This window comes from Pseudomonas sp. GW822-FHT02D10, assembly GCF_058802345.1.
Genome location: NZ_JBXAOB010000026.1, coordinates 1 through 52,658, shown reverse-complemented (window position 1 = coordinate 52,658; position 52,658 = coordinate 1). Strand labels below are relative to the sequence as shown.

Sequence of the window (52,658 nt, the reverse complement as noted above, 5' to 3'; positions counted from 1 at the left end):
CGTTGCGCACTGCCGATGGCGACATCGGCGCCGAACTCGCCCGGCGGGGTCAGCACGGTCAGGGCCAGCAGGTCAGCGGCGACCGCCACCAGCGCGTTGGCCGCGTGGAACCGCTCGGTCAGTGCGCGGTAGTCGAACAGGTCACCGTTGCTCGCCGGGTATTGCAACAGCGCACCGAAGAACGCGCTGACATCCGTCAGTTCGCGCTCGTCGCCCACCACCACGTCAATGCCCAATGGCTCGGCACGGGTGCGCAGCACGTCGAGGGTTTGCGGGTGGCAGTGGATCGAGGCGAAGAAGGCGTGGCTGCCTTTATTCTTGCTCAGGCGTTTGCAGAAGGTCATGGCTTCGGCAGCGGCGGTGGCTTCATCCAGCAGCGAGGCGTTGGCGATCGGCAGGCCGGTCAGGTCGCTGATCAGGGTCTGGAAGTTCAGCAGCGCTTCCAGACGACCCTGTGAAATCTCTGGCTGGTACGGGGTGTACGCGGTGTACCAGGCCGGGTTTTCCAGCAGGTTGCGCAGGATCGGCGACGGCGTGTGGGTGCCGTAGTAGCCCTGGCCGATGTAGGTTTTGAACAGTTGGTTCTTCGCGGCAATGGCTTTGATCGAGGCCAGGGCGTCGGCTTCGCTCAAGCCGTCTTCCAGTCCGAGGACGCTGGTGCCCTTGATGCTGTCGGGGATGACGCTGGCGCTCAGGGCTTCCAGGGAGTCAAAACCCAGGCTGTTGAGCATGGCTTGCTCATCGCCGGAACGCGGGCCGATGTGGCGCGCGATGAATTCGTTGGCGGTGCTTAGATTGATAGTCATTGCGGCTCCTCAGACTTCGGCGTTGGCTTTGATCAGACGGTCGTAAGCGTCCTGATCCAGCAGTTTGGCGACAGCCGAGGCGTCGGTAGGCTTGAAGCGGAAGAACCAGCCTTCGCCCAGCGGATCTTCGTTGACCCGTTCAGGGCTGTCGTTGAGGGCCGGGTTGGTCTCGATCACTTCACCGTCCAATGGCATATAGACGCCGCTGGCGGCTTTTACCGATTCCACGGTGGCAGCTTCGGCGCCTTTGTCGTAGGACTGCAGTTCTGGCAGTTGCACATAGACCACGTCGCCCAGGGCGTCCTGTGCGAAGGCGGTGATGCCGACCGTAACGCTGCCGTCAGCTTCGGTGCGCAGCCATTCGTGATCTTCAGTAAAACGCAACTCGCTCATGGAAACTCCTCAGGGGCCAGACTCGTCTGGTGGACGCGATTGAATGCTCGTGCAGGGCAGAGCTGAATGGTCAGATGCTCAGCAAGAACGCGGCCAATGTTTTTTATTTGTTATAAATCAATGGGTTATTGATTATTGCTGACGAGTTTAAAAAACCGCCTGTAGCGAAATCGCTACAGTTTGGCGCGAGAAAAAAAGCCTATGAGGATCAAAGCCTTGCGTAGCGCTGCTTAAATGAGGGTGTAGCGAAATCGTTCCGCTGTAGCGCATTCAGTACAGATGGAGGTCGTTTTTGATGCATTGGCAGAGTTTTGTGGTGCTGCGCAGGGACTCATCGCGAGCAAGCTCGCTCCCACACTGGTTTGTGTCGGTCACACATTATGTGAACACCAAAAATCCCCTGTGGGAGCGAGCTTGCTCCGGGCGGCGATCCGACGATGGCGATTTCAGGCCTTGCCGGGTATGCCGTACTTGCGCAATCGATGGGCGATGGCGGTGTGGGAGGTTTGCAGGCGGCTGGCCAGTTGGCGGGTCGAGGGGTAGTTGACGTAGAGCTTTTCCAGCAGGGTTTTCTCGAACGCTTCCATGGCTTGTTCGAGGCTGTCGACTTCGGTGTCACTCTGGCGCGCCACGGAGGTGCCGGCGATGTCCAGGTCGCCAATATCCACCAGGCTGCTTTCGCAAATGGCCGCGGCGCGGAAGATCACGTTCTGCAATTGCCGCACGTTGCCCGGCCAGCGGTTGCCGAGCAAGGCCGGGTAAGTGCCGGGCGCCAGACGACAGACCGGACGCTGGATCTGTGCGCAAGCCTGCTGCATGAAGTAGCGCGCCAGCAGCAGGATGTCCTGACCGCGCTCACGCAGCGGCGGGACTTCGACGTTGAGCACGTTGAGGCGGTAGAACAGGTCCTCCCGGAACGCGCCTTCGCTGACCATTTTTTCCAGATCACGGTGGGTGGCGCTGAGGATCCGCACGTTGACCTTGACCTCACGATCGCCACCGACCCGGCGGAAGCTGCCATCGTTGAGGAAGCGCAGCAATTTGGCCTGCAAGTACGGCGACATTTCGCCGATCTCGTCAAGGAACACCGTGCCCTGGTTGGCCAGTTCCATCAGACCTGGCTTGCCGCCACGCTGAGCGCCAGTGAAGGCGCCGGGGGCATAGCCGAACAGCTCGCTTTCGGCGAGGTTCTCCGGCAGTGCCGCGCAGTTCAATGCCAGAAACGGCGCGCTGTGTCGGGCGCTGATCGCATGGCAGGCGCGGGCCACCAGTTCTTTACCGGTGCCGGTTTCACCCTGGATCAGCAGCGGTGCATCGAGCGCCGCCACCCGTTGCGCACGGGCCTTGAGGGTGCGAATCGCCGGGGACTCACCGAGCAACGCATCGAAACCTTCGGCGTGATCGTGGTGCAACGCCGACAGTTGTTCACCGATACGATTGGGTTGATACAAGGTCAGCAAGGCGCCGGCGTCGGTGATCGGCGTGGCATCCAGCAGCAAGGTCTGGCCGTTGACGGTGATCTCGCGCAGCGGCAAACGGAAGCCGTTTTCCAGCAGTGTTTCCAGCAGCGCCGGATCGGCGAACAGCTCGGCAACGCTTTCCCCGGCCGGTTCACGGCCGTACAAGGCGATCAGTGCCGGATTGGCCAGCAACACATTGCCGGCGCCATCGAGCGCCAGCACCGGGTCGGTCATCGCCGCCAGCAGCGCGTCGAGTTGCAGGTGCCGCCGCTGGCCAGGAAGGATGTCGACCACCGTCACCGCCTGCACGCCGCGCACGCTGAACAGCGCATCGCGCAGTTCTTCGAGTACTTGCGGGCTGAGGGTCGGAGCGTCGATGTAAACGTTTGGCGGAACCATTTCCACCGCATCCAGATTGAGATTGCGCCCACCGAGCAAGGCCAGGACTTCCTGGGTGATGCCGACGCGGTCGATGAAGCTGACGTGGATACGCATGGGGCGGTTCAGTGTTCTGGAGTGCGGAGGGTGGCAAGTATGCCTTGGAGCGGGCTAATGGTGAAATCCTGCGCAGAGCTTCAGGACGACATCGATCTCCTGTGGGTTATTCCAGGTGTTCGGGTTTGACCGGATCCCCGGATTTGACGTGCAGTTGCGCGCGTACGTCTTCGAACATTTCGTCGTAGTACTTGTGCAGCGAACCGATGCTGACGCTTTTAGGCATGCCGTATTTCTGTGCGATGCGCGTGGCGTGTCGGGCAAAGTCGAAGGCCTGGTCCCTGGGCAGGAAGAACTCTTCACTCAGGTCCTTGCCTTCGACCGAGCCATGCACCTTGAAGAGCATGCCTGTGCCTTCCTTGGGATCTGTTGCGACCTCATAGTCAATGTACAAGTTGTAGCTGAAGTCGTCCTTGTTCAGCGCGTGGCGCTCGATGTGCAAGTGACCGGGCTCGAACGTGGCCATGGCGTCTCCTTCAAAGGCATTGAAGCGGGGCAGGCATGAGGTCTGCCCCGGCTGTTTTTATAGGTAGGTGATGCCAGGTTTAGCCGTGCTGATACGGGTGCCGGCCGTGCCCTGGACGATCGCTTCGATGTCCGAGAGTGAACCGATCACCGCGATTTTGCCAGTGTTGCGGGCGAACTCGCAGGCCGCCTGGACTTTCGGGCCCATGGAGCCGGCCGCGAAGCCGAGTTTTTCGATGTCGTCCGGGTGGGCCTGGGCGATGGCTTTCTGGGTCGGCTTGCCGAAGTCGATAAACGCGGCGTTGACGTCGGTGGCGATTACCAGCAAGTCACTTTCAAGCTGTTCGGCCAGCAGCGCCGAACACAGGTCCTTGTCGATCACCGCTTCCACGCCCTTGAGCTTGCGATTCTCGTCGTACATCGTCGGAATGCCGCCGCCGCCCGCGCAGATCACGATGCTGCCTTTGTCCAGCAGCCACTTGATTGGACGGATCTCGAAGATGCGCTTGGGTTTCGGACTGGCCACCACACGGCGGAACTTGTCGCCGTCCGGGGCAATCGCCCAGCCTTTTTCAGCGGCCAGCGCCTCGGCTTCGGCCTTGGAGTAGACCGGGCCGATGGGTTTGCTCGGGTTCTGGAACGCCGGGTCCCTGGCGTCGACTTCAACCTGGGTCAGCAGGGTCGCGAATGGCACTTCGAAGTCCAGCAGGTTGCCCAGCTCCTGTTCGATGATGTAGCCGATCATGCCTTCGGTTTCGGCACCGAGCACGTCCAGCGGGTAAGGGGAAACGGAGGTGTAGGCCGCCGCTTGCAGCGACAGCAGACCGACTTGCGGGCCATTGCCGTGAGCGATCACCAGTTGATTGCCAGGATGGATTTTGGCGATCTGTTCGGTGGCGATCCGGATGTTGGCGCGTTGGTTGTCCGCGGTCATGGGTTCACCACGGCGGAGCAGGGCGTTACCGCCCAGTGCAACGACGATACGCATAATGCAGTCCTTCTGAAATTCGGTGATCCCGTAGGAGCTGCCGAGTGAAACGAGGCTGCGATCTTTTTCCTGAGGACAGTTGATTCTCAAGAGCAAGATCAAAAGATCGCAGCCTGCGGCAGCTCCTACGGGGGGCAGTGACTGGTTTAGATATCAGCCAGCGCCGAGACCAGGATCGCCTTGATGGTGTGCATGCGGTTTTCCGCTTGCTCGAAGGCGATGTTGGCGGGCGATTCGAAGACTTCCTCGGTCACTTCAACGCCGTTGGCCAGGTTCGGATAACGCGCTGCGATGTCTTTGCCGACCTTGGTTTCACTGTTGTGGAACGCCGGCAGGCAGTGCATGAATTTCACTCGAGGGTTGCCCGAGGCTTTCATCATGCTGGCGTTGACCTGGTACGGCATAAGTTGCTCGATGCGCTCGTCCCACGCTTCGACCGGTTCACCCATCGACACCCAGATGTCGGTGTGGATGAAGTCCACACCCTTGACCGCTTCCTTCGGGTCTTCGGTGATGGTGATGCGTGCGCCGCTATCGATGGCGAAGGCTTTGCACTGGTCGATAAAGTCCTGGTGTGGCCACAGCGCTTTCGGCGCGCCGATGCGCACGTCCATGCCGAGTTTGGCGCCGATCATCAGCAGTGAGTTGCCCATGTTGTAGCGCGCATCACCGAGGTAGGCGTAGCTGATGTCATGCAGTGGCTTGTCGCTGTGCTCACGCATGGTCAGGGTGTCGGCGATCATTTGGGTCGGGTGGAACTCGGCGGTCAGGCCGTTGAACACCGGCACGCCAGCGAACGTGGCCAGCTCTTCGACGATTTCCTGTTCGAAGCCACGGTACTCGATCGCATCGAACATCCGGCCGAGAACGCGGGCGGTGTCTTTCATGCTTTCCTTGTGGCCGATTTGCGATGACACCGGGTCGATGTAGGTGACGTGAGCACCCTGGTCATGGGCCGCAACTTCGAAGGCGCAACGGGTGCGGGTCGAGGTTTTTTCGAAGATCAGCGCGATGTTCTTGCCTTTGAGGTGCGGCTGCTCGGTGCCGGTGTACTTGGCGCGTTTCAGGTCGCGGGACAGGTCGAGCAGGTAGTGAAGCTCGCGATGGGTGTGGTGCATCAAACTCAGCAGGCTGCGATTACGCATGTTGAAAGCCATGATGTGGATCTCCTTGCCCGACACTGTGAAAGCTACTGCGCTTGGAAATACTGCGTTAAAAACAGGCTCGGAATGCTCATTTACAAGCAGTAGACTCCGCTTCCTCGCCTGTTTTTGCCTTGTCTTTCCTGCGCTCGCTACGCTTTCACAGCGTCGGGTCGCATTAAGTTAAAAAATTAGTTAATAGTCGATGGGATCGCGGATGATCGGGCAGGTCATGCAGTGGCCGCCGCCACGGCCACGGCCGAGTTCGCTGGCGCTGATGGTGATGACTTCGACCCCGGCCTTGCGCAGCAAGGTGTTGGTGTAGGTGTTGCGGTCGTAACCGATCACCACGCCAGGTTCTACGGCCACCACGTTGTTGCCGTCGTCCCATTGTTCGCGTTCGGCGGCGAAGCTGTTGCCGCCGGTTTCGACGACGCGCAGGGCTTTGAGGTTGAGCGCGGCGGCCACGGTGTCGAGGAAGCTGGTTTCTTCGCGACGGATATCGATGCCGCCCGGTTTGCTTTCGTCAGGGCGCAGGGTGAAGGCCACGATCTGGTTCACCACTTCCGGGAAAATCGTCACCAGGTCGCGGTCGCAGAAGCTGAACACGGTGTCCAGGTGCATCGCCGCACGGGATTTCGGCAGGCCGGCAACGATCACCCGTTCAACTGCTTTATGCTTGAACAGGTTCAGTGCCAACTGGCCGATGGCCTGCCGCGACGAGCGTTCGCCCATGCCGATCAACACCACGCCGTTACCGATCGGCATCACGTCGCCGCCTTCCAGCGTGGCGTTGCCGTGCTCCTGATCCGGGTCGCCGTACCAGACCTGGAAGTCGGCGTGGGTGAACTCCGGGTGGAACTTGTAGATGGCGCTGGCCAGCAGGGTTTCCTGACGGCGCGCCGGCCAGTACATCGGGTTCAGCGTCACACCGCCATAGATCCAGCAGGTGGTGTCGCGGGTGAACTGGGTGTTCGGCAGCGGCGGCAGAATGAAGCTGGAGTGGCCGAGGAAGTCGCGGAACATCTCGATAGTCTTGCCGCCGAAGCTGCTTGGCAGGTCATCGGCCGACACGCCGCCGATCAGGAACTCGGCGACCTTGCGCGGTTCCAGGCTACGCAGCCAGGAGCCGACTTCGTGGACCAGGCCGACACCCACCGAGTTGGCGGTGATCTTGCGCTCCAGGATCCAGTCCAGGGCATCGGGGATGGCGACGATGTCGGTCAGCAGGTTGTGCATTTCCAGCACATCGATATCGCGCTCACGCATCTTGGTGACGAAGTCGAAATGGTCACGCTTGGCCTGGGCAACCCACAGCACATCATCGAAAAGCAGTTCGTCACAGTTGTTCGGGGTCAGCCGCTGGTGGGCCAGGCCGGGGGAGCACACCATGACTTTGCGTAGTTTGCCGGCTTCGGAATGTACGCCGTACTTAACTTTTTCCGTGGTCATTACAGATCCTCCAGAGTACAAAACAGTCGAGTGTTACGAGCGGGTGCTACAGGGTCAGGAAGCCGTCGTAGAGACCATAGGCCGCCACTAGGGCGCCAATGACCACCGCGGCAAAAATCAGCTTCTCGACGTTGGTGAAAACCGGTTTGCCCAACTCGCGCTTGGCCTTGGCGAACAGGATCGCGCCGGGGGCATAGAGCAGGGCGGACAGCAGCAGGTATTTGATCCCGCCGGCGTACAGCAGCCAGAGCGCGTAGATCAGTGCGATGCCACCGATGATCAGGTCTTTCTTGCGTTCGGCCAGGGCGTTTTCGTAGCTCTCGCCACGCACCGCCAGCAGTACGGCATAGGCCGCCGACCACAGGTACGGCACCAGAATCATCGAGGTGGCGAGGTAGATCAGCGACAGGTAAGTACTGGCCGAGAACAGGGTGATGATCAGGAAAATCTGCACCATCGCGTTGGTCAGCCACAGTGCGTTGGCCGGCACCTGATTGGCGTTCTCGCGGCGCAAAAACGCCGGCATGGTGTGGTCTTTGGCGGCGGCGAACATGATCTCCGCACACAGCAGCACCCACGACAGCAGCGCACCCAGCAAGGAGATGATCAGACCGACGCTGATCAGCACCGCGCCCCAGTGACCGACCACATGCTCAAGCACGGCAGCCATCGACGGGTTCTGCAGTTTGGCCAGCGCAGGTTGAGTCATGATGCCCAGCGACAGCACGTTCACCAGCACCAGGAACAGCAGCACGGTGATGAAGCCGATAACGGTGGCTTTACCGACGTCCGAACGTTTTTCGGCGCGGGCCGAGAAGATGCTCGCGCCTTCGATGCCGATGAACACCCAGACGGTGACCAGCATCATGTTGCGCACCTGGTTCATCACGCTGCCCAGGCTGGGGTTTTTGATGCCCCAGATGTCGGCGGTGAATATGTCCAGTTTGAACGCGAACACCGCGATCAAGACGAACAGCAGCAGCGGCACGACCTTGGCGACGGTAGTCACCAGGTTGATGAACGCCGCTTCCTTGATCCCGCGCAGTACCAGAAAGTGCACGGCCCACAGCAGCACGGAAGCACCGATCACCGCAGCCACGGTGTTGCCTTCGCCGAAGATCGGGAAGAAGTAGCCCAGGGTGCTGAACAGCAGAACGAAGTAGCCGACGTTACCCAGCCAGGCGCTGATCCAGTAACCCCAGGCGGACGAGAAACCCATGTAGTCGCCGAAACCGGCCTTGGCGTAGGCGTAGACACCGCCATCGAGGTCAGGCTTGCGGTTGGCCAGGGTCTGGAAGACGAAAGCCAGGGTCAACATGCCCACGGCGGTGATGGCCCAGCCAATAAGTACTGCACCAACGTCGGCACTGGCGGCCATGTTTTGCGGCAAAGAGAATATCCCGCCACCAATCATAGAGCCCACTACCAGGGCGACTAAGGCGCCGAGTCGTAGTTTTCCGGGAGATTCAGACATTGCATGGCTCCATTGCCGGAGAAGAGAGGCCACAGCCTAAATCCGCTGGTTGATAGAACAGCTGATCTGGATCAGTTCATGGTCACATTCCATTGTTGATAAATGATGTGTGAATACTTCATAAATAGCCTGTTCAGGCCAGGAGAGTCTTGTTCTAGAGGGGTCGGCATGAATAAAGCGGGAATGGATCCTGAGGGTTGCAAGACTTGAAACTAGTTGGCTTTTCAGAATGTGCAAATTTTGCGGGTTTGTTTTCAGTACAGCATTTATTTATCTGGAATTACCCACAAAGCTGGCAAAATGCCTTCGTGATATGGATGAGAGAGTTCTAAATAAAAGTTATTTTTTCCGCTATCTGATGAACGTCATGCCACGCTGCATATTTAATGGAGTGAACATTTATTATGGTTTCAAAACATGACAAACAGTCGATTTGAGATGAGAGGTAAGGATGTCGCTGTGAAGGTATTGCTTGACTATCAGCCGCCGTATGACTGGCCGGCGATGCTCGGCTTTTTGTCGGCGCGGGCGATTGCCGGGTTGGAAAGCGTGGCCGATGGCGTGTACTCGCGCAGCATCTGCCTGAACGGTGTGCACGGCACGTTTTCGATTGCGCCTGCGGCCGCTGATGCGCTGGAACTGAGACTGGATTTCCCTGAGGTTTCCGCCGTGCCGGAGATTGTTACGCGGTTGCGGCGGATGTTCGATCTGGATGCGGATCTGCCATGCATCCATCAGCAACTGGCGGTTGATCCGTTGATGGCAAGGTTGATTGCCGAGCGTCCAGGTCTACGGGTGCCGGGGGCTTGGGATGGGCTGGAACTGGCGATTCGTGCGGTGCTGGGTCAGCAGATTACGGTGAGTGCGGCGATCAAGCTGGCGGGGAAACTGGTTGCGCAATACGGCGAACCATTGTCTTCGCCGCAGTCTGGATTGACGCATGTGTTTCCTGACGCTGCGGTGTTGGCGGTGGCGGATCTGGCAACGTTGGGAATGCCGAAAAGCCGCGGGCGGACGCTGTCTGGTGTGGCGCAGGCGTTGCTTGATGATCCCTTGTTGTTTGAACCGGGTCGGGACGGCGGTGTTGCGCAGTTGCTGGCATTGTGGGGGATTGGCGACTGGACGGCGCAGTACATCGCGTTGCGACAGATGCGAGAGATGGATGCGTTTCCGTCGGGGGATGTGGGGTTGATCAACGCACTGGCGGCGCTGGAGGGCGGGCCGCTCACCCCGCGTGAATTGTTGGCCCGTGCCGAGGTCTGGCGACCGTGTCGGGCGTATGCGGCGCAGGTGCTTTGGACGTCGTTGTCTCGGGCTGACTGAAATTGTTTCAGTAGTTGCGTTGACTGTTCGGTCGTCATCGCGAGCAAGCTCGCTCCCACCTTTGATTTGTGGTGATCACAAATGGTGTGTCCACATCAGACCTATGTGGGAGCGAGCCTGCTCGCGAAGGTGGTCGAACATTCACCACCACTGCGCGCGATGGGAACCCAATTCTCCGGCTGGTAGCGCCCACTGCAACGGCGTGCCGGTGATTTTCAGTGGTACATGCAGCCGATGCGCCGGGCCCCAAGGTGTCTGTTCAACCAACATTCCCTGATCGTTGTCATCTTCCGCTCGCAACACCTCATCCGTCCCCGGCCCCTGTTCAACCAGCAACTTCGCCGTGCGCGCCAATGACAGTCGCGCCGAGCTGCCGTGTCCGGTCCTCAAACACTCGGCCAGCGCCTTGATCGCGCTGGCCGCCATCAGATAACCAGTGGCGTGGTCCAGCGCTTGAACCGGCAACGGTGTCGGTTTGTCCACGTGCTTCCAGACCATTCCCGCTTCGGCGATACCACTGCTCATTTGCACCAGACTGTCGAAGCCCCGGCGGTTTTGCCAAGGGCCGCTCCAGCCGTAGGCATTCAGGCAAATGTCGATCAGGCCGGGGGCGAGATTCTGTCGTTCGGCGGTGCCGTAGCCGAGCCGTTCCAAGGCATTGGCGCGGTAGCCGTGAAGCAGGATGTCGGCGTCCTTGAGCAGACTTTCGAATACCACGCGATCGCTGCCGTTGTGCAGGTCCAGGCGAGCACAGCGTTTGCCCAGGGTGACTTCCGGAACCACACCGGGCTCGCTCCATTTCGGTGGATCAATGCGCAGCACATCGGCACCCAGCCCCGCGAGGAAGCGGCTGGCAACGGGGCCGGCGAGGACGCGAGTCAGGTCCAGTACCTTGATGCCCGCCAGCGGCTGAGCAACCGAACCTTGCCAGACTTTTGAGCGCTCGCTGTTGCCGGAGGAAAAATCAATCAGCGGCTCGGCGTTGACCGCCAACCCTTGAGGGTGAGACTGCCATTGTTGCCACGTACGCATTTCGGATGCACAACCGCCGGCCTCGACCACCGCATGTTCCAGATCGCTTTTGGCCCACCGAGCGACTTTGGTGGCCATTGCACTGCGATCAAAGCAGTGTCCCAGCACCTGTTCGGCGGCACTGCGGTGATGGGGGGCGTTGGTGTGCAGGCGAATCCAGCCGTCGTGGGTTGCGTAGTCGCCAGCGATGGGGTCCCACAGGGGGGGCACGTTCCAGCCCATCGGGCGGATCGAGGTGGCGAACCAGAAGGAGGCGAGACGACGGTCGACTTCAAGGGCCGGCAAACGACCGGTCTGTTGCTGCAGCAATTCGCTGGCGGCCTGGCCGGCAGCCGCGATGCTGGCGCTGGCAAGATCGGTCACGGCAAACGCCGAGGGCAGGGCGCCGTTCGAGGTAAAGGCGATGGTAGTCGCGGGCAAGCCGAGCGCGGCTTGAATGGACGTCAGGAAATCAGTCATCGAAGGCCCTCCGGAAGAGAGCACGATCATAGTTCAAAAAACCGTCAGTCCGGATGAAATCCCCCTGTGGGAGCGAGCTTGCTCGCGATAGCGGAATTTCAGTCAACAACCATGTTGAATGTCAGTCCGTCATCGCGAGCAGGCTCGCTCCCACAGGGATTGCGCTCCGTCAGGCTAGCTCTGGGGTTGTAGCGTAAGCCTGTTCCAGCAGCACGGTGAAGCGGTTGAACGCGTCAATCGCTCCCTTCTCCACAGCGGCTTCTTCTTCGGCACTGAACTCAAGACCGTCGAGGGTTTTGACGAAGCTTTTCCAGGCTTCGGCGCGGCCACCCACTGGCTCACCGAGGTGACGAGCACCGAAGGTTTCGCTCAGGCCCAGGCCAATGGCGCGCTTGATCAGGAACGCGGCACCGAGTTTCGAACCTTCGGAGACGAAAATCCAGCCGAGCGCCTCGGCTTTTCTCGGGGTGTTCACGGCACCGGCCACCGGGGCCGGGACGTCGGTTTCCAGGTCGGCCAGGTCAGCCTTGGCGGCTTCGGCGCGGCAACGCTCCGGCAGGTCCGGGACGATGGCGATCAGTTCGGCATCGTTGTACAGCGACACCAGCTCCGACTGGAACAGGTACTGGGCAACCACGAAACGGGCGAAATTGGCTTGGGTTTCGAACGGTGCGTGAGCTTTCACCAGTGCGTCGAGCTTGCTGTGCGGCGAGTGAGTGATCTGATTCAGGCGTTGCGAGCGCAGGCTCGGGCGTTCGCAGGTTTGGGCGGCGGTCATGAAGAAGTCCTTGAGAATGAAGTGCGCGTTGTAACTAGACGAACCAGCAGACGCGGCACAGTAAAAATCCTCGCTGCACTTTCATCCAAAAGCGCAGCAAGGTTCCATGAATCAGATATCCCAGATCAGGTTGATCGCGAAGTTGCGGCCTGGCTCGGTCAGGCGATCAAGGTTGGCCGGGCTGAGCACGGCGGCTTCACCGACGCTGTCGTAACCGCGTACGTTGTCCCACTGCCAGTATTTCTTGTCGGCCAGGTTGTACACGCCAGCGCTGACGGTGACCTCGTCGGTCACTTTGTAGAAACCGCTCAGGTCGACAACGCCATAGCCCGGTGTCTTGAACTGGCTGCTGACACCGTCCGGCGATTTGAAGCTGCTGCTGTCGACGAGGTTTTTCTTCTGCACCAAAGTCCAGCTGAGCAAGGCGCCGTAGTTGTCCTGGTCGTAACCCAGACCGAACACGCCGGTCAGCGGGTTGACCGCATTGAGCGGTTCGCCGGTGTCGTTGTTGCGACCGTGGGCGTAAGCCACCGAGCCTTGGGTGTAGAGGCCTTGCGGTGCGCCGAAGGTGTCGAGGTTCAGGCGACCTTTGAGTTCGACACCCTTGATGGTCGCGTGTTTGATGTTGTTGCTCTGGAACGTCAGCTCGTTATAGCCCGGGGTGACGGCGTCTTCGTTGATGAAGTCGCGGTACTTGTTATAGAACACCGCCACAGCGAAGTGGCCGGACTCGAAGTTGCCACGCAGGCCGGTCTCGTAGCTCTGGCTTTTTTCCGGTTCCAGGTTCGGGTTCGGTGCCACGCTGTAGCCGGGGTTGGTGTTCTCGAAACGGCCGTACAACGCCTTGGCGGTCGGGGTGCGGAAGCCTTCGGCATATTGACCGTACCAGGTGTAATTGTCGGTCAGGGCGTAGGTCAGGCCGAACTTGGGTGACACACGATGCCAGGTCTTGTTCTCGTCGCTGACCGTGCCTTTGCCATCGGCGGCCACGGTGTTGAGGAATTCCTGAGTGATGTGTGGCTTGAGCTGGGTGTAGTCGTACCGCAAGCCCGGCATGAAGGTCCATTTGTCCCAACTGATCTGATCCTGGGCGAACAGGCTGTAGGTGTTGATGGTCGGGTCCGGGAAGTCGCTGGACTTCTTCAGCACATCGGTAGGGCTGATCGCGCCGATTTTTCGGCAACTGCCGAACACTGTCAGGCAGGTGCCGCTGCCACTGCGCGAACCGCTGACTTTCTCTTGCTTGAGGGTGGTGCCATACGTCAGCAGGTGGTCGGTTTCGCCGATGTTGAAGGCCTTGTCCAGCTGTGCGTCGAATACCCACTGCTGTTCTTCATAGAGGGTTTCGCGACTGCGCATCACGTTGCGGCTGAACGGGAAATAGTTTTCCAGGGTGCTCTGATCGGTCTTGGCGATCTGGTAGTTCAGGCTCCATTTGAGGTGATCGACCAGCAAGGAGTCGAGGGCGAAGTTGTTTTCCAGACCGAAGCGTTCGCGGGTGATGGTGTCGTTGCCGGTGCGCGAGCGGTACATGCCCATTGGCTGGCCGTTGTTGAACGGGCCACCGACCGCACTTTGCTGGTCGGTGTCGCGGTTGTCCTTGTATTTCTCGTAGGTCAGGCCCAGACGAGCATCATCGGCGTAGTTCCAGCCGGCTTTGGCCAGCACGTTAGTGGTGCGGACGTCCTCCGGGTTGGCGGCGGTGCGATTGAGCCCGGTGCCGTTGTTGCTGCCGAAGGACTCGGTTTCATGACCGTCGCGCTGGCTGAAGTGCAGCAAGCCGTCGAACTGCTTGGCACGCCCGGCGACGGTGGCGGATTTCAGCCAGCTGTCGTTGGTGGAGTCATAGCCGGTTTTCAGGCGGGCGCCGAGGTCTTTGCCGGGCTTGATGATGTCGTCCGGGTCGAGGGTGAAGTAGCTGACCGCACCGCCGATGGCGTTGCTGCCGTACAGCACGGAGGCCGGGCCGCGGAGGATTTCCACGCGCTTGATGATTTCCGGGTCGACATAGTTGCGCTGGGTCCTGGCGTACGGACCGTTGAAGAAACCGTTGGGCACCTCGACGCCATCGACTTGCGTCAGGATCCGGTCACCGTCGATGCCGCGAATGTTGTAGCCGCTGATACCGCCACGGGTACCGGTGCCGCCGACCGAAACACCCGGTTCGTAGCGCACCAGTTCCTTGATGGTGTTGACGTTGTTGCGGTCCAGTTCATCGCGGGTGTGCACAGTGACGGTGCTCGGCACACTGTCGACGCTTTGCTCCTGACGGGTGGCGCTGATGGTCATCTGTTGCAGGGCGAGGGTCCCGCCGGCACTGCGTTTTTCCAGCACGATGTTGTGGGTGCCCAGTTTTCGATAGCTCAGGTTGGTCCCCACCAACAGGCGATCGAGGGCTTTCTCCGGTGTCAGCGCGCCGTGTACACCCGGCGAGGCGACACCTTCAGCGAGTTCTGCCGGCAGGCCGACTTGCCAACCGGTGACGGCGGTGAAGGCGTTGAGTGCCGACACCAGCGGTTGCTGGGCGATGGCGAACGTGTAGTCGCCCATGTTGTGGCTTGGCTGTTGGGTCGTGGTGGCGGCCATGACCGGTGCAGTGCCGGCCATCAGAATGGCGGCAGTCAGCAGGGACAGCACGCGCGAAGGTGAAGAGAACCGGCGGGTAAGGCGAGAGGACATCGATAGCGCTCCGTGTCGCACGAATCTTATAGGTGCAGATCCACATCAAAGATGAGAATCAGTTGCATTGGCTATAACGAGACGTACGGGGGATGGCTATCGAGTAAAAATAATTCTCATTTAGTTCAGAATCACCAGCGCCGGAAATTCCTGAAGCCTGGCCGGCATCGATTTCCAGTGGCAGGCCGCGATTGGCCGCCACCTCGAAATAGGCCTCGCCCTGATACAGGTGGGCGATGCGTTGCTGGTCGTTGATGGTGCTGGAAAGCGCCGAATGGGTGTTCAGCAGGACTTTTGAGCCGTCGTCCAGTTGCAAGCGCTGACGCAGATCGCCGTGATCAGCTTCAGGTCTTTTTGCACAGTGCTCAAGGACACGCGCTGTTGCTCGGCGATCTCCAGATAGCTGTGCCCATGCAGGCGGCTGAGGATGAAGATCTGTTGTTGGCGCGGGGTGAGTTGGCTGAGGCTGATGTTCAAGCGTTCGAGCATCTGTTCGGCATGGGCGGCGTCCTCGGCACTGCTGAGCGGCGCCGCGATGTTTTGCACGACGTCCAGCGGAACGTCTTCGAGCATCGTGCGGGACTGAATGCGCCGTGTGCGCAAATGGTCCAGCGCCAGGTTGCGGGCGGTTTGAAACACGAAAGGTTCGAGGTGATCGATGGCCCGTTCACTCAACGCGCGGGCCACTCGCAGGTAGGTTTCCTGCAAGAGGTCCTCGGCGGTGCTGTGGTTGTTGACCATCCGCTCCAGGGTCCGCAGCAGCGAGACTCGCTGAGCGAGGAAGACATGGTTGAAGCGCGATTGACTCACAGTAGGACCTGATCCATTCGAGTTAATGATAATGCTTATCATCTGCGCGAATGGTCAAGTACTGGTTTGCAACAGTCGCCAATGCGTTCGGTACGGGAGGGTGCTGATGGGCGTTTTTTGCTCGGTAGAAATGAACACCCTGCGCCCTCTTCGGCTATTTAATCGCTGGAAAAGTCAGATATTTCAGTGACGGCTGTAGGCCCGATCCCAAACGTTTCCGGGGCCCTCAGATAGGACTGGATGACTGCTATACCCCTGTTAATACTTCAACTTTCAGCGGGATACATTGGCAGGAGCATCAGGTGACGGCACTCAAGGAAGGAAGTAAGCCCGTTTTCAACAACGGTCGATCGCTGCGCCTCATGCGCCGGCAACTGACTCGTGTGCTGGCTATCAGCGCTCTGGCTTTTACCACTGGCGGTTGTGTTTTTGCCCCGGCAGAGAGCTTTACCTTGCAGGCCGAAGTGCCGGCGGATTTTCGGGTCAAGGCCGACGCCTATTACGTGCCGGCCACCGGGGAAACCTGTGAGGCGCCGCCGCGTAAACGCGGGGAAGTTTCGCCGGATCGCAAGTTCTTCAAAAGCGAATATCAGAGCGTACCGCGCACGGCCGAGTTTCAGATTCCGTTGAGCACTCGTGCGGGGGGCTGTCCGTTGGTGTTGAGTAGTTTGAAGTTGAATCTGGACGCGAAGTGGGGAACGCGCTGGTCTGACATAGGTGGCGACTTTGCGAGCCTTTCCTTTCGTGACGTAGCTGGGACTGATTTTCCAGCCTTTCCGGTCTCGGGCGCTCAGGAGTTTCAAGGGCAATGCCAGTGGCTGTTTCGCACCGTGGGACCCAAACGCAATATCCGGAAAATCTTGCACTGCCGGGCGACCGACACAGACGGACAGATGCTGAAACGCATGGCGGGCGGGGTGTTGCAGCGCGATCAGTTGCCGGGCAGGACGGTGAGAATGGTGTTCAGGATGGCAAAGGAAGAAGAGCCTTACATGGGGGATACCTGGATTCGCTTTCCGCAAGGCTGGAAACGCTGCATGGGTGAAAGCCTTGAAGACCAGTACGCGTTCTGTCGCGGCAATACCACCGATTTCAAGTCTTTCAAATTGCCGGACGGGCGCGAGTGCAACGTTTACCCCAACTGCACTGAATAAGGAATTCAGATATGGCACTTCTGGAGCAAGGCAACCCGTTTTGTCGCGCGCGCTGGCAACTTGCTCGAGCACTGGTAATCAGCGTTCTGGCTTTTACCACTGGCGGTTGTGTTTTTGCCCCGGCAGAGAGCTTTACCTTGCAGGCCGAAGTGCCGGCGGATTTTCGGGTCAAGGCCGACGCCTATTACGTGCCGGCCACCGGGGAAACCTGTGAGGCGCCGCCGCGTAAACGCGGGGAAGTTTCGCCGGATCGCAAGTTCTTCAAAAGCGAATATCAGAGCGTACCGCGCACGGCTGAGTTTCAGATTCCGTTGAGCACTCGTGCGGGGGGCTGTCCGTTGGTGTTGAGCAGTTTGAAGTTGAATCTGGACGCGAAGTGGGGAACGCGCTGGTCTGACATAGGTGGCGACTTTGCGAGCCTTTCCTTTCGTGACGTAGCTCGGGCTGATTTTCCAGCCTTTCCGGTCTCGGGCGCTCAGGAGTTTCAAGGGCAATGCCAGTGGCTGTTTCGCACCGTCACCTCTACAAGGGCCATTGTAAAAATTCTGCATTGTCGGGCCACCGACACAGACGGACAGATGCTGAAACGCATGGCGGGTGGGGTGTTGCAGCGCGATCAGTTGCCGGGCAGGACGGTGAGAATGGTGTTCAGGATGGCAAAGGAAGAAGAGCCTTACATGGGGGATACCTGGATTCGCTTTCCGCAAGGCTGGAAACGCTGCATGGGAGAGAGTCTTGAAGACCACTATGCGTTTTGCGACGGAAATATTACGGATTTCAAACCATTCCACATGCCAGATGGTCGGGAATGCATGGTCTACCCCAACTGCACTGAATAAGGGATTAACCGCATGACACCCAAGGAGCAAGACGAAGTTTTTTTCAGCAGCGAAATGCTGGCTTGTCCGTTGCGGGGACATTGGACCAGTTTTCAGTTAGTCGATGAGCAAGGCGACGGCAAACCCTACGGCGGTTTGCCTTATACCGTCATAGACAGCATCGGCCAGGAATACACCGGACGGTTAAATGGAGAGGGTATTGCGAAACTAGAGAACCACTATCGCGGCCCCGTTGTACTTTCACTGGATACCGCTTATCGCAGTGGAGACAAATTTTATAAAGCATTACTGAAAAGGAAGCACTACCCCCTCCCCATCACCGAACTCCAGGTCCGCGCCGAACAAACCCGCTTCTTCCACGCCGACGGATTTCGTCGTGAACACAACCCGGTCATCAAGGACGCCGATGTCTTCCTCCAGGTCGAGGTGCGGGATCTGGTCCGTCATGGCGCGCATCTGCCGCCGGTGGCCAAACGTTTCTACGAACCAAAAACGTTGCTGCTCAGGGCCATGGGTGAGCTGGGTTTCGGCCCCGAGCAGCCGTTCGGCATTGCCTTGAAACCCAATAAGCACAATGTGCTGGAAGTGCGGCCAATGCGCGCCTTGCGCCCGATGCTGTCCACCGATGACAAATTCTGTGCGCTGAACCTTTATCAATTGGCGCTGATGGCGACTTTGAGTTACACCGACTTTGCCCAGGCCCCGCGCAAAAAGCCGCTGGATACAGTGCGTTTTCCAGAGGACCCGAGCATTGGCAACCTGTTCGGTGAGGCGCTGGCCAGTTACCGGGAAAACTGGCGAATCGATACAAACCAGCGCGATCGGTATTACCCGTTGTACGAAGACGTGCCGTATTCCAAGCGTCTGGAAATCCTGCCGTTCGACCCGACGCTGTATGAGCAAAATCACCCGGACAAGGGCAAGGACCAGGAGCATCCGGCCAACCAGCATTTTTTCGATGATCAGGAAGATGGCGGCGATACCCAGGCGTTTATTTGCCATCACGACGACGTCATTCTGATTTCGGTGCGGGGCACGGCCAGTCTCAAGGACGCGATACGTGATGTGGATGCGCTTCAAGTTCCGTTCGAGGAAGGCGTGGGGAAGGTTCATAAGGGCTTTTACGATGCGTTTCAGGCGATGAAAGATTTCGTCTTGCGTTATCTGGATAAATTTCACGCTGGCCAAAAAATTATCATCTGTGGTCACAGCCTCGGCGGTGCCATCGCCTTGTTGCTGGCAGAAGCGCTCCGTCGACGTCCAGGCTATAACTACAACATCCTCCTCTACACCTACGGCGCCCCACGCGCTGGCGACTTCACCTTCGTCGAAGGCGCCGCCGAGCTCGTTCACCACCGTATGGTCAACAACAACGACCCGGTGCCCGGCGTGCCGGCCCCGTGGATGAACGCTGACTGGAAGGTCTGGGTGCCGGGGCTGGCGACGACGCTCCTTTCCGGACCGTATGGCATGTTGCTGTTCGGCGCCGGTCTGGTGCGCGTCGGCGGTGATCCCTATCACCATCACGGGCAACAGCAGCACTTCATGCCCGTGCGCTTCGATGTCAGGGAATGGTCCTCGGTATTGTGGGACCCGGATTGCGAATCCATCGTCGACTCCGCGTGTACCGCCATGCTGGAGAAAAAACAAAGGGGCGACATGCCGCCCCGCGACGGCCTGCTCGCGCAATTGATCAACTACACCGATCACATGATGGTCGCCAGCTACATCCCCTTCGCCTGGGCGACCTTGCGCCGCTGGCAGCAAACCGAGGAAACCGGCGCAACCGTAGTCACACAACGTGAGTACCGGGTAGTCGATGACGCCCTGGCAGCGCTCAAGGAGAAACTTTACGAGTATTCCCGCCAGGTGCGCCATGACGAGGGGCCACGTGGCGCAACGGCAGATGAAGACGCCGCCATGAGTGCCTTGTTCAGAGAGCGCGCTCGACTGGAGAAAACCCGCGAGCGTCTGCAAACCTTGCGCTATCGCCGCCTCACCCTCGTGGATGTGTACGGCAGCGCTGCGAAGTCACCGGAGTTCATCGGTAGCATGGAGCGCTGGGCCAAACACACTGAAAATCAGCGGCCGGAGCAGTACGCAAAGATTCCCAAGTCAATGGATGACGATCTTTGGCTGGTGGCCCAACCGTTCGATATCGACTCGATCATCTGAGTATCGCCAATCTTGTTTTTAAAGGACTAAACGATGTTTGACCCCGACTCTCGACCTCGCTTCTATCTCGATATCACCGGGTTGCGGCACGATTTTCAGGTCCTGGCCTTCAAAGCCACTGAATCGATCAGCCAGCCCTATGAGGTCACCCTGGAACTGGTCAACGAACGCTCGGACCTTGACCTCGACGCACTTCTGCATCAACCGGCGTTCCTCGGCTTCGGCCCTCCCGGCGAGGGCATGCACGGGCTGATTCATAGCTTTGCGCAACGTGAGTCGGGCGAGCGACTGACATGTTATGAACTGACATTGGTCCCGCATCTGGCGTACCTGGCCCTGAGCAGCGACCAGCGAATTTTCCAGCAGTGCACCGTCCAGCAGATCATCACTGAAGTGTTGAAAAAGCACGGAGTGCTTGGCGATGTGTTCACTTTTCAGTTGGGCCCGAGCGTTTATTTGCCGCGCGAGTACTGCGTGCAGTTCGACGAAACCGATCTGGGGTTTATTCAGCGACTCTGCGAAGAGTCAGGTATTCATTATCATTTTCAGCACAGCCCGCAGGGGCACCTATTGGTGTTTGGCGATGACCAGACGTGTTTCCGGCGGCTGGCTCCATCAACCTTTCGTCTGAATAAAGGTCTGGTTGCCGAACACCCGGTGATTGACCGCTTCGGCGTGCGAACTGCCACTCGTCCCAGCCAAGTGGCAGTGCGCGACTATGACTTCGAAAAACCGAACCGGCCCCTCGAAGCAAAGGCCAGAAGCCCGGTGGCTCCGCCCCTGGAGGCTTATCAGGCGCCGGGGCGTTTCAAATACGGTGACGAGGGCAAGCGTCTGGCCGCCCGCCAGCTGGAGCGGCATCGTAGCGATTACAAGTTGGCTGACGGCGCCAGCGACCTTGCTAACCTGCACAGCGGACACTTTCTCCAATTGCAGGGGCATACCCGAATCGAATGGAATGATCTTTGGCTACTGACTGGCGTAGTGCATGAAGGCCGGCAATCCGAAGCGCTGGAAGAGGCAATGGTTGGTGAGCTGCATGCCGCAGATTTTCAGGGTTATCGCAATACGTTCACCGCAACGCCTTGGGATGCACCGTATCGACCGCCGATTAAACACCCTAAACCGACCATTTCCGGCAGTCAGACCGCCAAGGTCACGGGGCCGGCGGGGGAGGAGATCCACTGTGATCAATACGGTCGGGTCAAAGTCTGTTTTTACTGGGATCGTACCGACCCGCAAACCGATACCAGCAGTTGCTGGTTAAGAGTCTCCAGCCTTTTGGCTGGCGACGGCTACGGGGCGGTCAGCATTCCCCGTGTCGGCATGGAAGTAGTGATCACCTTTATGGATGGCGATCCTGATCGCCCACTGATTACCGGTTGTTTGCCTCATCTTGCCAATCCGGTGCCCTATGAATTGCCGGAGAACAAGACCCGCAGCGTCTTTCGCAGCCGGAGTTCGCGCGAAAGCAACGGGTTCAACGAGCTGCACATCGAAGATCGTCTCGGGCAAGAGTTGATCTATTTGCGGGCGCAGCGTGACATGGAACAAAAGATTGAAAACGACAGCCGGCTGGAAGTTGGTCGCGAGCGCCGGGAGATCATCAAAGGCACCAGCACCAGTGTGTTAGAGATGGAGGAACATCGCACGACGACAGGCGACCGAAAAATCCGGCTGATGGCCGATGATCATCTGCATGTCGCACAAAGCAGCCATACCTATGTGGGGAAGGTGCTGGTAACGGAGGCGGGTCAGGAAGTTCATTTCACGGCGGGTACGCATCTGGTACTCAACGCGGGCATGAGCGTGACCATGAATGCTGGCGATCATCATTTAGTGATCAGTTCGAGTGGCATTTTCAGCAGTTGTGCAGTCGAACTGGGGGGAAGTCCCGAGCGGGGTACATTGGCAGCGCCCCTGATACCGGGGGCAGTGCAGGCATTGACGGCCCCCATCGAGCGGGCGCCGGTCCTTGCGTTCGTCCAGCGCACGTTGATGGCGTTGGCTGCCAGGCAGGCTGCAAACGTCTGCCCGCTCTGCGAGGCTTGTCGCGAAGGTGTTTGTTCGATCGAAGGAGCGGCATGATGGATGACTTGCCAGTTCGGTGGATGGCCCGCCAGTTACAGCTCGGCCAAAGCGTGTGCCTGGTTCTTGACCCGGATGCGGTGCCAGCCTTTCATCAGGACATTCTGCGTCAGCGCAGCACTGCGCAATATCGCCGCGTTTACAGTGAAACCGCGGTTGCCAATCTGGCCGCGGCCGGCCCGATCATCGTTCTTATGGATGATCTGGATCTGTCGTTACTCAATGACTTGATCGAGGGACCCGTGCGCGATTGGGGATGGCTGGCCAGTATCCAGGAAGGCGCAATCGAAGCGTTGGTAAAGCATTGGCGCGAACGTCTGCTCATCGGGCAGCAACCGTCGCAGGCCTTGTACCGTTTCCACGACAATCGGGTGCTGATGCGAGCACTGGCTCATCTTCCCGAATCGGCGTATGCCGAATACCTGGGGCCGGTCATCAGCGTTTGCTACTGGCAGGGCGAGAACTGGACGACGGTCGAAAATCCGGTGCCCGGAGAATACCCCGTCCCCGATGCCCCGTTATGGCTGGAAACTCCCATGCCGGCCAGCCAGGAACGCGCGGTCCTACAGGCCAATATCGGCTTGTACCTGTTGGCCGAACACAGTGAGGATCTGGCCCGATTGCCCGAACATATATCCCCCAGGGCTTGGCTGAAGGAGCAGCTCGACCTCGCGCACCAGTGGGGATGGCAGACACCGGAGCAACTGCATTTTTTGATTGTCGAGTGTCTGCGAGAAGTGCATGCGCCGAGCATCAAGAACTGGGAACCACACGCGCAAGAGCAGGTGCAAGCTCATTATGAGCGACTGAGCAATGAGCTGCGGCCCAGGATCGATCATTGGCCATAGACCGCAGTCTGGCGCTAGCGCCGCCCCTGCAAGTAGGCCGGATAATCCGGAATCCGGTACGCGTGCGCCTGATCCATCAACGGGCTGCTGAGCAGGTAATCGGCGCTGCATTCGTTGCAGGCCACTGGAATGTTCCAGACCGCCGCGACCCGCAGCAACGCTTTGATATCCGGATCGTGAGGTTGCGGCTCGAACGGGTCCCAGAAGAACACCAGCATGTCCACCCGTTGCTCGGCGATTCGCGCGCCGAGCTGTTGATCGCCACCCAGCGGGCCGCTGATCATGCTTTCAACGGGCAGGCCCAGGCGTTTGCTCAACAGCATTCCGGTGGTGCCGGTGGCCACAAGCTCGTGTTGTGCGAGCTTGTCCTTCTGCCGCTCGGCCCAGTCCAGCAAGAACACTTTGCAGTGATCATGGGCAACCAGGGCTATGCGTTTGCGCGCCGCCATGGTTTTGGTGGTAAAGCTGATACCGATCATCGGCGGTTCCACGAGCAATCGGCCTTATTCGGCGTTGCACAGGGCGAGGCAGTTATCGAGCATGCGGTTGGAGAAACCCCATTCATTGTCGTACCAGGCCAGCACCTTGAGCAGCTTGCCGCTGGACTTGGTGTGGTTGGCATCGAAAATCGACGACAGCGGGTTGTGGTTGAAGTCGCTGGAGACCAGCGGCAGGGTGTTGTAACCGAGGATCTTCGAGTGTTGGCTGGCTTCTTTGAGCAGTGCGTTGACCTCGTCAGCGCTGGCTTCGCGCTTGAGCTGAACGGTCAGGTCCACCAGCGACACGTTGATCACCGGCACGCGCACCGACATGCCGGTGAGTTTGCCGGCCAGTTCCGGCAGCACCAGGCCCACCGCTTCGGCGGCGCCGGTCTTGCTTGGGATCATGTTCTGGGTGGCCGAACGCGCACGGTACGGGTCGACGTGGTAGACATCGGTCAGGTGCTGGTCGTTGGTGTAGGCGTGGATGGTGGTCATCAGACCGCTCTCGATGCCCAGCTCGCGGTGCAACACCTGCGCCACCGGGGCCAGGCAGTTAGTGGTGCACGAAGCGTTGGAAATGATCTGGTGCGACTGGCGCAGGATGTCATGGTTGACCCCGTACACCACGGTGGCATCGGCGCCTTTGGCCGGGGCCGAGATAATCACTTTGCGCGCGCCGGCGCTAATATGGGCGGCGGCTTTGGCACGGTCAGTGAACAGACCGGTGCATTCGAACACCACGTCGACCTTCTCGGCAGCCCACGGCAAATCGGCCGGGTTGCGAATGGCGCTGACCGAAATCCGGTCGCCGTTGACGGTCAGGCTTTCCAGATCGTGCTGCACATCGGCATCGAAGGTGCCGTGCACGGTGTCGTACTTGAGCAGGTGGGCATTCATCGAGCTATCGCCCAAATCGTTGATGGCGACGATCTGCAAATCCTGACGGTAGCCTTGGGTATACAGTGCGCGAAGGACATTACGGCCAATACGGCCAAAACCATTGATTGCAATTCGTAGAGTCATATGAAAAGCGCCTTCGTCATATTTGTTGTTGGAATTACAAGATTATTCGCAAAAAAATAGAAAACAAGCCTTTTTAGTGGCAATATTTTGTTTTATCTACAACGAGTGACCTGAATCAACTGGTCCGAGTGGTCAAGAAAACCGTCAGCGCGTCACGCGTCGATGCTTCTTGATCAGCATAGACACGAACAGGTCGCCACATCCGTTAGCCTGGAGTTCTACACATGCATCCCCGCGTACTTGAGGTCACCGAACGGCTTATCACCCGTAGCCGCGCTACCCGTGAGGCTTACCTTGCATTGATTCGCGGCGCCGCCAGTGATGGCCCGATGCGCGGCAAGCTGCAATGCGCCAACTTCGCCCACGGCGTGGCCGGGTGTGGCACCGAAGACAAGCAAAGCTTGCGGATGATGAACGCCGCCAACGTGGCGATAGTTTCGTCATATAACGACATGCTCTCGGCGCATCAGCCGTACGAGCACTACCCGGAACAAATCAAACACGCGCTGCGCGAGATCGGTTCGATCGGCCAGTTCGCCGGCGGTGTGCCGGCCATGTGTGATGGTGTGACCCAGGGCGAGCCGGGCATGGAGCTGGGCATTGCCAGCCGCGAAGTGATCGCGATGTCGACCGCTGTTGCGCTGTCCCACAACATGTTCGATGCGGCGATGATGCTCGGCATCTGCGACAAGATCGTGCCGGGCCTGATGATGGGCGCGCTGCGTTTTGGTCATCTGCCGACGATTTTCGTTCCGGGCGGGCCGATGGTGTCGGGGATTTCCAACAAGGAAAAAGCCGACGTGCGTCAGCGCTACGCTGAAGGCAAGGCCAGTCGCGAAGAGCTGCTGGAATCGGAAATGAAGTCCTACCACAGCCCTGGCACCTGCACCTTCTACGGCACCGCCAACACTAACCAGTTGCTGATGGAAGTTATGGGCCTGCATTTGCCGGGCGCCTCTTTCGTCAACCCGAACACCCCGTTGCGCGATGCCCTGACCCGCGAAGCCGCGCACCAGATCACCCGTCTGACCAAGCAAAGCGGCAACTTCATGCCGATCGGCGAAATCGTCGACGAGCGTTCGCTGGTCAACTCGATTGTTGCGCTGCACGCCACGGGCGGCTCGACCAACCACACCCTGCACATGCCGGCCATCGCCATGGCGGCCGGTATTCAGCTGACCTGGCAGGACATGGCTGACCTCTCCGAAGTGGTGCCGACCCTGTCCCACGTCTACCCGAACGGCAAGGCTGACATCAACCACTTCCAGGCCGCGGGCGGCATGTCGTTCCTGATCCGCGAACTGCTGGAAGCCGGTCTGCTCCACGAAAACGTCAACACCGTTGCCGGGCATGGCTTGAGTCGCTACACCCAGGAACCGTTCCTGGAAAACGGTGAGCTGGTATGGCGCGAAGGTCCGATCGAAAGCCTTGATGAAAACATCCTGCGTCCAGTTGCCCGGGCGTTCTCGCCAGAAGGCGGCCTGCGGGTGATGGAAGGCAACCTCGGTCGCGGGGTGATGAAAGTCTCGGCCGTGGCGCCGGAACATCAAGTGGTCGAAGCACCGGCGATGGTCTTCCAGGACCAGCAAGACCTGGCCGATGCGTTCAAGGCTGGCCTGTTGGAGAAGGACTTTGTCGCGGTGATGCGCTTCCAGGGCCCGCGTTCCAACGGCATGCCGGAGCTGCACAAGATGACGCCGTTCCTCGGTGTGCTGCAGGATCGCGGCTTCAAAGTTGCGCTGGTGACTGACGGGCGGATGTCCGGTGCGTCAGGGAAAATTCCTGCGGCCATTCACGTCAGCCCGGAAGCTTATGTCGGCGGTGCTTTGGCGCGCGTGCAAGAGGGCGATATCATCCGCGTCGATGGCGTCAAAGGCACCTTGCAACTGATGGTGGACGCTGATGAGTTTTCCGCTCGCACACCGGCCAAAGGCCTGTTGGATAACGGCATTGGCTGCGGTCGCGAGTTGTTTGGCTTCATGCGCATGGCCTTCAGCTCGGCAGAGCAGGGCGCCAGCGCCTTTACTTCTGCCCTGGAGACCCTTAAGTGAAATTAGCGCTGGTCGGTGACATTGGTGGAACCAATGCGCGTTTTGCGTTGTGGAAAGACCAGCAACTGGAGTCGATCCAGGTGCTGGCGACAGCCGACTATGCCTGCCCGGAAGACGCCATCGGCGTCTACCTGAACGGCCTCGGTCTGGCGCCCGGTTCGATAGGTGCGGTGTGCCTGTCGGTGGCCGGCCCCGTCAGCGGCGACGAGTTTCGCTTTACCAACAACCATTGGCGGCTGAGCCGCAAGGCCTTTTGTCAGACCTTGCAGGTCGATCAGCTGTTGCTGGTCAACGACTTCTCGGCCATGGCGCTGGGCATGACGCGCCTGCAACCGGGCGAGTTTCGGGTGGTCTGCGAAGGTAAGCCGGAACCTGTGCGTCCGGCCGTGGTGATCGGTCCCGGAACCGGCCTCGGCGTTGGCACCTTGCTCGATCTTGGCGAAGGCCGTTGGGCCGCATTGCCGGGGGAGGGCGGGCATGTCGACCTGCCACTGAGCAGTCCGCGAGAAACCCAGCTCTGGCAGCACATCTACAACGAGATCGGTCACGTCAGTGCTGAAACAGCGTTGAGCGGCAGCGGTTTGCCACGGGTCTATCGGGCGATCTGTGCCGTGGACGGGCATGAACCTGTGCTCGATACCCCGGAAGCCATCACCGCCGCGGGCCTTGCTGGCGACCCGATTGCCCTGGAAGTGCTCGAGCAGTTCTGTTGCTGGCTGGGTCGAGTGGCCGGCAACAACGTGCTGACCACCGGTGGGCGCGGCGGAGTTTACATCGTCGGTGGGGTGATTCCACGGTTTGCCGATTTCTTTCTCAAGAGCGGTTTTGCCCGCTGCTTCGCCGACAAGGGCTGCATGAGCGAGTACTTCAATGGCATTCCGGTCTGGCTGGTGACCGCACCGTATTCCGGTTTGACCGGCGCGGGCGTAGCACTCGACCAGGCCTGAGACCGCGTCGACTTCATCGCGAGCAAGCTCGCTCCCACAAGGGTTATGTACACATTCTGAATGTATGCAAGTAACCCTGTGGGAGCGAGCTTGCTCGCGATGAGGCCCTGACAGGCAATATAGATCCAGAACGATCAGGCATAATCCGCCCCAACACTAACAACAAGGATGCCGCCCCGTGAGCTCAGTCAACAAGTCGATTTTGTTGGTCGATGACGATCAAGAGATACGCGAGTTGCTGGACACCTACCTCAGTCGCGCAGGGTTTCAGGTGCGGACCACGCCCGACGGCGCCGGTTTTCGCCAGGCGTTGAACGAGGCGCCGAGTGATCTGGTGATCCTTGATGTGATGCTGCCGGACGAAGACGGCTTCAGCCTGTGTCGCTGGATTCGCCAGCACCCGCGTCAGGCCCAGGTGCCGATCATCATGCTCACCGCCAGTTCCGACGAAGCGGACCGGGTCATTGGCCTGGAGCTCGGCGCCGACGATTACCTTGGCAAACCCTTCAGCCCCCGTGAATTGCAGGCGCGAATCAAAGCCTTGCTGCGCCGTGCCCAATTCGGTCAGGAGCGCTCCGGCGGTGAGGTATTGGCCTTCGATGAGTGGCGTCTGGACATGGTCAGTCATCGGCTGTTTCACACCGACGGCGAAGAGGTGATTCTCTCCGGTGCCGATTTCGCCCTGCTGAAACTCTTCCTTGATCATCCGCAGGAAATCCTCGACCGCGACACCATCGGCAATGCCACCCGTGGCCGCGACCTGATGCCGCTCGATCGCATCGTCGACATGGCCGTCAGCCGTTTGCGTCAGCGTCTGCGCGATACCGAAAAGCCTCCGCGATTGATCCGCACCGTACGCGGCAGCGGTTATCAACTGGCCGCCAATGTAGTCGCCAGCAATGGCCACTGAGTTCCTTGCTCGGCTGATACGGCGGGTGCCGGTGCCGCGTTCGCTGCTCGGGCGGATGTTGCTGCTGACCCTGCTGGCAGTGTTGTTCGCCCAGACGCTGTCGAGCGTGATCTGGGTTTCGCAATTACGTGCCACGCAGTTGGAAGGGCTGGTCACCGCCGCCCGCAGCCTGGCGCATTCGATGACGGCCAGCGTCAGTTACTTTCGCTCCCTTCCGGTGGCGTACCGCCCGTTGGTTCTTGACCAGTTGCGCAGCATGGGCGGCACCCGTTTCGTGGTGACCCTCAACGACAAACCGTTGGAAATGCAGTTGTTACCGCCGACCCCGCGCAAACAAGCGGTGCTGGCGGCAGTGGATGAAGTGCTGCGGCAATCGCTCGGCGGGGACACCGACATCTCGGTGCAATTCGTCAGCCCGGACGACCTGCGGATCTTCAATGGCGGCTTGAAACTCGATGAGTTGCCGCGTTCCTGGGCTCACTACGCGTTGACCCTGGAACCGGTCAATCCGCCGGTGCTGGTCACCCAGATCAAACTGGCCCAGGGCGAATGGCTGTACATCGCCTCGCTGTTGCCCGAGCCCTATACCAGCCTCGAAGAGCAGGGCCTGCCGTCGCAGCAAGTCTGGTTCATCGTGCTCACCAGCGGTTTTCTGTTGTTGTTCATTGGGCTGTTGGTGCACTGGCAGAGCCGACCGCTCAAACGCCTGGCACGGGCCGCACGAGACATGTCGTTGGGCGCCGAAGTGGAACCGGTGGCGGAGGGCGGTGGCAGTGAGGTGGTCGAAGTCGGCCGTGCCTTCAACGCCATGCGCGAGCGCATCAGCCGCTACCTGACTGAGCGCAGCCAGTTGTTCAGCGCGATTTCCCATGACCTGCGCACCCCCATCACTCGTCTGCGACTGCGGGTCGAGTTGCTGGAAGATGAGCAGCTGCAAGCCAAGTTCGGCCGTGATCTGGATGAGCTGGAGCTGTTGGTCAAAGGCGCGCTGCAATGTGTCAAAGACACCGATATCCACGAAAACATCGAACCGGTGGACCTCAATCATGTGCTCGACTGTTTGGTCGAGCCTTACCTGGCGCCCAACGGCAATGGCCGCGTGACCCAGCAGGGGCGGGCGCTGGCGCCATACCCTGGCAAGCCGCTGGCGCTCAAACGCTGCATCGGCAACCTGATCGACAACGCCCTCAAATACGGGCAGAACGCCCATTTGCACATCGACGATGATGACAGTGCATTCATCCTGCATGTCGACGACGAAGGCCCGGGAGTGCCTGAGCAGCGACTGGAGCAGGTATTCGAACCGCACTTTCGGTTGGCCGGGCAGCAGCAGGGTTATGGGTTGGGGTTGGGCATTGCGCGCAACATTGCCCATAGCCATGGTGGGGAAGTGAGTTTGCAGAATATGCGCGAGGGTGGGTTACGGGTGACGTTGCTATTGCCTCGCGATTAGAAACACCGCGTTATCGTTCATCGCGAGCAAGCTCGCTCCCACAGTGGTTCTGCGTCGTACATAAATCCAATGTGGGAGCGAGCTTGCTCGCGATGGCGTCGGCCTCTTCAACACATTCCTCGCGGCAAATGTCACCCGTCAGTGACACACCCGGCCCCCTTCGTTACCTGCGCCTTCCCCTACGTTGTTTAGACTCCTTCACAGTCATAACAACAAAAAAAGGCACCCCATGAACACCACTCCTCCTGCCTTCAGCAGTTGGCTGAACGCACCTGCCCATCAGCGATGGCTGGCCGACGAAGGCCTGCGCCTGCTGGCTTTCGCCAAGGCGTCGAAGCTGGCCGAAGGCTTTGGCAACCTGAACGAGCACGGCGAATTGCCGGCCGACGCCCAGGCACACACCATGAACACCGCACGCATGACTCACAGCTTCGCCATGGCGCACATTCAGGGCTTGCCGGGATTTGCCGAGCTGGTGGACCACGGCATCAAAGCCCTCAAGGGGCCGCTGCGTGACGCCACATTCGGTGGCTGGTTTGCAGCGCCTGATCACCGCGATGGCGATACCGGCAAAGCCGCTTACCTGCACGCTTTCGTGGCACTGGCGGCCAGTTCTGCGGTGGTCGCCCAAAGGCCCGGAGCGGACGCCTTGCTCAGCGATGCCATCGCGATCATCGAGCAGCATTTCTGGAACGAAGAAGAGGGCGCGATGCGCGAATCCTTCAACCGCGACTGGAGCGAAGAGGAGCGCTATCGCGGCGCCAACAGCAACATGCACGCCACCGAAGCCTTTCTCGCACTGGCCGATGTCACCCAGGACAGCCGTTGGCTGATTCGCGCCTTGCGGATTGTCGAGCGGGTGATTCACGGGCACGCGGCGGCTAATCAGTACCTGGTGGTCGAGCATTTCGATCGGCACTGGCAACCCTTGAACGACTACAACCAGGCCAACCCAGCTGACGGCTTTCGACCTTATGGCACCACGCCGGGCCATGGTTTCGAATGGTCACGGCTACTGTTACACCTCGAAGCAGCGTGCGTGCAAGCCGACATGTTGACCCCCGACTGGCTGCTGATCGACGCGCAAAAACTCTTCGCCAACAACTGCGCTCACGGGTGGCAAGTCGATGGTGCGCCGGGGATTGTCTACACCCTCGATTGGGACAATCACCCGGTCGTGCGCCAGCGTTTGCACTGGGTTCACTGCGAAGCCAGTGCCGCCGCCAGTGCCTTGCTCAAGCGTACCGGCCAGGCGCAATACGAAACCTGGTACCGGCGTTTCTGGGCGTTCAGCGACAGCTGTCTGATCGATCGAATCCACGGCAGCTGGCACCACGAACTTGGCCCGCAAAATCGCCCGAGCGCACAGATCTGGGGTGGCAAGCCAGACCTCTATCACGCCTGGCAAGCGGTGTTGATTCCACGCTTGCCGCTGGCGCCGAGCATGGCCAGTGCATTGGCTCAATCGGCACTTATGTAACCATGTAGTGACATTTTGCCGTCGCTTCGTTACCTGCCAAGCGATCTACGCTGTTTAAACTCATTTGCAGCGCAAGCACCAGTCTTGCATGCATAACAACAAGAAAGGTAATTCAAATGAATGCGATTTCTCGCCTCGCCGCTGTCATTTCTCTCGCCTCGCTATTTCCCCTGACTGCATTTCCTCTCAGCGCCCTTGCCGCCGATTCCAAAGGTTCTGTGGAAGTCGTGCACTGGTGGACGTCGGGTGGTGAAAAAGCAGCGGTCGATGTCCTCAAGGCTCAAGTCGAAAAAGACGGCTTCGCCTGGAAGGACGGTGCGGTCGCCGGCGGCGGTGGCGCTACAGCCATGACCGTACTCAAAAGCCGCGCCGTAGCGGGTAACCCGCCGGGTGTCGCGCAAATCAAAGGCCCGGATATCCAGGAGTGGGGCAGCACTGGCCTGCTCAGCACCGATGCGCTGAAAGGCGTTTCCAAAGCTGAAAACTGGGATGGCCTGCTCTCGAAGAAAGTCTCTGACACCGTCAAGTACGAAGGTGATTACGTCGCGGTGCCGGTGAACATTCACCGCGTCAACTGGCTGTGGATCAACCCGGCCGTCTTCAAGAAAGCCGGTATCGAAAAAGCCCCGACCACCCTCGAAGAATTCTATGCCGCTGGCGACAAACTGAAAGCCGCCGGTTTCATTGCCCTGGCCCACGGTGGTCAGCCGTGGCAGGACAGCACCGTGTTTGAAGATGTGGTGCTCTCGGTCATGGGCGCTGAAGGCTACAAGAAAGCCCTGGTCGATCTGGACCAGAAAACCCTTTCCGGCCCGGAAATGGTCAAGTCCTTCACCGAGCTGAAAAAACTCACCGGTTACATGGACCCCAACCGCGCGGGGCGTGACTGGAACATCGCTGCCGCCGATGTCATCAACGGCAAGGCTGGCATGCAGATGATGGGCGACTGGGCCAAAAGCGAATGGACCGCTGCCCACAAGGTAGCCGGCAAGGACTATCAGTGCGTGCCGTTCCCGGGTACCGAAAAAGCCTTCACCTACAACATCGACTCCCTGGCCGTGTTCAAGCTCAAGGCTGATCGCACCGGCGATATCGCCGCTCAGCAAGACCTGGCCAAGGTCGCGCTGGGTAAAGACTTCCAGAAAGTCTTCAGCATCAACAAAGGTTCGATCCCGGTTCGCACCGACATGCTTAATGATATGAGCACCCTGGGTTTCGACTCCTGCGCCCAGGCATCGGCCAAGGACTTCCTGGCTGACGAGAAGACCGGCGGCCTGCAACCGAGCATGGCGCACAACATGGCCACCTCCCTGGCCGTGCAGGGCGCGATCTTCGATGTGGTGACCAACTTCATGAACGACAAGAGCGCTGACCCGGCCAAGGCCAGCGCGCAACTGGCATCGGCCATCAAAGCCGCCCAGTAATCCCTGACGCCGCGTGACCCTGTGGGAGCGAGCTTGCTCGCGATAGCTGACTGACATTCAACAGAGATGTCGACTGTTATTGCGTCATCGCGAGCAAGCTCGCTCCCACAAGGGGGCACTGTGCGCATTCACTTCTCTTCAACTGGATTATCCCGATGAGCTCTGTGGCGGTTTTCAGCAAAGCCTCACCGTTCGACGCACTGCAGCGCTGGCTCCCCAAACTGGTTTTGGCGCCGAGCATGTTGATCGTCCTGGTTGGCTTTTACGGTTACATCATCTGGACATTCGTTCTGTCCTTCACCAACTCCAGCTTCATGCCGAGCTACAAGTGGGTCGGCCTGCAGCAATACATCCGGTTGCTGGACAACGACCGCTGGTGGGTCGCGAGCAAGAACCTCGCGGTCTTCGGCGGCATGTTCATCGGCATCAGCCTGGTGCTCGGGGTGTTTCTGGCGGTGCTGCTCGATCAGCGCATTCGCAAGGAAGGCTTCATCCGCACCATCTACCTGTACCCGATGGCGCTGTCGATGATCGTCACCGGTACCGCCTGGAAATGGCTGCTCAACCCAGGCCTGGGCCTGGACAAGATGCTGCGTGACTGGGGCTGGGAAGGCTTCCGTCTGGACTGGCTGGTTGATCAGGATCGCGTGGTCTATTGCCTGGTGATCGCCGCTGTATGGCAAGCCTCCGGGTTTGTGATGGCGATGTTCCTGGCCGGCCTGCGCGGTGTCGATCAGTCGATCATCCGTGCCGCTCAGGTCGACGGTGCGAGCCTGCCGACCATCTATTTGAAGATCGTCCTGCCGAGCCTGCGTCCGGTGTTTTTCAGCGCCTTCATGATCCTCGCGCACATCGCGATCAAAAGCTTCGACCTGGTGGCAGCGATGACGGCGGGCGGTCCGGGTTACTCCTCCGACTTGCCGGCGATGTTCATGTATTCCTTCACCTTCAGCCGTGGCCAGATGGGCATCGGTTCGGCGAGCGCGATGATGATGCTCGGCGCGATCCTGGCGATTCTGGTGCCGTACCTGTACTCCGAACTGCGAGGCAAACGCCATGAGTAATCAGCTTGGCAAACCTGCCATCAGCTTTAGCCGCATAGCGATCTACGCGACCTTGTTACTGGCCGCTGCGGTGTACCTGATTCCGCTGGTGGTGATGCTGCTGACCAGCTTCAAATCCCCGGAAGACATCCGCACCGGCAACCTGTTGAGCTGGCCACAAGTGATCGACGGCATTGGCTGGATCAAGGCCTGGGACGTGGTGGGTGGCTACTTCTGGAACTCGGTGAAAATCACCGTGCCGGCGGTGCTGATCTCGACCTTCATCGGCGCAATGAACGGTTATGTGCTGTCGATGTGGCGTTTCCGTGGTTCGCAGTTGTTCTTCGGTCTGCTGTTGTTCGGCTGCTTCCTGCCGTTCCAGACCGTGTTGCTGCCTGCCTCGTTCACCGTCGGCAAACTCGGCCTGGCCAACACCACTACGGGTCTGGTGCTGGTGCACATCGTCTACGGGCTGGCGTTCACCACGCTGTTCTTCCGTAACTACTACGTGAGCATTCCGGATGCGCTGGTGAAAGCGGCGCGGCTCGATGGCGCGGGCTTCTTCACCATCTTCGGGAAGATCCTGCTGCCGATGTCGATTCCGATCGTGATGGTCTGCCTGATCTGGCAGTTCACCCAGATCTGGAATGACTTCCTGTTCGGTGTGGTCTTCGCCAGTGGCGATGCCCAGCCAATCACCGTGGCCCTGAACAACCTGGTCAACACCAGCACCGGGGTCAAGGAATACAACGTTGATATGGCGGCGGCGATGATCGCCGGGCTGCCGACACTGCTGGTCTACATATTCGCTGGCAAGTATTTCCTGCGTGGGCTGACGTCCGGCGCGGTCAAGGGGTAGAACATGGCAACTCTCGAATTACGCAACGTCAACAAGACCTACGGCAGCGGCTTGCCGGACACCCTTAAAAACATCGAACTGAAGATCGATGATGGTGAGTTCCTGATCCTCGTCGGCCCGTCCGGTTGCGGCAAGTCGACCTTGATGAACTGCATCGCCGGACTTGAAAACATCAGCGGCGGGGCGATTCTGGTGGACGACGCTGATATCAGCGGCATGAGCCCCAAGGATCGCGACATCGCCATGGTGTTCCAGTCCTACGCGCTGTACCCGACCATGAGCGTGCGCGACAACATCGCCTTCGGCCTGAAAATTCGCAAAATGCCGGCCGCCGAAATCGACGAAGAAGTGGCACGTGTCGCCAAGCTGCTGCAAATCGAACACCTGCTCAGCCGCAAACCAGGCCAGCTCTCCGGTGGTCAGCAACAGCGCGTGGCCATGGGCCGTGCACTGGCGCGGCGGCCGAAGATTTATCTGTTCGACGAACCGCTGTCCAACCTCGACGCCAAGCTGCGGGTCGAGATGCGCACCGAAATGAAACTGATGCACCAGCGCCTGAAAACCACCACGGTCTATGTGACTCACGACCAGATCGAAGCCATGACCTTGGGCGACAAAGTGGCGGTGATGAAGGACGGGATCATTCAGCAGTTCGGCACGCCAAAGCAGATCTACAACGACCCGGCCAACCTGTTCGTGGCGAGCTTCATCGGCTCACCACCGATGAACTTCATTCCGCTGAGATTGCAGCGCAAGGACGGCCGTCTGCTGGCGTTGCTCGACAGCGGCCAGGCGCGTTGCGAGCTGCCGCTGGGCATGCAGGACGCCGGTCTTGAGGACCGCGAAGTGATCCTCGGCATGCGCCCGGAGCAGATCGTTCTGGCGAACGGCGAGGTCAACGGTTTGCCGACCATTCGCGCCGAAGTCCAGGTTACCGAGCCGACCGGTCCCGATACCCTGGTGTTCGTCAATCTCAATGAAACCAAGGTCTGCTGCCGCCTGGCGCCGGACGTTGCGCCGGCCGTGGGCGAGACCCTGACCCTGCAATTCGATCCATCGAAAGTGCTGCTGTTCGATGCCAAGACTGGCGAACGTCTGGGGACGGCTGGTCAACCGCAAATCGAAGCGCGGGGCGACAACGTCGCTCAATTCAAAGGCAGATGAGGATCAAATGTGGGAGCGGTGGATGAGACATCCGTCGCAACCGCTGTAAACCGCGTTAGATAAAAACAGTTAATAACAATAAAGACGAGGATGTAGGGATGAAAAAGAAGAACAACGCTCAGCTTATCTGCCAATTGTCAGCTGTTGCGGTGCTGATCATGGCCGGTAATGTACACGCGGCTGACGCATTCAGCGCCGACTCCAAATGGATGACGGGGGACTGGGGTGGCGAGCGGACCAAGCTGATCGAACAAGGTATCGACATCAAGGCGGATTACGTCGGTGAAGTGGGCGCCAACCTCCACGGCGGCTACAACGACGACAAGACTGCGCGTTACGCCGACCAGTTTGGCCTGGGCGTGGCGCTGGACCTGCAAAAGCTGTGGGGCTGGGATAACACCCAGGCCAAGATCCAGCTCACCAACCGTAACGGTCAGAACATCTCCAATGACCGTGTCGGCGATCCGCGTGCCGGCACCTTGAGTTCCTCCCAGGAAGTCTACGGCCGTGGCCATATGGTCCGTCTGACCCAATTGTGGGTCCAGCACCAGTTCCTCGACGGCAAGCTGGACGTCAAAGCCGGTTACTTCGGCGAGGGCGAAGACTTCAACACCTTCCCGTGCGAGTTCCAGAACCTGGCGTTCTGCGGCTCCCAAGCGGGTAACTGGGCGACCGGTATCTGGTTCAACTGGCCGGTCATGCAGGCGGCGGTTCGCGTGAAGTACAACATCACGCCTGAGTTCTATGCGCAGATCGGCGCGTACAACCAGAACCCGTCGCAACTGGAGCACGGTAACGGCTTCAAGCTCAGCGGCAGTGGTACCAAGGGCACCGTCTTGCCGGTCGAACTGGTCTGGTCGCCGAAGGTCAACAGCCTGCCGGGCGAATACCGTGTCGGTTACTACAAGAGCACTGCCGACGCCAATGACGTCCGTAAAGACGACAATGGCAATGATGCAGCGACCACAGGCAACGCCTTCCGCAGCCATGACAGCAAGCACGGCTACTGGTTTGTGGCGCAACAACAACTCACCACCCACAACGGTGATGCTTCTCGCGGTCTGAATGTCGCGGCCAACGCCACGTTCCACGACAAGGACACCAACGTCGTCGACAACTACCAGTCGCTGATGTTTGTGTACAAGGGCCCATTCGACGCGCGTCCAAAAGATGACGTCGGGATCGGTTTTGCCCGTATCCATGTCAACGATGACGTGAAGAAAAACGCCGAGTTGCTCAACGCCGCCAACGGTGTCAGCGACTATGATAATCCGCTGTTCTCGCCACTGCGTTCCACCGAGTACAACTACGAGATCAACTATGGTTTCCACGTTACCAACTGGCTGACCGTGCGTCCTAACCTGCAATACATCACTCACCCGGGCGGTGTTGATGAAGTCGACAACGCGCTGGTGGCCGGTTTGAAAATTCAGTCGGTGTTCTAACGCTGTTGCGATAAGCTCCTCTCCATGTGCGCATTTTTGCGGACGGCCAAGGCTGTCCGCTTTTTTTTGGGGCGGCGCAACCCCGTAGCTCCTATCGGTATGGCGATGATTTTCAGGACCGCGGCACATGCTTGAGCATCCGCTACAACGCTTCTTCAAATCCCTGCGCGAGCGCCCGGTATTTGCCTGGGAGCGCTATCAGCAGCGTGAGGTGCTGGTGATCGACCATCCGCTGTGTCAGGCGGTGTTCAGTCGTCAGGGCGCGCAGTTGCTGCACTTTCAGCCCAAGGGCCAAAAGCCCTGGCTCTGGTGCGCGGCGAAGTGGCCGCAGGTCGGGGCGATTCGCGGAGGCGTGCCGGTCTGCTGGCCATGGTATGGCCGTCATCCGAGTGAAAATGCCTGGCCGTCCCATGGTTGGGCACGGCTGATCGACTGGAAGCTGATCGACAGCAGCGCCGCTGACGATGGCGTACGCCTGCATTGGCAATTGCAGCTGTGTGACTGGCAAGTGGACCTGCACGCGCACTTGGGTGAGCGTATGGATTTGCGCCTGAGCACCGAGCATCAGGACAGTCTGCCGTGCCAACTGAGCCATGCATTGCACGCCTATTGGCGTATTGGTGACGTTGGTGAGATAGCGCTGTCTGGGCTTGATGGCGCGCACGGTTATGACCAGCTCAAGCGTGAGTTTTGCGAACAAAAAGGCGAGTTGCGGGTGGAGGGTGGCTGTCAGCGGGTGTTCCAGCACGAGGGCGAATTGCAGCTCAAGGACCACGCCTGGCAGCGCCAGTTGTGCATCGACACCGGCGACACCGGCGACACGGTGGTCTGGCATCCCGGATCACGACCGCTGCTGGGAGTGAGCTGGAACGAGATCTCGGAGTTTGTCTGCGTAGAGGCGGCCAGCGGTGGCACCGATAGCCTCAGCCTGGCGCCCGGGGAGCGCGCGCATTTGAGTTTGCAGGCGCGGGTGGGGGGTTAGCTCAAGGTGCGAGGTGGGGCTGATGAGGAGTAGACCATCAACGGCGTCTCTTGAAAATATGACACCGTTGAGCGCTAAATAGGATCCAATCCGACACGGACGTCCAAAAGTTCATGGTGGCTATCACTGAACCTCCCCGGATCTTGCAGCCTTCTGCTCCTATAAAGCAGGAGCAAATGTTCCCGATCCGTGAAGTGGCACGCCTGACGGGCGTCAACCCAGTCACCCTGCGCGCCTGGGAACGGCGCTATGGTTTGATTCAGCCGACACGCACCGAAAGTGGGCATCGACTGTACTCCATGACCGATATTGAGCGGGTTCGCAGCATTCTTGGCTGGATCGGGCGGGGCGTGGCGGTCAGCAAAGTGGGCAAGATTCTGGCGAAGGCCAATGCGGTTCCGACGCCGTTGGGCATCATTGCGGATGATCTGGTTCAGGCCGACTATGCCCAGTGGCAAACTCAGATCAAAGCAGCGCTCAGCAATTTTGACGATGTGGAGCTGGGGCGGATTTACGGTCAGGTATTTTCTACCTATTCACTGACGGTGACGTTCCAGGACATTTTAATGCCGCTGTGGACGCAGTTACTCCAGCAACATGACATGTTTGGAGAGACCAGCGAGTGGGTGATGCTGGACGGGTTTCTTCGTGCCAGAGTTCTCCAGCGTTTGGTGTTATTGCGAGGAACGCAGCCGTTGCAGGCGATCGTTTCTGCGATTGATGGACACTGCCGCAAGCTCGAGTTGCTATTGGCAGCCTTGTATATGGGCAGTGCGCAAGTGGGAATCAGATTACTGGCATTGGGGCAGCCATTTGATGAGCTGACCCTGGTCTGTGAAAGGATCAAGCCGCAGGCGCTGGTGCTGTTCTCCAATCAAGCGCCGACATCTGACTTCGCCCACCGTCTGAATCGCCTGGCGATGGGCCTGGATTGCCGCCTGATGCTGGCCGGTGGTTCGGCGGATCTGGCACAGGAGAACCTGGCCGGGTCGTCGATTGGTTGTCTGGGGAGTGAAGGGGTGTTGATGCAACAGCGTTTGCAGCAGTTCCTCGCGGGAACGCTCGATACCTGACACTCAGATGTGCAATGCGGGATGTGTCAGACGATGCTGCTGAAGGATGTACTGACGCAGGCGTTCGGTTTCATCCTTGTCGCTTTGGCTGAGCCGATAGGCGTAATAGCCCTGCTCGGTTTCTCGTTCGTAAGTCCCGCGTAACGCAATGCGTTCATAGCCTGAAGGGCTGAACCAGAGTGCGAAACTTTTCGGCGGCTTGGTGCGGTTGCGTACTTCCAGCAAAACCCCTTTGAACGACACTTCGTGTACCCACAGCGTACCGGGTTGACCTTTGGCGTTCTCCAGGGCTACAGGCTCTTCAAGCGCCAGACGCCAGGGGCGAACCATCGGCCCGTCCTCGTAGATGCTCGGTACGCCCAGGCGCAAATGCAGCGCATGAAACTCATCCTCGACCAGGTGCAGTGGAAAGGTGATTTGCTGATTTTCGAAGTGTGCCTGAATGGTTACCTGCTCATTGGCCGCCAGGCGTGTCAACAAGTCGCGGATTTGCGAGCCCCCATTAACCAGCAGGCTCGACGTCGCATCGCGAACGTTGAGCTGCGGGTTGTGCTGCATGGTCTGGATGAAATCCAGTTCATCCTGAGTCAGGAGGGTATCGCGGTGCATGGTTTGCTCGAAAGAAATAATTACAAAGTCATTGGTGATTGTAGTTAATGACCATTAATTCGACAGCTCGTTTTGACCGTTTATCGCTTTGAGTGCGCACAGTTCCACTTGTATGGCGGCCCATCAGGTTTCCAGCTGTTCCATGCCGTTGCGTCAGCTGGATATTGATCATCAGACGTCCTTTCTGCGCTAAATGATGTGCTGCATTCTATGGCATGGCTACAGTCTGTCCACTGACCATCAGGGCCTCTCGAGAGGCAATCGCAGTTTTTTTGCGTCAGCTGTTAATATTCCGGTCTTTTATTCAGCTTCAGGATCAGATTGATGAAAGTCGCCATCCTTTCCGGCTCGGTGTACGGCACGGCTGAAGAAGTCGCCCGGCATGCGGCCAACCTTCTCAAGGCTGCAGGTTTTGAAACCTGGCACAACCCGCGTGCAACCCTGGCTGATGTTCAGGCTTTCGGCCCCGAAGCTTTTCTGGCCGTGACCTCGACCACGGGCATGGGCGAGTTGCCGGACAACCTGCAACCGCTGTATTCGATGATTCGCGATCAGCTGCCCGCCGTCTGGCGCGGCTTGCCAGGCGCGGTGATCGGTCTGGGGGATGCCAGCTACGGCGACACTTTCTGCGGTGGCGGCGAACAAATACGCGAGCTGTTCGGTGAGTTGGGCGTGCGTGAAGTGCTGCCGATGCTGCGCCTGGACGCCAGCGAAAGCGTGACCCCGGAAACCGACGCCGAACCTTGGCTGGCGGAACTGATCAGCGCGCTGCGCGGCTGACCGGACGCTCGCGCCACCCTTGGCATTGGCGGCCGAAAGCTTGCTGACCCGGTAGGTCAGTAAGCTGGCTGCCAATGCTACTACACGAATCCCGACAGCTGACTAGACTGCTTTAACACCCACAAAATAATAAGAAGCAGAGGTCCTTGCCGTGAGCGTAACCCCCGTTCAAACGACACCCGATGTGAAAAATCAGGTCAGTGCCGCCGAGTGGCAAACCCGTGTCGATCTGGCAGCCTGCTATCGGCTGGTGGCCCTGCAGGGTTGGGACGATCTGATCTTCACCCACATCTCGGCCAAGGTGCCGGGGACTGAAGATTTTTTGATCAATCCGTTCGGGATGATGTTTCACGAAATCACCGCTTCGAGCCTGGTCAAAGTCGATCAAGCCGGCAACAAGCTGATGGACAGCCCCTACGAGATCAACCCCGCCGGTTACACCATTCACAGCGCCGTGCACGAAGTGCGTCACGACGTGGTGTGCGTGCTGCACACCCACACGGCCGCCGGTGTGGCGGTTTCCGCGCAGAAGCAGGGCGTGTTGCCCATCAGCCAGCAATCACTGTTTGTACTGTCCAGCCTGGGGTATCACGCCTATGAAGGCGTCGCCCTCAACCACGAGGAAAAGGTGCGCCTGCAAGCCGACCTCGGTGAAAAAAATTTTCTGATGCTGCACAACCACGGATTGCTGACCTGTGGCAGCAGCATAGCCGACACTTTTTTGATGATGTTCACTTTCCAGCGCGCCTGCGATATCCAGGTGTTGGCGCAGAACGGCGGGGCTGAACTGATTGCCATCGAACCGCAGATTCTCGCAGGCGCCAAGGCGATGATTGCCGGCGTGACCAAAAGTGCTCAAGGGATGGGTGGCGCGCTGGCCTGGCCGGCGTTGCTGCGCAAACTCGATCAACAAGCCCCGGGTTACAGACTCTAATGCAACTCGCCGAGATCCCACTCTGCGTCTGGCGCAAACGCGGCCAGAGCTTTGTGTTTCGTGGCCAGACCATTCGCTATTGGGTGGCCGGGCAGGGTGAGCCCTTGTTGCTGCTCCACGGTTTCCCCACCGCCAGCTGGGACTGGCATTACCTTTGGCAACCCTTGGCCCAGCGGTATCGGGTGATCGCCTGCGACATGCTCGGTTTTGGCGACTCGGCCAAGCCGCTGGACCATGAATATTGCCTGTTGGAGCAGGCCGATTTGCAGCAGGCACTGCTGGAACATTTGGGCGTCCGGCAGCCAGTGCACCTTCTGGCGCATGATTACGGTGACAGCGTGGCTCAGGAGTTATTGGCCCGGCATGCTGAAGTGCGCATCGAAATTGGCAGTTGTGTGTTTCTCAACGGTGGCCTGTTTCCCGAAACCCATCGGCCGGTGCTGATGCAAAAACTGTTGCTCAGCCCGTTGGGCTGGATGATCGGACGGGTGTTCAATCGGGATGGGCTGGTCAAGAGTTTCCGGCAGATCTTTGGCCCCCAGACCCGTCCGAGTGAAAGCGAGCTGGATGATTTCTGGAGTCTGATCGACAACAACCGTGGCACGCGGATCATGCACAAGCTGATCAGTTACGTGCCGCAACGCCGTGTGCAGCGGGATCGCTGGATCAAAGCCATGCAAGCGGGTACCGTCCCGCTTCGGGTGATCGATGGCGAAGTCGATCCGGTGTCCGGCGGCCATATGGTTGAACGTTACCGGCAGCTGATCCCCCATCCAGACACGGTGTTGCTGGCCGGGATTGGCCATTACCCGCAAATCGAGGCGCCGACCCAGGTGCTCAAGCACTACCTGGCGTTTCGTGACCAAATGGATCCCCCTGCGCTGAAAACCGCCTGTTCCTGAGCGGTTCAAAAAAACACAGCCTTCGCTCATCATCCCCCTGCCTTATCGCGCACCATTCAGCCTCAGCCCTGTTGATTGTGAGCACTCGCGCCGTGCCTGACACTCGGACTCACTGTCCCCTGGCCCGCTGGAGTTTGGTAATGAAAGAGTCTGTGCGCTTCGAAGATAAAGTCGTGATCGTCACTGGTGCAGGCGGCGGCCTCGGGCGGGCTCATGCGCTGTTGTTCGCCAGGCAGGGCGCCAAGGTGCTGGTCAACGATCTCGGTGGCTCGGCTCAAGGTGAAGGTGCCAATGCGTCGGCAGCCGACCGTGTGGTGACAGAGATTCGTGAGGCCGGCGGCACGGCCGTGGCCAACCATGATTCGGTGACCGACGGCGACAAACTCGTACAGCACGCCCTCGATGCCTTTGGCCGCATCGATGTGGTGGTCAACAATGCAGGGATTCTGCGCGACAAGACGTTCCACAAAATGGAAGACAGCGATTGGGACCTGGTTTACCGCGTCCATGTCGAAGGTGCTTACAAAGTCACTCGCGCCGCGTGGCCGCACATGCGTGAGCAAAATTACGGTCGAGTGATCTTCACCGCCTCGACGTCAGGCATCTACGGTAATTTCGGTCAGTCCAACTACGGCATGGCCAAACTCGGTCTCTATGGCCTGACCCGCACGTTGGCGATCGAAGGCCGCAAGAACAACATTCTGGTCAACGCCATCGCCCCGACGGGCGGCACGCGTATGACCGAAGGCTTGATCCCGCCGCAAGTCTTCGAGCAGCTGAAGCCGGAATTGGTCAGCCCGCTGGTGGTGTATCTGGGCAGCGAGAACTGCCAGGAAACCTCAGGCCTGTTCGAAGTTGGCGGTGGCTGGATGGGTAAAGTGCGCTGGGAGCGTAGCCTTGGCGCTGGTTTCGATCCGCGTGAAGGCTTCTCGCCGGAAGATGTTGCTGCTCATTGGGAGCAGATTTGCGACTTTGAAGGTGCGGCGCATCCGAAGGACAACATCGAAGCGCTGAAGGAGATGATGGAGCATTTGCAGAAGTATTCGTTGTAAACCCGAAGATTGTTGTCGGTCAGCGCTCAATCATCTTCGCCTCTGAACACCCCCATCGAACCCGTGCTCACGGGTTCTTCATTTTCTGCCCATAAAAAAGGCCGCTGCAAACGCAGCGGCCAAGGTAAGACGTTGGATCAAGGAGCTACAAATCAACGTCAGTGAACACGGGGCGATGAACCGAATGGTCTGCTTCAACTCATCTGAACTCAGTCGCAGTGCAAGTGGGTTGTTCACACTTCACTGGGAGTGTGCTTTCAGGCGGTTTTCCGTGAAGGCCAGGCAAGGATAAGTCCTTATCCCCAAAGGAAAAATAGCGATTCGGGACAATGACTGTTACAACCTCGGCAACAGTCGCTGCCACACACAGCGTAGCAGCTGGCCCGCGTCATGCGCCTGACTGATAACCCTTCATCCAGCCCATCCATGCCCGGCGCAAAGCCCCGGCCCATGCGGGCATTCATCCTTTGGAGGTACAACGCGAATACCTCCTTGGTGCGCTTATCGCGCCCATAGGGCGGCAGTAGGGTGGGGCCTTCTGTCACTCACCGGGGAAGACGCATGACAAAAACAACAATGCGCGCCATCTTCACGCCGCAGACGCTCGCCGTCGCGGTCGCCTTGGGTTGCTGTGCCCAGGCGCAGGCTGTCGATTTCAATATCGGGGAAATCGAAGGCACGTTCGACTCTTCGCTGTCGATCGGCGCGAGCTGGGGCATGCGCGATGCCGACAAGTCGCTGGTGGGCATCGTCAACGGCGGCACCGGCCAGTCATCGACCGGTGACGACGGGCGTTTGAACTTCAAGAACGGGCAGGCCTATTCGGAAATCTTCAAGGGCATCCATGACCTCGAACTGAAGTACGGCGATAGCGGGGTCTTCGTGCGGGGTAAATACTGGTACGACTTCGCGTTGCAGAACCGCGACCTGGAGTTCAAGAACGTCAGCAATGATGACCGCAAGGAAGGCGCCAAATCCTCCGGTGGGGAGATTCTCGATGCCTTCGTCTATCACAACTACTCCATCGCTGATCTGCCAGGCACCGTGCGTGCCGGTAAGCAGGTGGTCAGTTGGGGTGAAAGTACCTTCATCGGCAACTCGATCAACAGCATCAACCCGATCGACGTCTCAGCGTTCCGCCGTCCGGGGGCGGAAATCAAGGAAGGTCTGATTCCGGTCAATATGCTGTTTGCCTCCCAGGGCCTGACCGACCAACTGACGGTGGAAGGTTTCTACCAGTTGCAGTGGGACCAGACCGTTCTGGATAACTGCGGAACCTTCTTCGGCGTCGACGTGGCGGCCAGTGGCTGCACCAAGGGTTACACCGTGGGCAGCCCGGCGATTGCGCCGTTGCAGCCGATTGCTGCCGCGTATGGCCAGGGCTTCGATGTCAGCCGCGAAGGGATCATCGTCCAGCGTGCCGGCGACCGTGATGCCCGTAATTCCGGGCAGTGGGGGACGGCGCTGCGCTGGCTGGGCGACGATACCGAGTACGGCCTGTACTTCATGAACTATCACAGTCGCACGCCGATCGTCGGCACCATCACCGCAGGCCGTTCGACGCTGTCGGCGCTCCCCGGGATTGTCGGCACCGCCAACTCGATTGCCCCGGGCACCGGCTCCGCTCTGGCGCAAAGCGTGATGCTCGGACGCGGCCAGTACTTCCTTGAGTACCCGGAAGACATTCGCCTGTATGGCGCGAGTTTCGCGACCACCTTGCCCACCGGCACTGCCTGGAGCGGGGAAATCAGCTATCGGCCAAACGCTCCGATACAGGTCAACACCAATGACCTGACGCTGGCACTGCTCAACCCGATTGCCGGTGGCGCCGCGTCGCCGATCAAGACCACGCCGGGCGCGGATAACAGCGGCTACCGGCGCAAGGAAGTGACCCAGGTACAAAGCACCCTGACGCATTTCTTCGACCAGGTACTCGGCGCGGAGCGCTTGACCGTTGTCGGCGAGGCGGCGGTGGTGCGGGTCGGAGGTCTGGAGCCGCGCAGCAAACTGCGTTACGGCCGGGACTCGGTCTATGGCCAGTACGGCTACGGCGGCGACACCGGCGGCTTTGTCACCTCAATGTCCTGGGGCTACCGCGCTCGGGCGATCCTCGATTACGCCAACGTGATTGGCGGGATCAACCTCAAACCGAACCTCTCCTGGTCGCATGACGTCAGCGGTTACGGCCCCAACGGCTTGTTCAATCAGGGTGCCAAGGCGATCAGTGTTGGCGTCGATGCCGACTACCGCAACACCTACACCGCAAGTCTCAGTTACACCGACTTCTTCGGTGGCCATTACAACACCTTGACGGACCGCGATTTCCTCGCGTTGAGCGTCGGCGTGAACTTCTGATTTGTCTGAGAAGGATGATTTTATGCGCAAGATGATTCTGCAATGCGGTGCCCTGGCCCTGAGCCTGTTGGCAGCCAACGTGATGGCGGCGGTCTCGCCTGAAGAAGCGGCAAAACTGGGCAGCAGCCTGACACCGCTGGGTGCCGAGAAGGCCGGTAACGCCGACGGCTCGATTCCGGCCTGGACCGGCGGTATCCCGAAAAACGCCGGCGCGGTGGACAGCAAAGGCTTTTTGGCGGACCCGTTCGCCAGTGAAAAACCGCTGTTCACCATCACCGCCGCCACGCTCGACAAATACAAGGACAAGCTCTCGGACGGTCAGGTGGCGATGTTCAAACGCTACCCGGACACCTACAAGATCCCGGTCTACCCGACCCACCGCACAGTCGCCGCGCCGCCGGACATTTACGAGTCGGCCAAGCGCAGCGCGCTGAACGTCACCACCATCAACGACGGTAACGGTTTGGCCAACTTCACCGGTAACCGCTATTACGCGTTCCCGATTCCGAAGAATGGCGTCGAGGTGCTGTGGAACCACATTACCCGTTATCACGGCGGTAACCTGAAACGCATCATCACTCAGGTGACCCCGCAGACCAACGGCGCCTACACGCCGATTCGCTTCGAGGAAGAGATCGCCGTACCGCACCTGATCAAGGACATCGATCCGGAAAAAGCCGCCAACGTGCTGACCTTCTTCAAGCAATCGGTGACCGCGCCGGCACGCCTGGCCGGTAACGTCCTGCTGGTTCACGAAACCCTCGATCAGGTGAAAGAGCCGCGCCTGGCGTGGATCTACAACGCCGGTCAACGTCGCGTACGCCGTGCTCCACAAGTGGCCTACGACGGGCCGGGCACCGCCGCCGACGGTCTGCGGACCTCGGACAACTTCGACATGTTTTCCGGTGCGCCGGATCGCTATGACTGGAAGCTGATTGGCAAGAAAGAAATGTACATCCCGTACAACAGCTACAAACTCGATTCACCGAGCCTGAAGTACGACGATGTGATCAAGGCCGGGCACATCAACCAGGACCTGACCCGTTATGAACTGCACCGGGTCTGGGAAATAGTCGGCACGGTCAAGCCGAGCGAGCGGCACATCTACGCCAAACGCCACATGTTCCTCGACGAAGACAGCTGGCAAGTCGCGCTGGTGGACCACTATGACGGTCGCGGCCAACTCTGGCGCGTGGCCGAGGGACATGCCCAGTACTACTACGATCACCAGACACCGGCTTACACCCTGGAAGCGCTCTACGACATCATCGCCGGTCGTTACATTGCCCTGGGGATGAAGAACGAGGAGAAGCACAGCTTCGAGTTCGGCTTCGACGCCAAGGCGGCCGACTACACCCCGGCAGCCTTGCGCGCAGAGGGCGTTCGGTAAGGGTTTGGATACATCGGCCGAGTCAAAGGTGACCTGCGGGTCACCTTTTTTATAGGGGCTAATAAGCGCCCTGAATGTTTCTCAACAAGCTGACGGGAGAGGGTTAGGGTTGCGCCACAATTATAAAAAGGCACGCCGCAATGACCGCCATGACTCAGTGTCTGGACCGTCCAGGATTCCTGCCCCGTTTGTCTTCCCAACACCTGCCACGCGAACGTTTGACGCAACCGTTACTGGCATCGACTGCGCGGGTGAAATGGCTCTGTGCTCCCGCTGGCAGCGGTAAAAGCGCGCTGTTCGCCGAGTGTCTGTTGCAGGCGCCACCGCAGTGCACGGTTTATTGGTTGCCCTTGAACGGCGCGCTGCAAAGCCCTGACGAATTCTGTCGGACGTTGGCACAAACGTTAGGACTGGCAGCACACGACGAGCCAAGTCTGTTGGCGTATCTGGCGCAGTTGCAGACACCGACCTGGTTGTTTCTCGATGACTATTGCCGCGTTCCGGTCCCCGAGCTGGATGCATTGCTTGACCGCTTGCTGGCCCTCGGCAGCCCGGCAGTGAGCTGGTGGCTGGGCGGGCGTCGACGTCCGCATTGCAACTGGCCGCGGTTGTTGCTCGATGACGATTTGTACGAGAGCCCCAGTGCTGAGCTTGCATTCACTCGTGAAGAAATCCAGCAACTGATTGATAAGCTCCCGAACCCGCTGTGCGCGAACTCAACTGAACGGATTTTTCAGCGTAGCGGTGGTTGGTGCGCGAGCGTGCGGGTGGCCTTGCTGGATGGCAATGGGCGCAGCGCCAGTGAACTCAAGCAAGGGCGTTCGGCGACCTTGCTCGCTTACCTGGATCATGAGCTGTTCAGTGTTCTGTCGCCGGAACTGTCCGAAGCCTGGCGAGTGCTGGCTCATCTACCGCGATTCAACGCCGGTCTCTGCGAACATTTGTTTGGCGCGGGCGAGGGTGGCCAATGGTTGCGAACCTTGCAGGAGCTAGGCTGCTTCATCGAGCCTTGGGAGGACTCGGCAGACTGGCTGCAGGTGTTCCCGCCACTGGCCAGGCTGGTACGCGATGATGAATGGGAGACCGGTCGCTCGTGGCATCGTCGGGCCTGTCAGTGGTTCATCGCACAGCAAGACTGGCAACTGGCGTTCGAGCAGGCGCTGTTGGCCGAAGCGTTTGAGGTCGCGGTCAGCCTGTTGCAGCATTTCAGCTTCGAGCATTTGTTCCAGCATCAGAATGTGGTTTTGCTGCTGCGTCTGCATGAACAGCAAGGTGCCGATTTGATGCTGGGTAGCCCGCAGTTGGTCGGGTTGATCACCGCTGCATTGCTGTTCGCCGGACGCTTCGAGCAAGCGGGTGTCTGCATCGAGCAAATGGCCCGATTCGCACCGCAACCGTCGGTCACGTTGCAGCGTCAATTGGTGGCGCGCTGGCAGGCACAGCAAGGTTGGTTACTGCACCTGCAAGGGCATATGGAACCTGCCCGTGAGCATTTTCTCGATGCGTTGACCGAGCTTCCAGCGTTGGCCTGGCCGGCACGTTTGCTGTGTTTGTCCGGTCTGACTCAGCAAGCCTTGCTCAAGGGGGAACTCGACGTGGCTCAGGCGTCCAATCGCCAGGCGCTGTGTCTGGCGCGGGCGCAAGGGGCGCTGCTGTTCGAGGGCTTGCTGGAGCTCGATCACGCGCAATTGCTGGAGCAGCGTGGCGCGCCTCATCGCGCCGAAAGCCTGTTGTGTGGCATCAATGAGTTGCTGTGCGAGCAAGCCAGACATGCCACGCCACTGCTGGGACGGATTGCCCTGCGTCGGGGGCGATTGGCTCTGTGTCAGGGGCATGACGGGCAAGCTGCCGAGTTTTTCGAGTCAGGCCTTCAGATGTGTTTGCGCAGTCAGGACAAGCGCGTCTTGTACGGCTTTCTGGGGCTGGCCCAAGTGGCCGCCAATCAGGGCGATTACGCTCAGGCTTTCGTCCATTTGCGAGACGCAGAGCGAATGATGCAGCGTCAGCACATTCCCGATACCGTTTATCGCGGTGTCCTGCTGCAAGTCAGCAGTCACTTCTGGTTGCAACAGGGGCGCCCAGAGTTGGCCCACGAGGCCCTGACTCGGGTACTACGCCACTATCACGGGCCTGATGCACGTCAGGCGCCGCCGGCGACGTTGGAGTTGATCCCGGGTCTGGACTATCTGCTGGTGCTGACCGAGGTTTATCGGGGGCAGGCGCAAGCGCCTTTGGCCCGACTCGAAGCTCAGTTGCAGTGGGCACGACAGCGCGGGATGTCGGGTCTGCAAGCGCAATTGCATCTGGTGATGGCCGAAGTCGCCTGGTTGACGGGCAACCCGTTGTCTGCCCGGCAGTCGCTGCAAGAAGGTTTGGCACTGGTCGAGCGCTGCAACTTGCAACAGGCGTTGCGTGATGTGCAGCTGCGTCAGCCACTGTTATTGGATGCTCTCGAGTTAGTCGAATCGGGTAGTTGTCCGCCGGTGCCGGCTCTTGCGCACAGCCCGTTGAGTCAGCGTGAAATAGAAGTGCTCAAGTTAGTGGCCCAAGGTAACTCGAACCAACAAATTGCCGACCTGTTGTTTATATCGTTACATACAGTAAAAACCCATGCGCGTCGGATAAATGGGAAGTTAGGCGTGGAACGCAGAACTCAGGCGGTGGCCAAGGCAAAAGAGTGGGGAGTTGTTGTTTGATGTTTTGACGGCTGTGATGTTGTTTACGAATGCATACATGTTTTGGGGTGTACTTTGAAGAGGGGGGTGTTTATAAAGTGTGCGTCGGCCCGGTTAATTTTAATTTATCGAGTGGCTGCATGGGTCGATCACTTTTCTATCAGAAGGATTTTGTATATGCATTATTTGGATTTGTTGAAAGAAGTGGGTGCGATGCTGGACAGAGACTTCGAACAGTTGAAGTATGGTATCAAGGCCGATGAAACGTACTTGAATTCGGTGGTGATCAATGATCTTGGACAGCCGGTAGTCGATTCTTCCAAAACCCTGAGCTGGGCGATCATGGAGAAAGTCCAGGCGGATGAAATACCAGAATACAGCGATGAGTGTGCAGGTATCTTTACCCGGCAATGGACGTTTGATCCGAATCACCGCGTAGACCATCACACCTTCAATATTGAAAAGATGAATCTGTTTGGTCGCGATATAGTCGAACATTTTCGAGCGCGATAAGCAGTTTCTTGTAAGTCTGCGCGGTAGCCGATGAATAGGTTGAGTCGGCACAGCACCCTGCGCAATCAGTGCGCCGGGTGTTAAAAATTTTATTGAATGTAACTAATAAAGGCATGATGTTTTTAAAAGTATCATAAGATGCCAGAGGGAAGTGTGCATGAGCGTTAATGTTTTAACGGGCGTGATGGGTGATGAGGTTCAGGAAGAACTTCTACGTCCATCGAAACGAGTAATGGCTGAGCAACCTCACCAGATACCGGAGTGGTTACAGCGTGCCAGTGAAGAAGATCGTCAGTATTACCTTAATACAGAACAATCCCTGGCAAAAAATGAGCAGGTGCTGGATGAGCTGCTGGCAGAAACCAAATCCCTCAAGGCTTTCGCACATTACTATGCCCAAGAGATGGTCAGAATTCTTACCGAAGAACTCATCGACCCGGACCAGGTTTTCGTCAATGCTCGCCATACGTTCTACGTGGGTCAGCAGAAGGTCGTTCAGCGTAATCGCCTGACCCTTCCCGAGTTCCTGCTCAATGGTCTGTACGACGCGGCCTCTGTTCCACTGGAGATCAGCCTCGAAGGCGAGGCGCTACCTTCAGGCTTTACCAAGCAAGATCTTCTGGAGGCGATGAACGGCCCGAGCTTGCGTGCGTTCTATGCCAAGAAGTTTGAAGAAAAATACCGTGATGAGGCGGTGTTGCACGCTCTGCAGGCCGTGCTGGACAGCCGTACGGACTTGAGTTCGTTCAGCGCAAAACTGCAGGGGCATATCAGCGACGAGAGCCTCGATATCGTCGATCGGGCCAGCCAGAGCGCCGAAAAATACTCTCTGGGAAGTCTTTCGCTGATCGGTTCAGACGTTGCTTTGCGGGGGGTGATCGTTTATTGCGGGCCGGAAGGTGAAGACGGTACCTGCGTTCTCTATTCGCCGGAGGCTCCCGGAGGGCAGGTCTGGTACGAGTTCATCAGCATCAGGCAACTGAACACCCATGTCATCAACCTGATTCGTCTGCCTGAAGGGCGCAGTTACCTGCTCCAGCAGTCTCACGCCCGTGATCGAGGCCGTCTCGATGCGTATATGAGGCTTGTGCAGGAGCTGCCGAGCCAGTGGCGCGGCATCCAGCGCGACCCTTGGCCGGCGTCCGGTCCCGGTGCGTTACGCCAGGCTGTTTTGCTCGATGTCGGTTGGCTGCGGGGTGAAATAGAGACGGTCATTCCCGCCGGTTATCGCTCGGCCTCGTCCTACCAACAGCGGTATTTCGCCCGGTTGAACACCGAACTGAAAGCGCTGACCCGGCTTGCCACCCGCGAGACGGCGCTGATCAGTTACGAGAAGTTTGCGTACAACCTGATTAAAAAGAGGGCAGAAGATATTCTGGCGGAATACGATGAAACGGTCATCGTTAATCCCGATCTGATGGTCGTGGAGCTGGACGACTCGCAAGAGTTGACCTTGTCTCAACTCATCATCAAGGAACATCACATCACGGAAGAGAGCGGGCCGATACATAATCCGGGACTCTACCCAAAACTGCGTTTGTTACCTGGTCATCCCGTTATCTCCGATCAGTTGATGTCCGACGTATTGATGAAATACATCGTGGGCTGGTCTAAGACCTTGCGTCCGGGCGAAAAATATATCGACATGCTGTCCACGGACTATCTGGATAAAAACGCTCCTGGTTACGCGCTGAAGCGCGATGTATATGTAAACGTGCAACTGCATGAAATGCAGCGTGCCGCGTTATCGGAACTTTTCAGCGGCAGACTGAGCAAGCAACAAAGTTGGGATATCGAAGGGGTCATTGACCGATTGCGCAAGCCGGAGCCCTCGAATCAGCTTGAACCTCCCAATCGCAACGGTGTGTACACGTTTTATCTGGACGGCCGCAGGATCGAGGGTGTTTATATTTTTCGCTTGATGAACAACGGTGTGGCCGAGGACTTGTTGTACACCCCTCATGCCCCGGATGACCGATGGTTTCGACTGCTGGCGGAGTTCGCCAAGTCGGTCCAGGTGAAAGGCTTGGGCAGTTATTACTGCAAGCGCGCCAAGTTCAGCGACCAGCGGGTGGTCAGCGCTTACATCGAAAAAGTGCAGCGTAGCAGTGCCTACATTGAACTGCCGAAACTGCAATCTAATAGCCGTGTGTTTGACTTTTCTCGTTCTTACGCCCAGCCCTTTCAAGGTCTTCGTTTAAAATCCCCCAAAACTCCAGTCAAGGTGACTAAAGCGATGTGGGCAGAGGTTC

At 58.9% G+C, this 52,658-nt stretch carries 42 protein-coding genes and 1 pseudogene; 27 read left to right on the top strand and 16 right to left on the bottom strand.

All coding sequences use genetic code 11. The annotated features are described in order from the left end of the window. The 8 genes from AC1RPZ_RS26360 to arcD all read right to left on the bottom strand — a co-directional run. Positions 1 to 806: PLP-dependent aminotransferase family protein (locus tag AC1RPZ_RS26360; protein WP_493140709.1), on the bottom strand; the 806-nt coding region annotated here is incomplete at its 3' end. 9 nt (positions 807 to 815) lie between these two features. Beyond that, positions 816 to 1,199 (bottom strand): glycine cleavage system protein GcvH, encoded by a 384-nt coding sequence (gcvH, locus tag AC1RPZ_RS26355; protein ID WP_493140708.1) that lies wholly within the window; start codon positions 1,197 to 1,199, stop codon positions 816 to 818. 446 nt (positions 1,200 to 1,645) lie between these two features. Next, a complete protein-coding gene (gene gcsR, locus AC1RPZ_RS26350) occupies positions 1,646 to 3,154 on the bottom strand; it encodes a transcriptional regulator GcsR (RefSeq protein WP_493140706.1) in 1,509 nt (502 codons plus the stop codon). A gap of 106 nt (positions 3,155 to 3,260) precedes the next feature. Then, positions 3,261 to 3,620 carry a DUF5064 family protein gene (locus AC1RPZ_RS26345; RefSeq protein ID WP_493140704.1) on the bottom strand — a complete coding sequence of 120 codons (360 nt, stop codon included), beginning with the start codon at positions 3,618 to 3,620 and terminating at the stop codon, positions 3,261 to 3,263. Between the two features lie 57 nt (positions 3,621 to 3,677). Next, positions 3,678 to 4,607, bottom strand: coding sequence for a carbamate kinase (gene arcC, locus AC1RPZ_RS26340; protein ID WP_493140702.1), 930 nt, complete (start codon positions 4,605 to 4,607; stop codon positions 3,678 to 3,680). 146 nt (positions 4,608 to 4,753) lie between these two features. Then, a complete protein-coding gene (locus tag AC1RPZ_RS26335) occupies positions 4,754 to 5,764 on the bottom strand; it encodes an ornithine carbamoyltransferase (RefSeq protein WP_493140701.1) in 1,011 nt (336 codons plus the stop codon). Between the two features lie 180 nt (positions 5,765 to 5,944). Continuing rightward, positions 5,945 to 7,201: an arginine deiminase gene (gene arcA / locus AC1RPZ_RS26330; RefSeq protein WP_493140699.1), complete on the bottom strand. Its 1,257-nt coding sequence runs from the start codon at positions 7,199 to 7,201 to the stop codon at positions 5,945 to 5,947. A 46-nt stretch (positions 7,202 to 7,247) separates the two neighbouring features. After that, positions 7,248 to 8,675 carry an arginine-ornithine antiporter gene (arcD, locus tag AC1RPZ_RS26325; RefSeq protein WP_493140697.1) on the bottom strand — a complete coding sequence of 476 codons (1,428 nt, stop codon included), beginning with the start codon at positions 8,673 to 8,675 and terminating at the stop codon, positions 7,248 to 7,250. 459 nt (positions 8,676 to 9,134) lie between these two features. On the opposite strand from arcD, the gene AC1RPZ_RS26320 reads away from it, so the two are divergent. Next, entirely contained in the window at positions 9,135 to 9,998 is an 864-nt protein-coding gene (locus AC1RPZ_RS26320) for a DNA-3-methyladenine glycosylase family protein (protein WP_493140695.1), read from the top strand. Positions 9,999 to 10,139: 141 nt separating this feature from the next. Here the strand turns inward: AC1RPZ_RS26320 and AC1RPZ_RS26315 are convergent, their stop codons facing one another. The 5 genes and pseudogenes from AC1RPZ_RS26315 to AC1RPZ_RS26295 form a co-directional block, all read right to left on the bottom strand. Further along, positions 10,140 to 11,489, bottom strand: coding sequence for a CoA transferase (locus AC1RPZ_RS26315; RefSeq protein ID WP_493140694.1), 1,350 nt, complete (start codon positions 11,487 to 11,489; stop codon positions 10,140 to 10,142). Between the two features lie 169 nt (positions 11,490 to 11,658). Further along, complete coding sequence (locus AC1RPZ_RS26310) at positions 11,659 to 12,267, bottom strand: biliverdin-producing heme oxygenase (RefSeq protein WP_493140693.1); 609 nt, start codon at positions 12,265 to 12,267, stop codon at positions 11,659 to 11,661. A 111-nt stretch (positions 12,268 to 12,378) separates the two neighbouring features. Further along, a complete protein-coding gene (locus tag AC1RPZ_RS26305) occupies positions 12,379 to 14,946 on the bottom strand; it encodes a TonB-dependent receptor (protein WP_493140691.1) in 2,568 nt (855 codons plus the stop codon). A 159-nt stretch (positions 14,947 to 15,105) separates the two neighbouring features. Further along, positions 15,106 to 15,271 (bottom strand): annotated as a pseudogene (locus tag AC1RPZ_RS26300) (FecR domain-containing protein); the annotation flags it as partial. Then, entirely contained in the window at positions 15,229 to 15,756 is a 528-nt protein-coding gene (locus AC1RPZ_RS26295; RefSeq protein WP_493140689.1) for an RNA polymerase sigma factor, read from the bottom strand. The pseudogene AC1RPZ_RS26300 and the gene AC1RPZ_RS26295, both read right to left, overlap by 43 nt. 302 nt (positions 15,757 to 16,058) lie before the next feature. Between AC1RPZ_RS26295 and AC1RPZ_RS26290 the strand changes: the two genes are divergently transcribed. The 5 genes from AC1RPZ_RS26290 to AC1RPZ_RS26270 are packed head-to-tail and all read left to right on the top strand — an operon-like array spanning position 16,059 to position 22,860. Beyond that, complete coding sequence (locus AC1RPZ_RS26290) at positions 16,059 to 16,910, top strand: hypothetical protein (RefSeq protein ID WP_493140687.1); 852 nt, start codon at positions 16,059 to 16,061, stop codon at positions 16,908 to 16,910. Positions 16,911 to 16,921: 11 nt separating this feature from the next. Then, positions 16,922 to 17,749, top strand: coding sequence for a hypothetical protein (locus tag AC1RPZ_RS26285; protein WP_493140685.1), 828 nt, complete (start codon positions 16,922 to 16,924; stop codon positions 17,747 to 17,749). 12 nt (positions 17,750 to 17,761) lie between these two features. Beyond that, positions 17,762 to 19,924, top strand: coding sequence for a lipase family protein (locus AC1RPZ_RS26280; protein ID WP_493140683.1), 2,163 nt, complete (start codon positions 17,762 to 17,764; stop codon positions 19,922 to 19,924). 33 nt (positions 19,925 to 19,957) lie between these two features. After that, positions 19,958 to 22,012, top strand: coding sequence for a type VI secretion system tip protein TssI/VgrG (gene tssI / locus AC1RPZ_RS26275; RefSeq protein WP_493140681.1), 2,055 nt, complete (start codon positions 19,958 to 19,960; stop codon positions 22,010 to 22,012). Then, on the top strand, positions 22,012 to 22,860 hold the full coding sequence (locus tag AC1RPZ_RS26270) for a DUF4123 domain-containing protein (protein WP_493140679.1): 849 nt from the start codon (positions 22,012 to 22,014) through the stop codon (positions 22,858 to 22,860). Before tssI ends, AC1RPZ_RS26270 begins: the two co-directional genes overlap by 1 nt. 14 nt (positions 22,861 to 22,874) lie before the next feature. Here AC1RPZ_RS26270 and AC1RPZ_RS26265 read toward each other — a convergent pair whose 3' ends face one another. Together AC1RPZ_RS26265 and gap are read right to left on the bottom strand one after the other, a co-directional pair. After that, positions 22,875 to 23,339, bottom strand: a complete 465-nt coding sequence (locus tag AC1RPZ_RS26265) for a methylglyoxal synthase (RefSeq protein WP_493140677.1) — start codon at positions 23,337 to 23,339, stop codon at positions 22,875 to 22,877. 24 nt (positions 23,340 to 23,363) lie between these two features. Beyond that, positions 23,364 to 24,365 carry a type I glyceraldehyde-3-phosphate dehydrogenase gene (gene gap, locus AC1RPZ_RS26260; RefSeq protein ID WP_493140675.1) on the bottom strand — a complete coding sequence of 334 codons (1,002 nt, stop codon included), beginning with the start codon at positions 24,363 to 24,365 and terminating at the stop codon, positions 23,364 to 23,366. Between the two features lie 224 nt (positions 24,366 to 24,589). Between gap and edd the strand changes: the two genes are divergently transcribed. From edd to AC1RPZ_RS26200, 12 genes are all read left to right on the top strand, one after another. Then, positions 24,590 to 26,416 carry a phosphogluconate dehydratase gene (gene edd / locus AC1RPZ_RS26255; RefSeq protein WP_493140673.1) on the top strand — a complete coding sequence of 609 codons (1,827 nt, stop codon included), beginning with the start codon at positions 24,590 to 24,592 and terminating at the stop codon, positions 26,414 to 26,416. Continuing rightward, the gene (locus AC1RPZ_RS26250; protein WP_493140671.1) at positions 26,413 to 27,363 is read left to right on the top strand and encodes a glucokinase; all 951 of its coding nucleotides are present in this window, start codon (positions 26,413 to 26,415) and stop codon (positions 27,361 to 27,363) included. Before edd ends, AC1RPZ_RS26250 begins: the two co-directional genes overlap by 4 nt. Positions 27,364 to 27,541: 178 nt before the next feature. Next, the gene (locus AC1RPZ_RS26245) at positions 27,542 to 28,273 is read left to right on the top strand and encodes a response regulator (protein WP_019693222.1); all 732 of its coding nucleotides are present in this window, start codon (positions 27,542 to 27,544) and stop codon (positions 28,271 to 28,273) included. A 31-nt stretch (positions 28,274 to 28,304) separates the two neighbouring features. After that, entirely contained in the window at positions 28,305 to 29,726 is a 1,422-nt protein-coding gene (locus AC1RPZ_RS26240; protein ID WP_493140711.1) for an ATP-binding protein, read from the top strand. A gap of 229 nt (positions 29,727 to 29,955) precedes the next feature. Beyond that, positions 29,956 to 31,206 (top strand): D-mannose isomerase, encoded by a 1,251-nt coding sequence (locus AC1RPZ_RS26235; RefSeq protein ID WP_493140669.1) that lies wholly within the window; start codon positions 29,956 to 29,958, stop codon positions 31,204 to 31,206. A 116-nt stretch (positions 31,207 to 31,322) separates the two neighbouring features. Next, positions 31,323 to 32,630: an ABC transporter substrate-binding protein gene (locus AC1RPZ_RS26230; protein WP_493140668.1), complete on the top strand. Its 1,308-nt coding sequence runs from the start codon at positions 31,323 to 31,325 to the stop codon at positions 32,628 to 32,630. A gap of 155 nt (positions 32,631 to 32,785) precedes the next feature. Beyond that, positions 32,786 to 33,694 (top strand): carbohydrate ABC transporter permease, encoded by a 909-nt coding sequence (locus tag AC1RPZ_RS26225; RefSeq protein WP_493140666.1) that lies wholly within the window; start codon positions 32,786 to 32,788, stop codon positions 33,692 to 33,694. Then, positions 33,687 to 34,532, top strand: coding sequence for a carbohydrate ABC transporter permease (locus AC1RPZ_RS26220; RefSeq protein ID WP_019693217.1), 846 nt, complete (start codon positions 33,687 to 33,689; stop codon positions 34,530 to 34,532). The genes AC1RPZ_RS26225 and AC1RPZ_RS26220 overlap by 8 nt, the downstream gene beginning before the upstream one ends. Before the next feature lie 3 nt (positions 34,533 to 34,535). Further along, complete coding sequence (locus AC1RPZ_RS26215) at positions 34,536 to 35,696, top strand: ABC transporter ATP-binding protein (RefSeq protein WP_493140664.1); 1,161 nt, start codon at positions 34,536 to 34,538, stop codon at positions 35,694 to 35,696. Positions 35,697 to 35,794: 98 nt separating this feature from the next. Then, complete coding sequence (locus AC1RPZ_RS26210; RefSeq protein ID WP_493140662.1) at positions 35,795 to 37,141, top strand: carbohydrate porin; 1,347 nt, start codon at positions 35,795 to 35,797, stop codon at positions 37,139 to 37,141. Positions 37,142 to 37,268: 127 nt separating this feature from the next. Then, positions 37,269 to 38,123: a D-hexose-6-phosphate mutarotase gene (locus tag AC1RPZ_RS26205; RefSeq protein WP_493140661.1), complete on the top strand. Its 855-nt coding sequence runs from the start codon at positions 37,269 to 37,271 to the stop codon at positions 38,121 to 38,123. Between the two features lie 113 nt (positions 38,124 to 38,236). Next, positions 38,237 to 39,196, top strand: coding sequence for a MerR family transcriptional regulator (locus AC1RPZ_RS26200; RefSeq protein WP_493140659.1), 960 nt, complete (start codon positions 38,237 to 38,239; stop codon positions 39,194 to 39,196). 3 nt (positions 39,197 to 39,199) lie between these two features. Here the strand turns inward: AC1RPZ_RS26200 and AC1RPZ_RS26195 are convergent, their stop codons facing one another. Continuing rightward, a complete protein-coding gene (locus AC1RPZ_RS26195; RefSeq protein ID WP_493140658.1) occupies positions 39,200 to 39,805 on the bottom strand; it encodes a hypothetical protein in 606 nt (201 codons plus the stop codon). Positions 39,806 to 40,129: 324 nt separating this feature from the next. Here AC1RPZ_RS26195 and AC1RPZ_RS26190 point away from each other — a divergent pair, with 324 nt between their 5' ends. The 9 genes from AC1RPZ_RS26190 to AC1RPZ_RS26150 form a co-directional block, all read left to right on the top strand. Then, positions 40,130 to 40,585 (top strand): flavodoxin, encoded by a 456-nt coding sequence (locus tag AC1RPZ_RS26190; RefSeq protein WP_493140656.1) that lies wholly within the window; start codon positions 40,130 to 40,132, stop codon positions 40,583 to 40,585. 151 nt (positions 40,586 to 40,736) lie between these two features. Beyond that, complete coding sequence (locus AC1RPZ_RS26185; RefSeq protein WP_493140655.1) at positions 40,737 to 41,519, top strand: class II aldolase/adducin family protein; 783 nt, start codon at positions 40,737 to 40,739, stop codon at positions 41,517 to 41,519. Next, entirely contained in the window at positions 41,519 to 42,421 is a 903-nt protein-coding gene (locus tag AC1RPZ_RS26180) for an alpha/beta fold hydrolase (protein WP_493140653.1), read from the top strand. Before AC1RPZ_RS26185 ends, AC1RPZ_RS26180 begins: the two co-directional genes overlap by 1 nt. A gap of 140 nt (positions 42,422 to 42,561) precedes the next feature. Next, entirely contained in the window at positions 42,562 to 43,473 is a 912-nt protein-coding gene (locus AC1RPZ_RS26175) for an SDR family oxidoreductase (protein WP_493140651.1), read from the top strand. 561 nt (positions 43,474 to 44,034) lie between these two features. Beyond that, positions 44,035 to 45,828, top strand: coding sequence for a DUF1302 domain-containing protein (locus AC1RPZ_RS26170; RefSeq protein WP_493140649.1), 1,794 nt, complete (start codon positions 44,035 to 44,037; stop codon positions 45,826 to 45,828). Between the two features lie 22 nt (positions 45,829 to 45,850). Beyond that, entirely contained in the window at positions 45,851 to 47,218 is a 1,368-nt protein-coding gene (locus tag AC1RPZ_RS26165; protein WP_493140647.1) for a DUF1329 domain-containing protein, read from the top strand. 140 nt (positions 47,219 to 47,358) lie between these two features. Continuing rightward, the gene (locus AC1RPZ_RS26160; protein ID WP_493140646.1) at positions 47,359 to 49,914 is read left to right on the top strand and encodes a LuxR C-terminal-related transcriptional regulator; all 2,556 of its coding nucleotides are present in this window, start codon (positions 47,359 to 47,361) and stop codon (positions 49,912 to 49,914) included. Between the two features lie 156 nt (positions 49,915 to 50,070). Further along, positions 50,071 to 50,406, top strand: a complete 336-nt coding sequence (locus AC1RPZ_RS26155) for a hypothetical protein (RefSeq protein ID WP_493140644.1) — start codon at positions 50,071 to 50,073, stop codon at positions 50,404 to 50,406. 157 nt (positions 50,407 to 50,563) lie between these two features. Then, positions 50,564 to 52,658 (top strand): dermonecrotic toxin domain-containing protein (locus AC1RPZ_RS26150; RefSeq protein ID WP_493140643.1); only part of this gene is annotated, 2,095 nt, incomplete at its 3' end.

Excerpts from the sequence above, each read along its gene's own strand:
- AC1RPZ_RS26280 (WP_493140683.1), top strand. The coding sequence starts at position 17,762 with ATGACACCCAAGGAGCAAGACGAAGTTTTTTTCAGCAGCGAAATGCTG.
- AC1RPZ_RS26225 (WP_493140666.1), top strand. The coding sequence starts at position 32,786 with ATGAGCTCTGTGGCGGTTTTCAGCAAAGCCTCACCGTTCGACGCACTG.
- AC1RPZ_RS26205 (WP_493140661.1), top strand. The coding sequence starts at position 37,269 with ATGCTTGAGCATCCGCTACAACGCTTCTTCAAATCCCTGCGCGAGCGC.
- arcA (WP_493140699.1), bottom strand. The coding sequence starts at position 7,201 with ATGACCACGGAAAAAGTTAAGTACGGCGTACATTCCGAAGCCGGCAAA.
- AC1RPZ_RS26265 (WP_493140677.1), bottom strand. The coding sequence starts at position 23,339 with ATGATCGGTATCAGCTTTACCACCAAAACCATGGCGGCGCGCAAACGC.
- AC1RPZ_RS26175 (WP_493140651.1), top strand. The coding sequence starts at position 42,562 with ATGAAAGAGTCTGTGCGCTTCGAAGATAAAGTCGTGATCGTCACTGGT.
- AC1RPZ_RS26170 (WP_493140649.1), top strand. The coding sequence starts at position 44,035 with ATGACAAAAACAACAATGCGCGCCATCTTCACGCCGCAGACGCTCGCC.
- AC1RPZ_RS26345 (WP_493140704.1), bottom strand. The coding sequence starts at position 3,620 with ATGGCCACGTTCGAGCCCGGTCACTTGCACATCGAGCGCCACGCGCTG.
- AC1RPZ_RS26215 (WP_493140664.1), top strand. The coding sequence starts at position 34,536 with ATGGCAACTCTCGAATTACGCAACGTCAACAAGACCTACGGCAGCGGC.
- AC1RPZ_RS26155 (WP_493140644.1), top strand. The coding sequence starts at position 50,071 with ATGCATTATTTGGATTTGTTGAAAGAAGTGGGTGCGATGCTGGACAGA.
- gap (WP_493140675.1), bottom strand. The coding sequence starts at position 24,365 with ATGACTCTACGAATTGCAATCAATGGTTTTGGCCGTATTGGCCGTAAT.
- AC1RPZ_RS26305 (WP_493140691.1), bottom strand. The coding sequence starts at position 14,946 with ATGTCCTCTCGCCTTACCCGCCGGTTCTCTTCACCTTCGCGCGTGCTG.
- AC1RPZ_RS26200 (WP_493140659.1), top strand. The coding sequence starts at position 38,237 with ATGGTGGCTATCACTGAACCTCCCCGGATCTTGCAGCCTTCTGCTCCT.
- AC1RPZ_RS26210 (WP_493140662.1), top strand. The coding sequence starts at position 35,795 with ATGAAAAAGAAGAACAACGCTCAGCTTATCTGCCAATTGTCAGCTGTT.
- AC1RPZ_RS26285 (WP_493140685.1), top strand. The coding sequence starts at position 16,922 with ATGGCACTTCTGGAGCAAGGCAACCCGTTTTGTCGCGCGCGCTGGCAA.
- AC1RPZ_RS26165 (WP_493140647.1), top strand. The coding sequence starts at position 45,851 with ATGCGCAAGATGATTCTGCAATGCGGTGCCCTGGCCCTGAGCCTGTTG.
- edd (WP_493140673.1), top strand. The coding sequence starts at position 24,590 with ATGCATCCCCGCGTACTTGAGGTCACCGAACGGCTTATCACCCGTAGC.
- gcvH (WP_493140708.1), bottom strand. The coding sequence starts at position 1,199 with ATGAGCGAGTTGCGTTTTACTGAAGATCACGAATGGCTGCGCACCGAA.
- AC1RPZ_RS26235 (WP_493140669.1), top strand. The coding sequence starts at position 29,956 with ATGAACACCACTCCTCCTGCCTTCAGCAGTTGGCTGAACGCACCTGCC.
- AC1RPZ_RS26160 (WP_493140646.1), top strand. The coding sequence starts at position 47,359 with ATGACCGCCATGACTCAGTGTCTGGACCGTCCAGGATTCCTGCCCCGT.
- AC1RPZ_RS26190 (WP_493140656.1), top strand. The coding sequence starts at position 40,130 with ATGAAAGTCGCCATCCTTTCCGGCTCGGTGTACGGCACGGCTGAAGAA.
- AC1RPZ_RS26230 (WP_493140668.1), top strand. The coding sequence starts at position 31,323 with ATGAATGCGATTTCTCGCCTCGCCGCTGTCATTTCTCTCGCCTCGCTA.
- AC1RPZ_RS26270 (WP_493140679.1), top strand. The coding sequence starts at position 22,012 with ATGGATGACTTGCCAGTTCGGTGGATGGCCCGCCAGTTACAGCTCGGC.
- tssI (WP_493140681.1), top strand. The coding sequence starts at position 19,958 with ATGTTTGACCCCGACTCTCGACCTCGCTTCTATCTCGATATCACCGGG.
- gcsR (WP_493140706.1), bottom strand. The coding sequence starts at position 3,154 with ATGCGTATCCACGTCAGCTTCATCGACCGCGTCGGCATCACCCAGGAA.
- AC1RPZ_RS26180 (WP_493140653.1), top strand. The coding sequence starts at position 41,519 with ATGCAACTCGCCGAGATCCCACTCTGCGTCTGGCGCAAACGCGGCCAG.
- AC1RPZ_RS26310 (WP_493140693.1), bottom strand. The coding sequence starts at position 12,267 with ATGACCGCCGCCCAAACCTGCGAACGCCCGAGCCTGCGCTCGCAACGC.
- arcC (WP_493140702.1), bottom strand. The coding sequence starts at position 4,607 with ATGCGTATCGTCGTTGCACTGGGCGGTAACGCCCTGCTCCGCCGTGGT.
- AC1RPZ_RS26195 (WP_493140658.1), bottom strand. The coding sequence starts at position 39,805 with ATGCACCGCGATACCCTCCTGACTCAGGATGAACTGGATTTCATCCAG.
- arcD (WP_493140697.1), bottom strand. The coding sequence starts at position 8,675 with ATGTCTGAATCTCCCGGAAAACTACGACTCGGCGCCTTAGTCGCCCTG.
- AC1RPZ_RS26220 (WP_019693217.1), top strand. The coding sequence starts at position 33,687 with ATGAGTAATCAGCTTGGCAAACCTGCCATCAGCTTTAGCCGCATAGCG.
- AC1RPZ_RS26335 (WP_493140701.1), bottom strand. The coding sequence starts at position 5,764 with ATGGCTTTCAACATGCGTAATCGCAGCCTGCTGAGTTTGATGCACCAC.
- AC1RPZ_RS26315 (WP_493140694.1), bottom strand. The coding sequence starts at position 11,489 with ATGACTGATTTCCTGACGTCCATTCAAGCCGCGCTCGGCTTGCCCGCG.